The sequence below is a fragment of the Sphaerisporangium sp. B11E5 genome (assembly GCF_039871875.1).
Lineage (GTDB): Bacteria > Actinomycetota > Actinomycetes > Streptosporangiales > Streptosporangiaceae > Sphaerisporangium.
Genome location: NZ_JBDPMD010000049.1, coordinates 1 through 57671, shown reverse-complemented (window position 1 = coordinate 57671; position 57671 = coordinate 1). Strand labels below are relative to the sequence as shown.

Here is a 57671-nt window from a genome sequence, read left to right as displayed (position 1 = left end):
CAGCAGCCGGCTTGACCCGAGACCACCTGGGCCACTACACCGCCGCCTGGTACACCGCGGGCCTCCTCTGCGCCGCGGCCGCCTGGATGTCCCTCCGCCTCATCAGACCCCCCGCGAGCACTCCGGGCCCCACCGCCGGCGCTCACCACTCCGGTGCCGATGCGGCGGGACGCGGTGGCGAATCCGGCGCCGTCGTACGGCAGGAGACCTGACATCCTTGGGGGATGAGTCCGCACGATCAAAGGGTTCTCCCGCTAGTCGTCCGCATCGAGCGCGGGTCGCCTCCGCTGCGTACCGACGCGCTGGAAGCGGCCGCGTCGGCCGTGCTGCGGCTGCTGGACGACGAGAGGGCGACGGCGGGGGAGTGGGCCGAGGACGTCCGGGTCTGGGAGACGGTCGGCATACGCAAGGTCGTCCGGCGTGCCAGGGGAGCGGAGTGGCGGCGGGTGCTGGAGCTGCCGGGGATCACGGTGGAGCTGCGGTCGGCCGAGGTGCGGGTGCACCCCCCGGTACCGCTGGACGACTGGCCGAAGGAACTGTCCCGGCTCCAGGTCTCCGGCACCGACCTGACCGACGGCGACCACGACCCCGGGCCGCCCCGGGAAGACGGCGCGGTGCTCTGGACGAACCCGGGCCTCACCATGTCGGCGGGCAAGGCCATGGCCCAGGCGGGCCACGCCGCCCAGCTCGCCTGGTGGGGCACCGGCGAGGAGACCCGCCGCACCTGGCGGGACGCCGGCCTCACGGTGGCCGTACGCACCGCCGGCCCCGCCCGCTGGGCCGCGCTCGCGGGCAGCGGCCTCCCGGTGGTCCGTGACGCCGGTTTCACTGAAATAGAGCCCGGGTCCCGCACGGTGGTGGCGGACGCCCCGTGGTTGCGCGCAGGAGGTGCCCGCCCGTCCGCCTGGGGCCCGTTGCGTAACCCGGTGGGCTGAGCCCGGAGGCCCACGCCCATGACCGTCGGGGTGAAGCCCGAGGTCAACAGGGGTGTAAGGCCCGAAACCGAACGGCACTCGTTCCCGAAGTGTGATCGGGGGGCATGCCGAGCGCCAGAGATATGCCGTACGCTCCGAACGTGTCAAATGGGGTGGGTGGGAACTACGGCACCAAGGCCGTCCCAACGTACGTACTGGCAGAGGCGGAGACCGCGCCGCTGCCGAGGATCACGATCGAGGAGCCTCCACCGGCCCAGGCTCCGCCGGCAGAGCGAGGCTTCCGGCCGTCCAAGCTGGGCGACCTGCCGATGCGTGTCATCTACCGCAGCCTGGCAGGCGTCGCCGTCGCCGTGACCGCTGTGGTGATCTTCATGGTGGCCCGGCCGGACGAACCGGCCGCCACCGCCTCCGCCCCCACGAGCCCCCCGCTCACCCCGGACGCCGCGTTATCGACCCTCCCCGCCCCCTCCGGCTCGCCCTCAGCCACCGTGGAGGCGTCCACGGCCGCCTCACCCGAGGCGAACGCCCCTCTGCCGCCCGCGTCCCCCCTGGCCTCCGCGTCGCCGGCCCTGTCGCCGTCCGCCGTCCCCACGCCCGTGCCGGACGGCCTCTCCGCCCCGGTCGCGGTCACCGGCCAGTCCTCCCCTGCGGCGATCGTCCCGTCCCCCGTGGCGACCCCGGGACGCACCGCGCTGGAGCTGGCCGCGGCCGACGCCCGGGTGCCCGCCATGCCGGAGAACCGCAAGCTCGCCGACTTCCCCGGCAAGGGTGCCCCCACCAAGGGTCTCGTCAAGGACAAGAAGTCCGGCATCAGCTTCGCCCGGTTCACCAAGGAGTGGAAGCTCGTCACGTCCTCGCCGTTCGCCACCCGGCGCACCCTGCCCGCCGTCAAGGGCGCCGGGCACCGCGGGCTGCTCGCCACCTGCCCGGTGCCGATCCTGGTGCAGAAGAAGCTCAAGGAGACGGCGTACCTGGCCGCTCGCTGGACCCTCAACCACCACCCGGCCGGTTCCACGATCACCTGGACGGCGTCGCAGCCCTTCAAGGCGGGCAAGCGCGACGGGTGGCTGCTCGGCTACCGCGTCACGTACGAGGTGGACGGCGACCGGCGCCACTCCACCGCCGCGGTGGCCCTGGTGGACGTTCCCGAGGGCAAGCCCGCCCTGGTGTTCGTCACCATCCCCGAGGCGCAGAAGAAGCGGTACGCCGACATCAACACCCTGGTCTCCAGCATCCGCCCCCTCTGAGCCGGTGACGACGCACCGCCCCCGCTGCCCTAGGCTCGGATGACATGACCGAGATCGTTCTCGCCTCCGCCTCACCCGCCCGGCTCGCCCTGCTCCGGGGCGCCGGGCTGGACCCCAAGGTGATCGTCAGCGGCGTGGACGAGGAGGCCGTCACCGCCGCGTCCCCGTCCGAGCTGTGCCTCGCCCTGGCCCGCGCCAAGGCGTCGGTGGTGGCGGCCGGCCTGACCGGCGGGCTGGTCATCGGGTGCGACTCGATGCTGGAACTGGACGGCAGGGCGTACGGCAAGCCCGCCTCCGCCGAAGAGGCCACCGCCCGCTGGCGATCCATGCGCGGCCGCACGGGCAGGCTGCTCACCGGCCACTGCGTGATCGACACGGCCACCGGCACGGAGGCCGCCGAGGTGGCCGCGACGGTGGTGCACTTCGGCACCCCCGGCGACGACGAGATAGCCGCATACGTGGCAAGCGGCGAACCACTCCGCGTGGCCGGCGCCTTCACCCTGGACGGCCTCGGCGGCTGGTTCGTCACCGGTATCGAGGGCGACCACGGCAACGTCCTCGGCTTGTCGCTGCCGCTGCTGCGCGTCCTCTTCGCCCGCCTGGGCGTCCCGGTCACTTCTCTGTGGCGCTGAAGTTCGACGCGGGTGTGACGCCGGCTGGGACCCTCGCCCGCCGGCACTGTGGTCCCTCGCCGCTCGCCCTCCACGCCGAACCGTGAGCTTTCCTCTGATATCGCGCTGAGACAGATCTGAGGCGTTAGCCTGCCGGGCATGAGCACCATGGGGCAGGCCGCGGGCACCGGTGTCCGCGGCGTCGCGGACGGCGTCAAGTACTTCTTCCAAGGGGTCGGCTGGGTGTCCCGCCACCCCAGGCAGTGGCTGTTCGGCCTCATCCCCGCGCTGATCGCGTTCGCGCTGTACGTCGCCGCCCTCGCCGTGCTCGGCACGTACGCCGGCGACCTGGCCGCCTGGGCGACTCCGTTCGCCGACGGCTGGGCCGACGCGGCCCGCGACACCCTGCGCGTGCTGCTCGGTGTCGTCATCTTCGGCCTCGGCCTGGTGCTCGCCGTCGTGACCTTCACCGCCGCCACCCTGGCGATCGGCGACCCGTTCTACGAGAAACTCTCCGAACGCGTCGAGGACGACCTGGGCGGCGGTCCCAAGGCCCCCGACGTGCCCGCCTGGCGGTCGGTCCTCCGCTCCGTCCGCGACAGCCTGATCACCCTCGGATGGGTCCTGGCCTTCACCATCCCGCTCTTCGTCCTGGGGTTCGTCCCCGTCATCGGCCAGACCGTGGTCCCCGTGCTGGGCGCCGCCGTCTCCGGCTTCTTCCTGACCGTGGAACTCACCACTCTCCCCATGGAACGCCGCGCGATGGCCCGCCGCAGCCGCTACGCGGCCCTCCGCGCCAACAAGGCACCCGCCCTGGGCTTCGGCGTCCTGACCTTCCTCGTGTTCCTCGTCCCGTTCCTCGCCGTGCTGGCCATGCCCGCCGCCATCGCCGGCGCCACCTTTCTGGTCCGCAACCGCTACTCCCCGCTCCCCGGCGACCGGTAAGTCCCGGGCGCTGGCCGTGTTGTCGGCCCTCGTCCAGCGGCTCATGCACCCCTACGAGATCGCCGCGGCACCGCGGGGGTGGGGCAAGGACCAGGACCGAAGCCGCTTCACCTGCGGGTCGTCACATCGATTACCCCTGTCTGGGTGGCTTGCTGCCTCTGTAGAAATACTCCTGGAGTTCGTTCGGCGCGGCGCCGAAGTCGAGCCCGCGCGGATCGCCGAGGCGAAGTGATCGACGCGGACGACACGTGCGGCCGGCCGAGTCCTTCGGGTACGGCCAGCCAGGGCGTGCGGGCGATACCGGAGCCCACCACCCCGCCGGACATCTGGATGGCCGGCGTGCGAGCACCGGCAGCCCCGCGGTCCGCCGACGTGTGAACCGTCCCGGGCGGCCGGACCTCGACGCCCTACAGGACGGTTCAGGCTCGTGTGGCTCGAATCCGCGCCCTGTGGATATCCAGCCGGCGTCGGCTGCCTTCGGCGTCCGTTGTCCACAGGACTGGTCCCGGCAAGCTCCCCGGCCGGCGTCCCGGTGATCGCGCCGAGGAGCTGAGCGTGATCCGAATGGGCGGACTCGCCCGATGACGCCCGGGTCGGCCCGGCAGCCTGTCCACAGGGCCGTCACTCCCTGGGATCGCGCGGTCACGAAATGCTGAAGCATGAACGTCATGACGCCCTCTCCCATCCTCCTCACCTCTCCCGACGACATCCTCGGAGCCGTGCCCTACCTCCTGGGCTTCCACCCCGCCGACAGCCTCGTCGTCATCGCCTTCTCCGGCCGGGGCGCACGCGGCGAACTGCGGGTCACCACCCGCTGGGACCTGCCCCCCGAGCCCGGCGCCTTCGACCGCCTCGTGCCGTTCCTCCGCCGCGAGCGCGTCACCCACACGATCGTGGCCGGCTTCGGCCCCGGCCCCCTCGTCACCCCCGCCGTGGAGGAGGTGCTTCGCCTCCTGAGCGAAGCAGGCATCGACGTCATCGAGGCACTGCGCGCCGACGAGTCCCGCTACTGGTCCTACGTCTGCCCGAGAGCCGAGTGCTGCCCACCCGGCGGCACCCCCTACGACCCGGTAGCCGGCCCCGTGGCCGCCCGAGCCACCGTGAACGGACTGGTCGCCCTCCCCGGCCGCGAGCACCTGCGCCTTTCGGTGTCTCCCCTGGAAGGCCCGCCCCGAACGGCGATGCGCGATGCCACCGACCTCGCCATGACCGCCCTACGCACCCGATTGACCACCCTCGCGACGCCGAGCCCGGCCGGGACCGGCGGGGCCGGGATCGCCGGGGCCGGGATCGCCGGGGCCGGGATCGCCGGGGCCGGGATCGCCGGGGCCGGGATCGCCGGGGCCGGGATCGCCGGGGCCGGGACCACCGGGGCCGGGACCACCGGGGCCGGGATCGCCGGGCTGACGCGGGCCGAGGAGGGGGGCCTCGCGGAGTTCGCCGGAATGTTCGTCAGCGAAGGGCTGGCGAGGGTGCGAGCGGCCATCGAGACGTTTGCGGCCGGCGACCGGCTGAACGACCGGGAGGCGGCGACGCTGGGGCTGCATCTCTCGGTGATACGCGTACGGGACGAGGCATGGACGTTGATGAAGGACGAGACCGAGGACGCCCACATCGCCCTGTGGAGGGATCTCGCACGCAGGTTGGAGCCACCGTTCGTACCGCCTGCCGCGTCCCTGCTCGCGGTCGCGGCATGGCGCCGCGGGGACTGCGCCCTGGCGGCCATCGCCGTCGAGCGGGCCCTGGCCGAGGACCCCGCCTACTCGATGGCCGTCCTCGTGGCCCAGGGCCTCCACCGGCTCGTCAGCCCAGCGATCCTGCGCGACCGAATGCCCACCCCGCGAGAACTGGACGCGTCCATGGGCACGCCCCGAGTGGAGTGGCTCCACCCCCTGCTCGCTCTCCTCGAACCCCAGGCCCACCGTCCCCCATGAGCCCTCCTTCCAGGTGACGCCCACCGGTGCTCAGAGGGGACGACCGGTGTCGACGTCGGCAAGGACGCCATCGCCCACCGCCGCCTTTACAGGCCCCGGCTCGTGCGGCACGAGCCGGCGGGGTCCCGGCGATGCCGCGAGGCAGGTGCCTGGGGCGGTGACCCACCACGCCGCCCAGCCAGGGAGCAGAGGGTCACAGGACGACGGTCCGCTGGTTGTCGATCAAGTGCCTGACCATCGGTGATCTCCGGGAGGTGTCGTGTTGTTTCTCAGCAGGGTGGCCAGGATGCCGGCCGGCCGGATGCCAGTGTCGGCGTCGAAGCCCAGACGCATGATCTCGGTGGTGCCGAAGCGCAGACGCGTGATGTCGGTGGTGCCGAAGCGGAGGAAGGCGTCGGCGTTGCGGGCTGTACCGGATCCTCTCCGTCGGCGGCGGGCGGACGGCGCGAACGCTTGTCCATGACGTTTCGCCGGTGCGGACGCTTGTCCATGACGTTGCGCCGGTGTGAACGCTTGTCCGTGGTGTTGCGCCGGCGCGGTGCTCAGCCGCGGAGCAGTTCCGCGAGAGACGTGGGCGGGTGGCCGGTGAGGTCGTGTACCGCGGTGCTGACTCCTGCCAGCTCGCCCGCCGCGATCGCCGTGTACGTGGAGACCCACGCGTCGACCTGCCAACGTGGCGCGCCGTAGCCGGCCCGCGATTCGTACGCCTCCGCCACGGTCTCCGGGTGGTACCTGACGTGACGTCCGGTGACCTCGCCGAGGGTGTCCGCGATCTCCGTGAGCGTGAGCGAGCGCGGGCCGGTCAGATCGTAGGTCGCCCCCGCGTGCTCACCGGGCGACCGGAGCACGGCGGCGCAGACGTCGGCGATGTCGTCCAGCGCGACGACCGACACCGCCCCGTCACCCGCCGGCCCGCGCAGCACCCCGTCCTGCCCCACCATCGAGCTCAGGAAGTCCGCGTACAGGTTGTCCCGCAGGAACGTGTACCGCAGCCCGCTGGCCCGGATGTACTCCTCGGTGGCCCAGTGGTCCCGCGCCAAGGTGAAGGTCGCATCAGCCCCCGCTCCGTAGAAGGAGGTGTACACCACATGCCGCACCCCGGCCGCCGCCGCGGCGTCCACGAACGTCCGATGCCGCCCCACCCGATCCGGCGTCTCGGACGCCGACACCATGCACAACGTCTCCACCCCGGAAAGAGCCACCCGTGCCCTCTCCCCGTCGCCGTACTCGGCCTCCACGACTCCGGCCCCCACCACCCCCGCCACCCGCCCCGGATCGCGCACCACCAGCCTGAGCTCCACCCCCACCCCGGCGAGCCGCCGCGCCACCCGTCCCCCGAGCCGCCCCGTAACCCCTGTCACCGCGATCACGCCCCGCAATGTAGCAAGCCGTCCGCGAGCGCACCCACCGACCGGCCGGTGCGCCGGCGCCGGGTTCACCGCCGTGGGTCCCGGCAGCGGGCGCGGGTTGACGCGGCGTGCGGGGGCGGCGGATACGCTCGATGGGGTGTGGAGCGTGGAGTTGCGGGCGGCGGATCGGGTGTCCGCTCGGCTGGGCGGGCGGTTGTGTCTTGCCGTCGTCAACAGCGTGCTCTGGCGTCGCAGTACCGAGCCGCGGGACCTTCTGGGGGATTACTCCGGGCTCGTGGAGTACCTGCACGAGGTGGGCGGCCTGGGGGAGGGCTTGAGGGCCGAGCTGGTGGCCGGGGCGGAGGAGCGGCCGGAGGAGGCGTGGGAGGAGTTCGTCCGTGCGGTCGCGTTGCGGGAGCACCTGTTCGGGGTGATGTCCGTGGCCGGCCGGGGTGAGCGGGCCGACCTGGGTCTTCTGGACGATACGTTCCGTGACGGGATGAGCCGCCTGGCGCTCGGGCCGGACGGGAGGCCCGGCTGGACGGGCCTGCGGGTTCCGGCATGGGAGACCGCCGCGTCCGCGGTGACGCTGCTCACCGGGCCGGACCTCGCCCTGCTCAAGCAGTGCCCCGGTGAACGCTGCGGCTGGTTGTTCGTCGACCAGACCCGCAACAAGAGCCGCACCTGGTGCGACAGCCGCATGTGCGGCAACCGGGACCGCGTCCGCCGCCACTACCGCCGCACCCATTCCGCCTGAGCCACACCGGCACAGCGTTCCCTGGGCCGTGCCGGCGCACCGTTCCCTGGGCCACACCGGCACAGCGTTCCCTGGGTCGTGCCGGTACGCGTTTCTCCGCTTGCAGGCGGACGGGGCGGCTCTACCTGTGCGGGAGTAGGGCGTCGGTCGTCGGCTGGCTGCTAATGAGCTAAAGGGTCTCGTTAGGTGCTTTGGGCTAACAATCAAGGGTGCTCTTACTCATTAGGAGGATGTATGCGGTGGTTACGCGTGGTCATGGCGGTTGTGGTGGTGAGTGTGGTCGTCGGGGGTGGGACGGCGGTTGCGGGGAGGGAGGATCTGTTCTCGTATCGGCGGGGGGTGGTCGAGGGCAGGGAGCTCGGGGTGGAGTGGCGGGATGGGGTGGTCGTGCGGGACATCACGTATGCGGGGCGGGGTGGGGTGGCGGTGCGGGCTTATCTGGTGGAGCCGGAGGGGCGGGGGCGGTACGCGGGGGCGTTGTACCTGCACTGGTTCGAGCCGGGTGATCCCACGCAGAACCGGACCGAGTTCCTGGAGGAAGCGGTGGGGATGGCGCGGCGTGGCATGGTCGCGTTGTTGCCGGACCTGACCTTTCCCTGGCAGATCGATCCGGTGGGGGATCGAAACGATCGGGAGCGGGTCGTCGAGCAAGTGATCCAGTTACGGCGGGGCTGGGTCTGCTGAACGCGCGGCCAGGGGTCGATCGCCACAGGGTCGCTGTGGTCGGGCACGACTACGGCGGCATGTACGGGCTGTTGCTGGCGACCGTGGCGGACCCGGAGCGGGTGCACGCGGCCGTGGCCGTCAACGTGGACCCGACGTTCAGCAACTGGTTCGTCCACTCTTCCTCAGGCTCGGCGGGGAGGCGACCATCTGGTACGAGAAGCTCATGGAGCCGGTGGACCCCGTCCGGTACGTCGTGCGCGGCGTGGAGGGTGGCTTGCTGTACCAGTTCTCCGAGCCTGACTTCTTCGTCCCGGACTCCACCCGGCGCGCCCTGGTGTCGGTGACACCCGAGCCCAAGGACTACCGCCTGTACCCGGACGCTCCGCACGAACTGCCCGGCGAGCCGGCCCGTACCGACCGGGTCACCTGGCTCGCCGGCCGCCTCGGGCTCGCTTGACGGCAGGGTCAGGACTCGGGCCGGTTGCGGTTGCGCTCGTTGTAGGCCCGCATCCGGCCCGGGTAGCCGGTGAGCTGGACGTCGTACACCGGGAGGGCGAGGTTTCTGGCGACCTTGATGATCACAGCGGGGGAGCCCACGCGGCGGCGGGTCCACTCGCCGTCATGGGCGACGGCGACGGCCGTCGTGTCGGTGGCGAAGGTCTCCGGCTCGACGTAGAACTCGACACCTTGCCGCGACTTGGCGAAGGCGATGAGCGCCTCGATGTCGCTGTCATTGGCCTCCCGGTCGAATTTCGCGATCTTGGGGCCGCGCAGCCGACGAAGTCCGTAGCGATCTCGCCATCCCATACCCCTTGTATACCCGGAGGGGAAGGTGAATGGGTGGCTCGGGGACGCATCGGGGTTCTGTCGGGGATGTTCCGGATGGTCGATGAACGGCACCGCGCCGAACAATGAGGTGGACAGGATCTCGAACGGAAAGGCCGGCCGCCGATGGCAGGGGTAGTGCGACCAGCAATGCCGACCGAAGGCGCGTGGGGGCCCGGTCCCCATCCGCAGCTTCGGGTGTCCGACCAGGATCGCGACCAGGTGGTCGAGCACGTCACCACCGCGTACGCGGAGGGCCGGCTCGACAAGACGGAGTTCGACGAGCGGCTGCACCAGGTGATGACGGCGCGCACCCACGCCGACCTCGCCCCCGTCATGCGGGACCTGTACGGCGTGCGGGCCGCCGACCGGCCCATGCCGGTCCCGCCGCCCACGTACCGGCCCCGTGCCGGCGGCTTTCCGCGGTACGGCATGCCCGTGACCGGCGGGGAGAGGCTCGGCGCGGTGGCGGCCCACGTGCTGCCCGTTTTCGGCCTGTCCTTCGTCGGGCCGCTGATCATGTTGCTGACCGGCGGCAGGACGTCGCCGTTCATCCGGGCGCACGCTGTGGAGGCGCTGAACTTCCACCTGACGCTGGCGGGGGCCGTCCTGCTGCTGCCGTTCACCATCGTCGGCGCGCTGCTGATCCCGGTGCTGCTGATCGCGGCCGTGGTGCTCGGTGTCGTCGGGGCGGCGAGCGCGGGGGGCGACACGCCGTACCGGTACCCGTTCACCCTCCGCCTGGTGAAGTGACGGACGGCCTCAGCGGGCGAGCACCTGGTATCTCACCGTCATCGCGCCCGTGCTGAGGCTGCCGATGGCGTCGAAGGCGGCGCGGGACAGGTCCAGGCAGCGTCCGGCGATGAAGGGACCGCGGTCGTTGATGCGCACCTTCACCGACTTGCCGTTGCCGGGGTTGACGACCCGCACGATGCTCCCCATGGGGAGCGACTTGTGGGCGGCGGTCAGCGCGCCGGGGTTGAACGGCTCGCCGCTGGCCGTCATCTGCCCCTCGTCGTAGAAGGACGCGCCGCACGAGCCCGAGGCGAGGACCTTTTTCCTGGCCGGCGCCTTCTTCTTGGGGACGGGTGACCTCGTGGGGATGGGTTCCCGGACGGGTCCGGGACTGTCCGTCTCCTCGGCCTGCTCAGAGGTGACGTCGTGTTCGGGGGCGGCACCCGGCGGCGGGCTGGGGAGGGCCGTCGGCGGCGCCGCCCGGAGCGCGTCGAGTGCGGGTGTGCTCGTGGGACGGTTCGCGACGGTCGCGGTGGCGGTGAGTTCCGCGGGCGTCCCGCTGGTCAGGATCCATGCGCCGCCCGCCGCGCCGGTCGCCACGATGAGGGTGGCGGTGGTGACCAGCAGCCGGCGCCCGGTGCGGGGCCGCGCGGTGAAGGGGGAGTCGTGTGAGCCCAAGTAGAACCACGGTCCTCGATAGGGTGCAGAGCCGCGGAACGGGGCGCGGGGGCGCCGTGTCCGTTCCGTAATGTCCGGCACCGTATCGGACAAAGAGGACGTAAAACCATTAAAGCCGACATAAAGTGACTTAGCTCACAAAACGGTGATCGCGCAGGTCAGAGGCCCTGCGTCCCGCTCGACGCGCGGCCTACCACCCACGCCCGGTCAGTTCCAGGGTTGGGGGTGGAAGGTCAGAGGAGGAGAGAGCGGACCGTGTCGATGGTGTCGGCTTCTGTGGGGGGTTTGTCGGGGCGGTAGCGGAGGACTCGCGCGAAGCGGAGGGCCAGGCCGGCCGGGTATCTGGGGGAGTGCTGGACGCCGTCGAAGGCGATTTCCACCACCAGCTCGGGGCGGAGGGGGACTACCCAGTTGTCGGTGGGGCCTTCGGCGAGGGTGGGGAAGTGTTCGGTCTGCCAGGTCAGGAGGGCGTCGGTCAGGCCTTTGAAGGTCTTGCCCAGCATGACGAAGCCGCCGGTCTCGGGGTCCCGGGCGCCGAGGTGGAGGTTGGAGAGTTTGCCTTGGCGGCGGCCGTGGCCCCATTCGGCGGCCAGGACCACCAGGTCAAGGGTGTGGCGGGGTTTGACCTTGATCCAGCCGGCGCCTCGGCGGCCGGCGGCGTAGGGGGTGGCGGGGGATTTCACCACTACGCCCTCGTGGCCGCGGCGGAGGGCGTCGGCGTAGAAGGCGGTGGCCTCGTCGGGGGCGGTGGTGACGAGGCGGGGGATGAGGAGGTCGGGCGGGACGGCCTCTTCCAGGGCGGTGTGGCGTTCGCTGTCGGGCAGGTCGAGCATGTCCTTGCCGTGGACGCGCAGGGCGTCGAAGAAGAAGACCCGCAGGGGGGTGGTGTCCCGTAGGCGCTCCACGTCCAGTTTGCTGGCGACCCGGGCGGCGGTCACCTGGAACGGTTCGGGGCGGCCGTCGGGGCGTAGGGCGATCACTTCGCCGTCCAGCACGAGGTCGTCCGCGGGGAGGGTGAGGGCGGCGTCGACCAGTTCGGGGACCTGGGGGGTGATGTCCTCCAAGGTGCGGGTGAAGACCCTGACCTGGTCGCCGGAGCGGTGGGTCTGGACGCGGATGCCGTCGAGCTTCCACTCCAGGGCGGCCGGGCCGCCGATCTTCAGCAGGGCGGCGGGGAGGTTCGGGGCGCTTTGCGCGAGCATCGGCGCGACGGGGCGTCCGACCTCCAGGTGGAAGGAACGCAGCGCGTCCACGCCGCCGGTGAGGGCGGCGGCGCCGACGGCGGGGAGCCAGCCGCGCAGGGTCAGTGCGCGCCGGACCTCGGCGGACGGTACGCTCGCCGCCTTGGCCACCGCCTCGATCATGACGCCGTTCAGTGCTCCCTGGCGCAGTTCTCCACCGAGCAGGCGCAGCAGGAACGACTGCTCCTGCCGGGTGAGGGAGCGGAACAGTTCGGCGACCAGCGTCTTTCTGGCCGCCTGGGAGCCCGGCCCCGCCTGGCTCTTGATCCTGGTGAGCAGCTCGTCGACCTCGGTGAGGGTGGCACTGGCGATCTGCCGCGGGTCCGGCACCTCGCGCAGCGTGGCCCAGCCGACCCCGATCTGCCGCTGCGGCAGCTCACCGGAGAGGTAGGCGACCGCGATCTCGGCCTCGTGCGGCTCGACCCGGCTCAGCAGCTCGGCGAGATGACGGATCTTGGCGAGGCGTGCCGAGTCCGCCGCGACGGCCGCCGAGGTGCGCGCGAGGTCGATGAGCAACATATGTCTCATCGTGCCAGTTCAGTGACGGAAACGCGTCAACAGCCCGGACGGCGTGGCCCGATGCCGAGAATGAACACCCGATGACCAGCGGCGAGCCCGGGCCGACGGGAGCGATCCCGCCCCCCGGCCTCCACACCGCCGCCATGAATCAGCCTTGAACCAGCCGTGAAATCGACCACCGCCAGGTGGCCCCACCGGCGCCACGTGAACCCGGCGACACCGATGCCCTCGACGGCACCGGGTAGGCCCCCCACCGCCGCGCACCCGGCGGTGCCGGGTACGTCCCACGGCGCCGGGACCCGGTGGTGCCGGAGCAGGACAGGTGCCGGTGAGCCCAGCGGTGCCCCGGGTCCGGCGGTGTTGCGTGTCCGGCGGTGCCGGGTGCGTCCGACGGCGCCGGGGACCCGGTGGTGCCGGAGCCCGGCAGGTGCCGGTGGGTTCGAAGGTGCCGGATGGGTCCAGTGGTGCCGGGTACGTCCCATGGCGCCGGGGACCCGGTGGTGCCGGAGCCCGGCAGGTGCCGGTGGGTCCGAGGGTGCCGGATGGGTTCAGCGGTGCCGGGTACGTCCCATGGCGCCGGGGACCGGCGGTGCCCCGGGTCCGGCGGTACCGGTGAGGCCGGCAGGTGCCGGTGGACCCGGCGACGCCGGGCTCCGCCAGTGCCGGATCGGTTCCGTGGTGCCGGGGCCCGGTGGTGCCGGAGCCCCGCGGCACCGGTGGGGCGGCAAGTGCTGGTGAGCCCGGCGGTGGCCGATGAGCCCGGCGGTGCCGAGTGGTCCGGCGGTGCCGGGTACGTCCCATGGCGCCGGGGGGCCGCTGGTGCCGGTGGGCCGGCAAGTGCCGACGGTGAGCCCGGTGGTGCCGGATGGGTCGGTGGTGGCCGGTGAGGCCGGGTGGCCGGTGGGTCAGCTTACGCCGAGGAGGTCGACTACGAAGATCAGGGTTTCGCCGGGCTTGATGGCGTTGCCTGCGCCGCGGTTGCCGTAGCCGAGGTGCGGGGGGATGGTGAGGCGGCGGCGGCCGCCGACCTTCATGCCGGACACGCCCTGGTCCCAGCCGGCGATGACGCGGCCGGCGCCGAGGGGGAACTGGAAGCTGTCGCCGCGGTTCCAGGAGGCGTCGAACTCCTCGCCCGTGGAGAACGAGACGCCGACATAGTGGACGTTCACCATGTGACCCGGCTTGGCCTCCTCACCGTCCCCTACGGTGATGTCGACGATCTCGAGATCCTTCGGCGGCTCGCCTTCCGGGAAATCGATCTCGGGCTTCTCGAGTGCCACGTGTTGCTCCTTGGGTGGTGTGCGCACCCGGACGCGGACCTGAGCGGATCCTTGCCGACGGTGCTCCGGCCGCCTACCGGCCGACCGGACGACTCTACGGGGTCCGGCGGCCCGGCGGGCGGCGAGGGCACGTTCTGTGGACGATCACTCCGCCGGGGGACGGGAGGCGCCGGGCGCCGGAGGAGCGGTGGCCGCGGGGACGTCCGGGGAAGTGCCCTGCGGGGGGATCTGGGGAGCGGTGCCCTGAGCGGGAGCCTGCGGCATGTCGTGATCGCCGCTCCGAGCGGGGCTGTGCGGGCCGGTGCCCCGGGGCGGGACGTCGGCAGCGGTGCCCTGGGCGGGGACGTGCGGACCGGTGCCCTGGGGCGAGGCGTGGGGGCCGGTGCCCTGGGGCGAGGCGTGGGGGCCGGTGCCCTGGGACGACGTGTGCGGGCCGGTGCCCTGGGGTGAGGCGTCGGTAGTGGTGCCCTGCGTGGGGGCGTGGGGCTGGGGCGGGACGTGGGGGGCGGGGGTGTGGGCCGGGGTGGCGACGCCGGCGGAGGGGGGGCGCTGTACGGCCACGGTGTCGGCGGGGGTGACGCCGCCGTCCAGGATCGTGAGTGCCTGTTCCAGGGCGGCGGCGGGTACCAGGACGTCGTACCGGCCGGCGACGATGGCGCTGCGGGAGGTGAAGTCGCGGGTGCCGCCCTTGAACGCGTGGCTGGCGAAGCCGAAGGCCGCGCCCATCACGGCGCCCCACAGCACCGCCCACAGGACCAGCGCGATGAACGACGCGGTGGTCGAGGTGAACAGGCCGAGGAACAGGCCGACGACGAGCCCGAAGACGCCGCCGCCGATCGCGCCGGACAGCGCGGCACGCGGGTTGGTCAGCCGCCCGGTGACCAGCTCCTCCAGGCGCAGGTCGTTGCCCACGATGGCGACGTTCTGCACCGGGTAACCGGCGTCGGACAGCGTGTCCACGGTGCGCTGCGCGGCCGCGTAGTTGTCGTAGCTGACCAGTAACCGCCGATCCTCCGCGATGGGCGGGGTCAGCCCGGGTGACGAGGTGATCATGTTTTCCGCCTCCATGGCTGGGATTCGTGTGCGGCTCCGCACTACCCGGCCCGGCGGAGATATCACCGGTCACCCGGCCGCCCGCGTCACCAGCTCTGGTGCAGCGGCATCCCCTCGGAGTACCCCGAGGAGCTCTGCAGCCCGATCACGGCCCGCTCGTGGAACTCCTCCAGGGTGGTGGCGCCCGCGTACGTCATGGAGGACCGCAGCCCCGCCACGATGGCGTCCAGCTGGTCCTCGACGCTCGGCCGCTGCGGGTCGAGGTACATGCGGGAGGTCGAGATCCCCTCCTCGAAGACGGCTTTGCGCGCCCGGTCGAACGGCGTGTCGTCGGAGGTGCGCAGCCGCACCGCCCGCGCCGAGGCCATGCCGAAGTTCTCCTTGTACAGCCGCCCGTCGGCGTCGGCGCGGGTGTCGCCCGGCGACTCGTAGGTGCCCGCGAACCACGAGCCGATCATGACGTTGGCCGCGCCCGCCGCCAGCGCGAGCGCGACGTCCCGGGGGTGGCGCACCCCGCCGTCCGCCCACACGTGCCTGCCGAGCATCCGGGCCTGCGCGGCGCATTCCACCACGGCGGAGAACTGGGGCCGCCCGACGCCGGTCATCATGCGCGTGGTGCACATGGCGCCCGGCCCGACGCCGACCTTGACGATGTCGGCGCCCGCTTCGACGAGGTCGCGCACCCCGGCCGCGGTGACGACGTTGCCCGCGGCGATCGGCACGTCCGGCCGCAGGGCCCGCACGGCGGCGAGCGCGGTGAGCATCTTCTCCTGGTGGCCGTGCGCGGTGTCCACCACCAGGCAGTCCACCCCGGCGTCCAGTAGTTCCTTGGCCTTGGCCGCGACGTCGCCGTTGATGCCGACGGCGGCGGCGATCCTCAGCCGGCCGGCGGCGTCCACGGCGGGCCGGTACAGCGTGGCGCGCAGGGCGCCGGTGCGGGTGAGCACGCCCTGCAGGCGGCCCTCCCCGTCCACGACGGGCGCGAGGCGGTGCCGTCCCTCGTGCAGCACCTCGAACGCGGCCCGTGGGTCGGTGCCGGCCGGGATGGTCAGCGGGGAGCCGGACATCACCTGGGACAACTGGGTGAACATGTCGACGCCGTGGCAGTCGGCCTCGGTGACGACGCCGATGGGTTTGCCGTCCCAGTCGACGACGATGACCGCGCCGTGGGCCCGTTTGGGCAGCAGGTTGAGTGCCTCGCCGACCGTGGCGTGCGGGGTGAGCGTGATCGGTGTGTCGTGCACCAGGTCGCGCTTCTTGACCCACTCGATGACGTCGGCGACGACGTCGATGGGGATGTCCTGCGGGATGACCGCGACGCCGCCGCGCCGGGCGATCGTCTCGGCCATCCGGCGGCCCGCCACGGCGGTCATGTTGGCCACCACGACCGGGATGGTGGTGCCGGTGCCGTCGCTGGTGGACAGGTCCACGTCGAGCCGGGAGCCCACCGCCGACCGGACGGGGACCATGAACACGTCGCTGTAGGTCAGGTCGTGGGCAGGCGCCTGTTCGTTGAGGAATCGCACGTTGATCCAGCCTATGCGATGGGCGGTTGGTCCGGGGATGTCCCAGGTCAGAACGGTTGTGTAGGGATGGGGACACCTGTGCGTCCCCTATGCTGATTCCTCTCTGCGCGATGATCGGGACGGCGGTCGGCCGGGGCGGTTACATTTGGCCGCGCGATCGGGCTCCGCGGACGGGGAGGGCACTGAGGTTGGAGGCGCAATGATCATCGTGGACCGGCCGGAGACGCTCGTCATCGGCTACGCGGTACGCACGACCAACGCCGACGAGGCGGACCCGTCCCGGGCGCGGCTGCCCGGGTTGTGGGCACGCTCGGGGGTGCCGGGGGCCTTCGCCCACATCCCCGGGCGGGTGGACGAGAACCTGTACGCCGTCCTGTTCGACTACGACGGCTCCGACCAGCAGGGCGCCTACACGCAGGTGGTGGGGGCCGCCGTGCGCACCCTCGCGCGGCTGCCCGAGGGCATGGTGGCGGTGCGGGTGCCCGCGGTGCCGTCGCTGAAGGTCGAGGCGCACGGCCCGATGCCGCAGGCGCTGATCGAGGCGTGGCAGGAGGTCTGGCGCCACACCGAGGCGGGCAGCGTGCCGCCCCGCGCCTTCACCACCGACCTGGAGATCCACCACCCCGCCGGCGTGGACCTCTACCTGGCCGTCCTCAGCACCCCGGTCCCCGCGCACGAGCGCGCCCAGGCCTGAGAGCGGCTCAGGCCAGCACGCCGGTGTCGCGGAGGGCCTTGGCGCGGGACTCGTCAAGGCCCCAGGACGTCAGGTCGTGGAGGCGCGTGGCGGGGGTCAGGGGAGCCGGAGGGCTGCTCCGGAGCCGGGGGGCCGGGGTGGGCTGCACGACGCCGCCGACGTCGGTGAAGGACGCGCGGGCCTTGTTGTGGGGGTGGTGGGGGGCCTCGGCGATGGAGAGGACGGGGGAGACGCAGGCGTCGGAGCCGTCGAAGACCTCCTGCCATTCGTCGCGGGTGCGGGTGCGGAACACCTCGGCGAGGCGTGCCCTGATGGCGGGCCAGTTGGCCGGGTCGCCGCGGGACGGCAGGCCGGTGAGGCCGGTCCTCTCCAGCAGTTCCGCCCAGAACGGGCCTTCCAGCGCGCCGACCGCCACGTACTCGCCGTCGGCGGTCTCGTAGGTGTCGTACATGGGTGCCCCGGTGTCCAGCAGGTTGGTGCCGCGCGGCCCCCACAGGCCGGTGCGTGCGCTGTCGAAGAACATCGCGAACAGCGTGGTGGCGCCGTCCACCATGGCGGCGTCGATCACGGTGCCGCGTCCGGTGCGTTCCCGCTCGAACAGCGCCAGCAGCACGCCGTACGCCAGCATCAGCCCGCCCCCGGCGAAGTCCCCGAGGATGTTGATCGGCGGCGTGGGCGGCCCCCCGGCGCGGCCCAGCATGGACAGCACGCCCGCGACCGCGATGTAGTCGATGTCGTGCCCGGCGGTGCGGGCCAGCGGGCCGTCCTGCCCCCAGCCGGTCATCCTGCCGTACACGAGCCGGGGGTTCACGGCGTGCAGGTCCTCGGGGCCGATGCCGAGCCGCTCGGCCACGCCGGGCCGGAACACCTCGATGACGACGTCGGCCGCCGCCGCGAGGTCCTTGAACGCCGCCACGCCCTCGGGTGACTTCAGGTCGAGCCCGATGGTGCGTTTGCCGCGGTCCATCACGTCCGTCCGCGGTGTGTCCCCGGCGGCGGCCACCGCGGCCACCCGGTCCACGCGCAGCACCTCGGCGCCGTGGTCGGCGAGCATCATGCCCGCGAACGGCCCGGGAGCGAGCCCCGCCAGCTCCAGCACCCGGACCCCGGACAGCGGGCCGCGGGGCCGCTCCGGATCATCGTGGCCGACACCGGTCATCCGTACCTCCCTGCACTTAGCAAGCGCTAGGTTGAACAGCCCGCCACCGCGCGTCCGTCACCTGCGAACACGACGCTAACCCCTACCGGGCAGCGCTTCCCAGGGGGCCCCTGAGTTTGCGCGGGTTTAACGTGTCTACTCTGGTCGATGGTCATCTCAGGAGATAGCGTTCTTAGGACGATCTCCAACACTTAGCTCAGGGGTGGTGGCATGCCAGATCGCACGGTGAGTTCGACCGCCCAGATGGCAGCACACAAGCAGGCCGTCGAGCAGATCAAGGAGTCCTACACCGCCCTCCCGGACGGTAGCGCCCCCCGCCTCGCCAAGGCGACCACCAACCTGTTCCGTTTCCGCGAGGCCGGCCGCACCGCGCGGCTGTCCGCCCGCGACCTGGACAAGGTCATCTCGGTCGATCCGGAGTCGCGCACGGCCGAGGTGCAGGGCATGACGACCTACGAGCACCTCGTGGACGCCACGCTGCCGTCGGGGCTCATGCCGTACGTCGTGCCGCAGCTCAAGACCATCACGCTCGGCGGCGCGGTCACCGGGCTCGGCATCGAGTCCACCAGCTTCCAGCACGGTCTGCCGCACGAGTCGGTGGAGGAGCTGGAGATCCTCACCGGCGACGGCCGCGTGGTGGTCGCCCGCGCCGACAACGAGCACGCCGACCTGTTCCACGCCTTCCCCAACTCCTACGGCACCCTCGGCTACGCCCTGCGGCTGCGCATCAAGCTGCTCCCCGTGCGGCCGTACGTCCGGCTGACCCACATCCCCTTCACCGACGCCGGCAAGTGCATGCTGGCCATGCAGGAGATCTGCGACAGCGGCGAGTACGAGGGCGACCGCGTCGACTTCGTGGACGGCACGTTCTTCTCGCCCGAGGAGATGTACGTCACCGTCGGGCAGTTCGCCGACCGCGCGCCCTACGCCTCCGACTACACGGGCATGCGCATCTACTACCAGTCCATCCGCACCCGCACGCGCGACTGGCTGACCGTGCGCGACTACCTGTGGCGCTGGGACACCGACTGGTTCTGGTGCTCGCGCGCCTTCGGTGTGCAGCAGCCGCTCATCCGGTCGCTGGTGCCGCGCCGCTGGTTGCGCTCGGACGTGTACCGCAGGCTCGTCGGCATGGACCAGAAGTACGGCGTGACCGCGCGCGTCGATCGGTGGCGCGGCAACCCGGTGCACGAGTCGGTCATCCAGGACGTCGAGGTGCCGATCGAGAAGGGCGCCGACTTCCTGGAGTTCTTCGACGACAAGGTGGGCATGGCGCCGGTCTGGATGTGCCCGCTGCGGGCCACCCAGCAGTGGCCGATCTACCCGCTGGAGCCGGGGAAGCTGTACGTCAACTTCGGATTCTGGGGAATGGTGGCGCTGCCCCGCGGGCAGTTCGACGGCTACCACAACCGCCTCATCGAGAACTCGGTGCACGAGCTCGGCGGTCACAAGTCCCTGTATTCGACATCGTTCTACCCCCGTGATGAGTTCTGGCGGCTCTACAACGGCGACGCCTATTGGCCGGTCAAGCGGGCCTACGACCCCCAGGGGCGGTTGCTGGACCTCTACGAAAAGTGTGTACGGGGGCGTTGAGGAGGTTGGTTCGATGACACTCGCCCAGATCTTCGAGAAGATCGTCGGGCCGGAGGCGAATGTGTCGTTCTCCGCTTATGACGGCAGCAAGGCGGGGCGCTCGGACGCCACGGTGCATCTCGAGGTGAAGTCCCCCATCGCGATCGCGTACCTCGCGCAGGCCCCCGGCGAGATGGGCCTGGCCAGGGCGTACGTGGCGGGGCACATCGATGTGCACGGCGACATGTACACCCTGCTGTCGCAGATGGCGTCGGTCACGCTGAACGACATGCCGATGCGCGAGAAGATCGCCGTCGCCCGGTCGCTCGGCGTCAAACCCCTGCTGATGCGGGTGCCGCTGCCGCCGCAGGAGGTGCGGCGCAGCACCATGGCGAAACTCGGCAGCCGTCACGCCAAGCAGCGTGACGCCGAGGCGATCCACCATCACTACGACGTCTCCAACCGGTTCTACGAGTGGGTGCTCGGCCCGTCGATGGCCTACACCTGCGCGGTGTTCCCCGAGGAGACCTCCTCGCTGGAGGAGGCGCAGTTCGCCAAGTTCGACCTCGTCGCCAGGAAGCTCGACCTCAAGCCGGGCATGCGCCTGCTGGACGTCGGCTGCGGCTGGGGCGGCATGGTCATGCACGCGGCCAAGCACTACGGCGTGAAGGGTCTCGGCGTCACGCTGTCGCGCCAGCAGGCCGAGTGGGCGCAGAAGGCCATCGCCGAGGCCGGCCTGTCCGAGCTGGTCGAGGTGCGTTTCTCCGACTACCGCGACGTCACCGAGACCGGCTTCGACGCGGTCAGCTCCATCGGTCTCACCGAGCACATCGGCAAGGACCAGCTCCCCTCCTACTTCGGCTTCCTGTACGGCAAGCTCCAGCCCGGCGGCCGCCTGCTGAACCACTGCATCACCCGGCCCACCGGCAAGGAGCGCACGATCAACAAGGGCGGTTTCATCAACCGCTACGTCTTCCCCGACGGCGAGCTCGAGTCGATCGGCCACCTCGTGCGCGAGATGGAGGACACCGGCTTCGAGATCCGGCACGAGGAGAACCTCCGGGAGCACTACGCCAAGACCCTGGAGAAGTGGTGCGCCAACCTCGACGCCCACTGGGACGAGGCGGTGCAGGAGGTCGGCCAGGGCACCGCGCGGGTGTGGCGCCTGTACATGGCGGGCTGCGTCGTGGGCTTCGAGCGCAACAAGGTGCAGCTCCACCAGGTGCTCGGTGTGAAGCTCGGCGACAGGGGCGAGTCCGGCGTCTCCCTGCGCCCGGCGGTCGGCTGGCCCTGACCGGCCCCGGCCGCCCTCCGCCGGCCTGATCGTACGCGGCCGATCGGACGGCGGGCACCCCGCCCGCCGTCCGCTCCGGTCCCCCGCCCCAGGAGCGGGCGTGTCCCGAGGCGTCAGCGCAGCTCGCGCTTGAGGATCTTGCCGCTGGCCGTCATCGGGAACGACTCGCGGAACTCCACCAGCCGCGGGTACTTGTAGGACGCCATGTTCTCCTGGCACCACTTGACCAGTTCGTCCTCGCCGATCGACGCCCCCTGCCGCAGGATCACGTACGCCTTGACCTCCTCGCCGTGCGAGGGGTGCGGCACGCCGACGACGGCGGCGAGCGAGACCGCCTCGTGCGTCATCAGGACCTCCTCGATCTCGCGCGGGTACACGTTGAACCCACCGCGGATGATCATGTCCTTGGCGCGGTCGACGACGAAGTAGTAGCCGTCGGCGTCCCGGGTGGCGATGTCGCCGGTGCGGAACCACCCGCCGCGCATCGCCTCCGCGGTGGCGTCGGGGCGCCCGAGGTAGCCCTTCATGACGTTGTGGCCGCGGATGGCGATCTCGCCGGGCTGGTCGCCGTCGATGTCGTTCCAGTCCGGGTCGATGAGCTTCATCTCCACGCCCCAGATCGGCGTGCCGATGGAGCCCGCCTTGGCGGGCCGGCCCGGCTGGTTGAAGCTCGCCACCGGTGACGTCTCCGACAGGCCGTACCCTTCGAGCACCGGCACGCCGAACGTCGTGCCGAAGTCCTTCAGCACCTCCACCGGCAGCGACGCCCCGCCCGACACGGCGGTGTGCAGGCTCATCGGCACCTCGACCTCGCCGGTGTGGATGGCGGTGAGCATGGCCCAGTACATCGTGGGGACGCCCGCGAACATGGTGACGCCTTCGTCGCGCATCAGCCGGAGCGCCTCCCCGGGCTCGAACCGCGGCATCAGCACCAGGGTGGCGCGCCGCCGCAGCCCGATGTTCATCACCACGGTCTGCCCGAACGAGTGGAACAGCGGCAGCGTCGCGAGGAACACGTCGTGCGGGGTGCGCTCGAACATCTGGTCCGACACCAGGGCGTTCATCAGCATGTTCTGGTGGCTCAGCTCGGCGCCCTTGGGCTGCCCTGTGGTGCCGCTGGTGTAGAGGATGACCGCGGTGTCGTCCGGCGCGGTGGCCACGGTCTCGAACGTGCCGGGCAGCCCGTCCAGCGCCGTCCACAGCGTCTCCACGCCCTCGATGCCCGACTCGGTGGCGAACGGCGTGGCGGGCAGCGAGATGAAGTTGCCCGCGTCCGGGGAGCCGGCCCCGATCGCCTCGCGGAAGCCCGCGTGCCCGCGTTCGCCGAGCGGCAGCTCCGGCGTGCCCTCGAAGCAGAACAACGCGCGGGCGCCGCAGTCACGCAGGTGGTAGGCGATCTCCCGGGACTGCAGCAGCACGTTCAGCGGCACGACGGTGGCGCTGGCCTTGAGGATGCCGTAGTAGACGAACGGGAAGTACGGCAGGTTGGGGCACGCCAGCGCCACGGTGTCCCCCCGGCCGATCCCGCGGGAGGCCAGCAGCCCGGCCACCTGGTTGGCCAGCGTGTCGAGCACGGAGTACGGGATCCGCACGTCCCCGATCACGACCGCGGTGCGGTCCGGGCACTCACGAGCGCTGTCCTCCAAGATGACCGACAGGTTGAGCATTGCAGCGTTCCTCCACTTCTGGGCGTCACGGGGGGCCGTGGGACGCTTGCCCGCTTCAAGATTGGCGTCATCTTGGCAGTCGAGGGCTACTAATCGGTAACGGCCATGGCCGGCCGGTGGCGCGCGGGCGTAATTACGGTGAGGCAGGTGGTGACCTTTCCCCCGGAGGGCCGGAGATGGAATTCGACTACGTCATCGTGGGTGCGGGCTCGGCGGGCTGCGTTCTCGCGGCCCGGCTCTCGGAGGACCCCTCCGTGCGGGTCGGCCTGCTGGAAGCGGGCGGCCCGGACCGCAAGACGGAGATCCGCGTCCCCGTCGCGTTCTCCAAGCTGTTCAAGACCGAGTACGACTGGGACTTCACCACCGTCAAGCAGGCCGGGATGGACGATCGCGAGCTGTACTGGCCGCGCGGCCGCACACTCGGCGGCTCGTCCTCCATCAACGCGCAGATGTGGGTGCGCGGCCACCGCGACGACTACGACGGCTGGGGACTGCCCGGCTGGTCCTACGACGAGGTGCTGCCGTACTTCCAGCGGGCCGAGCGGCGCACCGGCTCCAACCACGGCGGCGTGTACGGCACGGACGGCCCTCTCCACATCAGCGAGCTGCGCAGCCCGAACGTCGCCACGGCGGCCTTCCTGCGGGCGTGCGAGGAGATCGGGCTGACCCGGCTCCCGGAGCTGAACGGCCCGTCCAACGAGGGGTTCGCGCCCACCCCCGTGACGCAGCGCCGCGGCCGCAGGTGGAGCTGCGCCGACGCCTACCTGCGCCCGGCGAGGCGCCGCCCCAACCTGACCGTGCTCACCGGCGCGCAGGCCCGCCGGGTGCTGTTCGACGCGGACGGCCGGGCCACCGGGGTCGAGTACGGCGACGGGCGCCGGGTCACCGCCACCCGCGAGGTCGTGCTCTCCGCCGGGACGGTCGGCTCGCCCCACCTGCTGCTGAGCTCGGGCATCGGTGACCCCGGCGACCTGCGCGCCGCGGGCGTCGAGCCGCGGCACGAGCTGCCGGGGGTGGGCCGCGGCCTCAGCGACCACCTGGCGTGCGGCATCGTGCTGAGCTGCCCGCAGCCGGTCACCCTCGCGGCGGCCGAGTCGCTCGGCAACCTCGCGCGTTTCCTGCTCGCCGGCCGCGGCATGCTCACCTCCAACGTCGGCGAGGCGGTGGCGTTCGTGCGCTCGGGACCGGCCGAACCCGCGCCGGACCTGGAGCTCGTGTTCGCCCCGGTCATCTTCGCCGACCACGGGCTGACCCCGCCGCCCGGTCACGGCCTCACCATCGGGGTGGTGCTGCTGCGGCCGGAGAGCCGTGGCCGGGTCACCCTGGCCGACGACGGCGGGGTGCGCATCGACCCCTGCTACCTGAGCGCCGAGAGCGACGTGCGGCGCCTGGTGGCCGGCCTGAAGACGGCCAAGGAGCTGTTCGCCACGCCGTCGCTGAAGCCGTACGCGGGGACGCCGGTGGCACCGTACGACGGCTCGGAGACCGACGAGGAGCTGGCCAGGCTGGTGCGGGTCAAGAGCGAGACGCTGTACCACCCGGTGGGCACCTGCGCGATGGGCCTCGGCCCGGACGCGGTCGTCGACCCGTCCCTGCGTGTCGTCGGCATGCCGGGCCTGCGTGTGGTGGACGCCTCGGTGATGCCGACGCTGAACCGCGGCCACACCCACGCCCCCACCGTCATGATCGCCGAGCGGGCGGCGGACCTCATCAAGGCGTCCTGAGACGGGCCGCGCGCGGGTCCGGGCCGTTTGACGTAAGTGTGCGCTTTCTCAATCATGGGACGATGACAGTGGGAACACCGCAGGAGCGCCGGCCGATCACCTCCTGCGACCAGATCGACCTGTCGGACTGGGACTTCTGGGCCCGTCCCATGGCCGAGAGGGAGCACGCCTTCGAGCTGCTGCGGGCGAGGGACACCCCCATGTTCTTCGCCGAGCCGGAGGTGACGTACGCGCCACCGGGCCGGGGCTACCACGCCGTCGTGCGCCACGCGGACGTCTTGGAGATCAGCCGCAATCCCGAGGTGTTCAGCTCGGGGTCGGGCGGCGCGACCAACATCCCCGACATGCCGCCGGAGTTCACCGAGTACTTCGGTTCGATGATCAATATGGACGACCCCCGGCACGCGCGCCTGCGCCGCATCGTGTCCCGCGCGTTCACCCCGAAGATGATCCAGAAGTTCGAGGAGGACGTGCAGATCGCCGCCTCGGTCGTGGTGGACGAACTGCTGGAGAAGGGCCCCGGCTGCGACTTCGTGACCGAGGTCGCGGCGCGCCTGCCGTTGAAGATCATCTGCGACATGATGGGCATCCCGGAGAAGGACTACCGGTTCGTCTACGACCGCTCCAACATCGTGCTCGGCGCCTCCGACCCCGAGTACGTCCCGCGGGCCGACATGGACAGTGTGGTGACCGCCCTGCTCACCGCCGGGTCGGAGCTGCAGCAGCTCGTTCAGGAGCTTGCCGCCGAGCGCGCGGAGAAACCCACGGGCGACCTCATCTCCGCGCTGGTGAACGCCAACATCGACGGCGAGCGGCTCACCCTGCAGGAGCTCGGGTCGTTCTTCATCCTGCTCGTGGTGGCCGGCAACGAGACCACCCGCAACGCCATCTCCCAGGGCCTGTTGCTGCTCACCCGCAACCCCGGCCAGAAGCGCTTGTGGCTGTCCGACATCGACAGGTACGCGCCGAAGGCCGTCGAGGAGATCGTGCGGCTCGCCTCCCCGGTCAACTACATGCGCCGCAAGGTCACCCGTGACGTCACCGTGAACGGCGTGGACTACCGCGAGGGCGACAAGACCGTCCTGTACTACTGGTCGGCCAACCGGGACGCCGCCGTCTTCGACGACCCCTATCGCTTCGACATCACCCGCGACCCCAACCCGCACGTCGGCTTCGGCGGGCCGGGACCGCACTTCTGCCTCGGCGCCCACCTGGCCCGTCGCGAGATCACCGTGATGTTCCGCGAGCTGCTCTCGCGGGTGCCGTCCATCGAGGCGGGCCACCCCGAGCTGCTGTTCTCCAGCTTCATCAACGGCGTCAAGCACCTGCCCTGCGACTTCCGGTGAACGAGGCCGCGCCCGCGGGCGCGGCCTCACCTCACGAGACGCCGGTGAAGGGGCGGATCGAGGAGAAGACGGTGTTGACGTCCGGCAGCAGCGCCTTCTTGGTCTCCGGCACCGTCATGTAGACGATCGACGGCACGTCGGCGCCGGTGCTCACCGCGGCGACCACCAGGGTGGTCTTCTGCTCGCCCGCGGTGACCTGGTACGCCACCAGCCGCGCGGGTTTGCCGCCCGCCGTCAGGCGCTGCTCGGCCGTCTTGACGACCTTGTTGCCCTCGGGGAAGAACTTGTTGCGCGCGGCGAACGCCACGGCGCTGATCACCGGGGTGAGGTTCTGCGGCTCGTCCGGCGAGTACTTCGACGCCAGCGAGGCGGCGAGCGGCCCGGTCATCAGCTGGGCGAACTGCGGGTTGCCCGCGGTGTCCTGGCCGGCGGGGACGTACTGGCGGGTCTCGAAGCCGTACGTCGAGCGGATGTGGTCGGCGCGGGTGTCGAGACGCCACTGGCCGCCGAGGCGCGGGATGTTCAGCCCGGCCGCGTCGTCGCTGACCGTGCCCGCCCGGGGCGAGGCCTCGCCGCGGTACTTGGGCAGCTTGCCCACCGTCTGCGGCTTGGTCCCCGTGGTGGGCTTGGCCGCGGGCGGGGACGCCGCGCCGCTCGCGCCGCCGCCACCGGGCCCGCCGCCGGCCTCGGGCGCGGAGCGCAGCGGGCCGGCGAGGAACGCCCACAGCAGCGCGGCGACCAGGGCCACCGCGACCGAGGCGACCAGGGCGAGCAGCCACACGCGCCTGCCGCCGGTGCCCTCGTCCTCCTGGCCCTCGCCGATGGCCTCGTAGTTGTCACCGAAGACGGTGTTCCACAACTGCTGCTGGCGCTCGGGCGGCGGGGTCTTCGGGCCGCTGATCTGCCCGGCGGTGACGAACGGCTTGTAGGGGTCCTCGGGGCCGCTGTCCGGGCGCCTCCTGCGGCCGGGGGCCGGGGCGGTGCGCTCGGGGGCGGCGGTCCCGGCGAGCCGCACCGTGGTCTCGGTGCCCGGCGGGGTGTACTGCCGCGCGCCCGGGCCGTCCGGCGGGACGGGCATCTGGCCGTTGGCGCCGTTCACCGGGCCCGGGGCGTGCCCGTTGGGGAGGGGCTGCTCGTCGGCGGGGACGGGCGGCGGGGTCCCGGGCGCGGTCATGGTGCCCGCGGCGGCGAACTGCTGGGTGCCGGTCTGCCCGGCGAACTGCTGGGGGCCGCTCGGCTGCGGCGTGTACTGCTGTGGTCCGGTCGGCTGGGAGCCGTAGCGCTGCGGGGGGCCGTACTGCTGGGGGCCCGAGGGCTGCGGGGTGTACTGCTGCGGTCCGGAGGGCTGCGGGGTGTACCCCTGCGGTCCGGTCGGCTGGGAGGTGTACCCCTGCGGCCCCGTCTGGGGCGGGTACTGCTGGGGGCCCGTGGGCTGGGGCGCGTACGACGGCGGTACGGGGGTGTCGTAGGGCTGCGGGCCGGTGGCGTGGGGGCCGTGCTCGGGACGGCCGGTGTGGTGCGAGGGGCCGGGCGGCGGGGCGACCGGGTCCTGGTACGACGGGGGCGCGGACGGCGGTGGCATCTCCGGCCACGGCGGGGGGCTTTCCGGCCATGCCGGGGCCCGCGTGGGCCGGCTGGACTGCTCAGGTGCCATCGCGGGCGAACCTCCCGAAATCATGCCCGGATTGGGGGTGCTCGGCATGATCTCATGTGGAGCGGGGGTGTCCGCAGGAGAATCGGAGAATGGTTCCCGCAGCCTCAGGCCGTTGGGGTCGGTCGGCGGATCCTGCATCGGCAGGTCGTCCCCCGGGAAATCCGGGCCGCGTCCTGGCCCATACGAGTTCACCACAGCGAAAAGCGTAAACTAAAGGTACATACGGGGCACAACGGATCTATCACCATCGGGTCGCTATGTGCCCCCATTTCGATCACCCGGCCACCCGGCAGCCCAAACGATATGAACGCGCTTTGCGGCCTGCGCTACCCTTGAGCTATGCGTGGCGGGACCCTGCTTCTTGGCCGGCCGCGTCGAGCGCGCTGAGACGCGGGTCGACGCGGCTGCCCCTCGTGGACACGGGGGGTTTATTTATTGGTCAAGATCGATCAAGCCATCCGCGCCCCAGATGAACCAAAGGACGAGACCGTGAGCGACGAGCAGTACGATCCGCAGACGCTGCAGCCCCAGTGGCAGCGCCGCTGGGAGGAACTGGACCCCTACCGGGCCGGCGGCGACGACGACGAGCGTCCCCGCAAGTACCTGCTCGACATGTTCCCCTACCCGTCCGGCGACCTGCACATGGGGCACGGCGAGGTCTTCGCCATCGCCGACGTCGTCGCGCGCTACTGGTTCCAGAAGGGGTACAACGTCCTGCACCCCATCGGGTGGGACTCCTTCGGCCTGCCCGCCGAGAACGCCGCGATCCGGCGCAACGCCCACCCCGCGGAGTGGACGTACGCCAACATCGAGACCCAGGCCACGTCCTTCAAGCGGTACGGCATCTCCTTCGACTGGTCGCGCCGCCTGCACACCAGCGACCCGGAGTACTACCGCTGGAACCAGTGGCTGTTCAACCGCTTCTTCGAGCGGGGCCTGGCCTACCGCAAGGGCGGCCTGGTCAACTGGTGCCCGCAGGACCAGACGGTGCTGGCCAACGAGCAGGTCGTGGCGGGCCACTGCGAGCGGTGCGGCGCCGAGGTGGTGCGCCGGGAGCTGACCCAGTGGTACTTCAAGATCACTGACTACGCCGACCGCCTGCTGGACGACATGGCGCAGCTGGAGGGCGGCTGGCCCGAGCGCGTGCTGACCATGCAGCGCAACTGGATCGGCCGCTCCGAGGGCGCCGACGTCGCCTTCCAGATCGAGGGCCGCGCCGAGCCGGTCACCGTCTACACCACCCGCCCGGACACGCTGTACGGCGCGACGTTCTTCGTCGTGGCCGCGGACGCCCCGCTGGCCGAGGAGATCGTCTCCCCCGAGCAGCGGCCCGCGCTGGAGGCGTACCGCACCGAGGTCGCCAAGCTGACCGACATCGAGCGGCTGGCCACCGACAAGGAGAAGACCGGCGTCTTCCTGGGGCGCCACGCGATCAACCCGGTGAACGGCGAGCGCATCCCCGTGTGGGCGGCCGACTACGTGCTGTCCGACTACGGCCACGGCGCGATCATGGCGGTGCCCGCGCACGACCAGCGCGACCTGGACTTCGCGCTGAAGTTCGGCCTGCCGGTGCGGGTCGTCGTGGACACCGGCCTGCCCGACCCGGCCGGGACCGGCACCGCGACCCCGGGCGAGGGCCGCCTGGTCAACTCCGGGCCGCTGGACGGGCTGACCAAGACCGAGGCCATCGCGCGCATCATCGAGATCCTGGGGGAGCGCGGCACCGGCGCCGCCGCCGTCAACTACCGCCTGCGCGACTGGCTGCTGTCCCGCCAGCGTTACTGGGGCACGCCGATCCCGATCATCCACTGCCCCGACTGCGGCGAGGTGCCCGTCCCCGACGACCAGTTGCCGGTCACGCTGCCCGACCTGCGCGGCGAGGCGCTGGCGCCGAAGGGCGTGTCGCCGCTGGCGAGCGCCACCGACTGGGTGAACGTCACCTGCCCCAAGTGCGACGGCCCCGCGCTGCGCGACACCGACACGATGGACACCTTCGTCGACTCCTCGTGGTACTTCCTGCGCTACTGCTCGCCCCAGTCGGAGGACGCGCCGTTCGACGTCGAGCAGGTGCGCCGCTGGGGGCCGATCGACCAGTACGTCGGCGGGGTGGAGCACGCGGTGCTGCACCTGCTGTACTCGCGGTTCTTCACCAAGGTGCTGCACGACATGGGCATGGTGGACTTCCCCGAGCCCTTCCTGCGCCTGCTGAACCAGGGGCAGGTCATCAACCAGGGCAAGGCGATGTCCAAGTCGCTGGGCAACGGCGTCGACCTGGGCGAGCAGATCGACAACTTCGGTGTGGACGCCGTGCGGCTGACCATGGTGTTCGCCGGCCCGCCCGAGGACGACATCGACTGGGCGGACGTCTCGGCCGCGGCGTCGCAGAAGTTCCTGAGCCGGGCGTTCCGCGTGATGGCCGAGGCCGGCGCCGCGTCCGCGCCCGGGGCCGACTTCTCGACGGGCGACGCCGAGCTGCGCAAGGTCACCCACCGCACCATCGACGAGGTGACCCGCCTGGTCGAGGCGCACAAGTTCAACGTGGCGGTCGCCCGCACCATGGAGCTGACCACCGCCGCGCGCCGCGCCATCGACACCGGCCCCGGTGCCGCCGACCCGGCGGTCCGCGAGGCCGCCGAGACCCTGGCGGTGCTGCTGTCCCTGGTCGCCCCGTACTGCGCCGAGGGGGGCTGGGAGCGCCTGGGCCACGGCCCGACCGTCGCGCACGCCGGCTGGCCGACGGCCGACCCTGCCCTGCTGGTGCAGGAGTCCGTCACCTGCGTCGTGCAGGTCGCCGGCAAGGTCCGCGACCGCCTGGAGGTCTCTCCGGACATCTCCGGCGCCGCGCTGGAGGAGCTGGCCCTGGCCTCGGAGAAGGTGCGGACGTACCTGGACGGCGCCCCCCGCAAGGTGATCGTGCGGGCGCCGAAGCTGGTGAACATCGTCCCCTGACGCGGTGCGAAGACACCCGAAGAGCCGGGTCAGCGATCGCTGACCCGGCACCTGGCGGCCGGACGGGACGGGGTCAGAGCTTGCGCAGGACGGCGGTGACCTTGCCGAGGATGGTGGCCTCGTCGCCGGGGATGGGGTCGTAGACGGGGTTCTGCGGCACCAGCCAGACGTGGCCGTCCTTGCGCTTGAAGGTCTTCACGGTGGCCTCGCCGTCGATCATGGCGGCGACGATGTCGCCGTTGTCGGCGACCGGCTGCTGGCGCACCACGACCCAGTCGCCGTCCGCGATGGCGGCCTCGATCATGGAGTCGCCGGCGACCTGGAGCAGGAACAGCGTGCCCTCGCCCACGAGCTGCTTGGGCAGCGCGAAGACGTCCTCGACGCGCTCCTCGGCCAGGATGGGGCCACCGGCGGCGATGCGGCCGACCAGCGGGACGAACGCCGCGGTGGGCCTGCTGACCAGCGACTCCTCCTCGCCGTCCACAGGGTCCACCCAGAGGGCGGGCTCACCGGGCAGGCGGACCTCCAGGGCACGCGGCCGGTGGGGGTCGCGGCGGAGGTATCCCTTGCGCTGGAGCGCGGTGAGCTGGTGGGACACGCTGGAGGTGCTGGTCAGCTGGACGGCCTCGCCGATCTCGCGCATGGACGGCGGATAGCCCCGCTGCTGCACCGAGTCGCGGATCACCTCAAGGATCTTGCGCTGCCTCGGGGTGAGCCCGAGCTCGTCACGCCTTCGCACCGCCAGATCACTGGCGACCGCGCCGGTCTCGCCCTGCTCGCTCATGAACTCCTCCTCACCGGGCGCCGGTGAGGCGCTCGGTCCGTGGCGCCCGCCCAGCCCGGCCGCCGGTGTGCCTGCCATGCCTGCATGCCGCCCACACGGCGACAATAGCTCCGTTCAAGATCGTCATCAAACACATGTTCGAGAATCATGCCCCTGAGCGGGCATTATCGTGTCCGCCATCGTACGGGAGTTCGATCGCTCTCGTGTTCGACTTCTGCGATCTTATGCCTGGCGGGTGTCGAAGTCGATCACACGCGGCGCCCCTCCGTAAGGTTCTGCACCGGTGCGGAGCGGCTTCCGGCGGCGTACGGGTGGTGCCTTGTGGGGCAAGGGGTGCCACTGGGGCACAGTGGTGCGACACGCCGCTCCTGATGCCGTTGTCGCTGATGGGCGGGGTGGTCCGGGCGTAGGGGTCGCTTCGACTTGCGTTCATGCTGCGGCACTCCTACGGTTGGACCACAACATCTAGTAGTTACACCGATGTGGTTCACCATAGGTTGTGTTTCCGTCGGCGCACCGGGTAGTCACCGGAATGTGCGCCGGCCTGTTCCGCGTGGGCGGGGGAGGTGGCACGTGCACTGTCCGTTCTGTCGTCATCCGGACACCCGGGTCATCGACAGCCGTTCCACCGAGGACGGCGCGGCGATCCGCCGCCGGCGCACCTGCCCCGAGTGCGGACGCCGGTTCACCACGCAGGAGACGGTGCTGCTGATGGTCAGCAAGCGCAGCGGGGTGACCGAGGCGTTCTCCCGGGACAAGGTGATCGCCGGAGTGCGGCGGGCCTGCCAGGGCAGGCCGGTCAGCGAGGACTCCCTGGCCCAGCTCGGCCAGCGGGTCGAGGAGAGCATCCGGGCCACCGGGACGGCCGAGATCCCGGCCCACCAGGTGGGCCTCGCCATCCTCGGGCCGCTGCGCGACCTGGACGAGGTGGCGTACCTGCGGTTCGCCTCGGTGTACCGCGGCTTCGAGACGCTCGCCGACTTCGAGGCGGAGATCGAGCAGCTTCGGGCCGCGCGGGACGCCAGGGCGGCCGGCCGGGCGGAACCGGCCTGACGGTGACCGGTCCCCTCGGGGATCGGAACGGTGTGACGACGTGTTTTCGTGAACGTGGGCCTGGGCCCCGGAAGGGGGAGATCATGACGGAGACGGTGAGTGGCTCAGTGGGACGCGGGGGCAAGCGCGCCCCCAAGGGCTTGAAGATCAGGCGTATCCACACCACCCCCGGTGTGCACCCGTACGACCAGGTGCGCTGGGAGCACCGTGACGTCGTCATGACCAACTGGCGGGACGGCTCGATCAACTTCGAGCAGCGCGGCGTGGAGTTCCCCGACTTCTGGTCGGTGAACGCCGCCAACATCGTCACCACCAAGTACTTCCGCGGCGCCGTCGGCACGCCGAAGCGCGAGCGCAGCCTGAAGGACCTGGTCGACCGGGTGGTGGGCGTCTACACCCGCACCGGGCGCGAGCACGGCTACTTCGCCACCGAGGAGGACGCCGAGATCTTCGACCACGAGCTGAAGCACGCGCTGATCCACCAGGTGTTCAGCTTCAACTCGCCGGTGTGGTTCAACGTGGGCACCGCCTCGCCGCAGCAGGTCAGCGCGTGCTTCATCCTGGCGGTCGACGACCAGATGGAGTCGATCCTGGAGTGGTACAAGGAAGAGGGTGTGATCTTCAAGGGAGGGTCGGGCTCCGGCGTCAACCTCTCCCGCATCCGCTCCAGCAAGGAACTGCTGTCCAGCGGCGGCACCGCCAGCGGCCCGGTGTCGTTCATGCGCGGCGCGGACGCCTCCGCGGGCACCATCAAGTCCGGCGGCGCCACCCGCCGGGCCGCCAAGATGGTCGTGCTCGACGTGGACCACCCCGACATCGAGGAGTTCATCGAGACCAAGGCCCGCGAGGAGGACAAGATCCGCGCGCTGCGCGACGCGGGCTTCGACATGGACCTCGGCGGCCGGGACATCGTCTCGGTGCAGTACCAGAACGCCAACAACTCCGTCCGCGTCTCGGACGAGTTCATGCGGGCCGTCGAGGCCGGCGGCGACTTCGGGCTGCGCGCCCGGCTGTCCGGCGAGGTGATCGAGCGGGTCGACGCCAAGGCGCTGTTCCGCAAGATGGCCACGGCCGCGTGGGAGTGCGCCGACCCCGGCGTGCAGTACGACGACACGATCAACGACTGGCACACCTGCCCGGAGACCGGCCGCATCACCGCGTCCAACCCGTGCTCGGAGTACGTCCACCTGGACAACTCCTCCTGCAACCTCGCCAGCATCAACCTGCTGAAGTTCCTGCGCGACGACGACAGCTTCGACGTCGACCGGTTCGTGAAGCTGACCGAGCTGATCATCACCGCGATGGACATCTCGATCACCTTCGCCGACTTCCCGACCAGCAAGATCGCCGAGACCACCCGGGCGTACCGCCAGCTCGGCATCGGGTACGCCAACCTCGGCGCGCTGCTCATGGCCACCGGCCACGCCTACGACTCCGACGGCGGCCGGTCCGTCGCCGCGGCCATCACCAGCCTGATGACCGGCGTCTCCTACCGCCGCAGCGCCGAGCTGGCCGCCATCGTCGGCCCCTACGACGGCTACAAGCGCAACGCCGCCGCCCACAAGCGGGTCATGCGCAAGCACGCCGCGGCCAACGACGACCTGCGTGCGGCCGACGACCTGGACCGCCCGATCCTCGCCGAGGCCACGGAGCAGTGGCAGGAGTGCCTGAAGCTCGGCGAGAAGAACGGCTACCGCAACGCGCAGGCGTCGCTGCTCGCGCCGACCGGCACCATCGGCCTGATGATGGACTGCGACACCACCGGCATCGAGCCCGACCTGGCGCTCGTGAAGTTCAAGAAGCTGGTCGGCGGCGGCTCCATGCAGATCGTCAACCAGACCATCCCGCGCGCGCTGCGCCGGCTCGGCTACCAGCCCGAGCAGGTCGAGGCGGTCGTCGAGTACATCGCCGAGCACGGCCACGTGATGGACGCCCCCGGCCTGCGCCACGAGCACTACGAGGTGTTCGACTGCGCCATGGGCGAGCGGGCCATCGCGCCCATGGGCCACGTCCGCATGATGGCGGCCACCCAGCCGTTCCTGTCCGGCGCCATCTCCAAGACGGTCAACCTGCCGGAGTCCGCCACCGTCGAGGACATCGAGCAGGTGTACCTGGAGGGCTGGAAGCTCGGCCTGAAGGCCCTCGCCGTCTACCGCGACAACTGCAAGGTCGGCCAGCCGCTGTCGGTCTCCAAGAAGGGCGGCGACAAGACCGCCGAACCGGTCGCGGCCCCCGAGCCGGTCGTGCAGGTCGTCGAGGTGGCCAGGCCCACCCGCCGCCGCCTGCCGAACCAGCGGCCGAGCAGCACCACCCGCTTCACCGTGGGCGGCGCCAAGGGCTACATGACCGCGTCGTCCTACCCCGACGACGGCCTCGGCGAGGTCTTCCTGAAGATGTCCAAGCAGGGCTCCACCCTGGCGGGCGTGATGGACGCCTTCTCGGTCGCCATCTCGGTGGGCCTGCAGTACGGCGTGCCGCTGGAGACCTACGTCAGCAAGTTCGTCAACATGCGGTTCGAGCCCGCAGGCATGACCGACGACCCCGACATCCGCATGGCCGCCTCGGTGGTGGACTACATCTTCCGCCGCCTCGCCCTGGACCACCTGCCCTACGAGGACCGCGCCGCCCTCGGCGTCTTCTCCGCCGCCGAACGCGCCGCCCAGCAGCGAGGCGAGGACCCGGCCACGGTCACCGAGGTCATCGACACCGCCGCCCTGGCCCAGTCGGCTCCCATCGAGGAGAAGCCCGCCGACCCCACCCCGCCCCCGGCCACGACCGGCCACCAGGCCGCGGACCACCAGGGCGGCACCGCCCCCGCCCTGGAGAGCCACCAGGGCCGCACCGCCGACGCCCCGCTGTGCCTCACCTGCGGCACCAAGATGCGCCCCGCCGGAAGCTGCTACGTCTGCGAGGGCTGCGGCAGCACCAGCGGCTGCAGCTGACCGGCCGCACCCGGGCGGCGGACCGCCGTGTCCGCCGCCCGGCGCGCGATTTCGGTTAGCATCGGCGCGTGAGCACAGAGCCGGTTGCGCCAGCAGCGGGGGAGTCCGGGGACCGGTCTCTGCTGGCATGGGACGGAGAGCCCGCGGCGAAGCTGAGTGAGGGGGACCTCGCTCAGGCGGTCGCGTTCCTGGAGAACCTTTCCGCCACCTCGCCCGGGTTCCTCGGGCGGTCGGCGGGGCCGGACGGTGACCCGGGGGTGGCCGAGGACGCGACGGTGACGCGGGACGTCACCGTCGCGATGCCTGAGGCGCTCGTCGCGGCCGTGCGGTCACGCGCGGGGGACGAGGGGTTCGGGCGGTACGTCGTGGCGGCGGTCACCCGGCAGGTCGAGCTGGAGCTGCGGGGGGAGCTGGCCGCGTTGATCGGGGCGGAGCACGGCGAGGACGTCTCCGCGGAGGTGTTCGCCCATCTCGACGCGGCGCCCCACACCGGGCCGCGGCAGTAGCGAGCCGCGGGCCATGGGGCGCTGGGCCGAGGTCGGCGACGGGGTGCTGGTGCGGCGGTACGACGAGCTGGACCTGTCCCTCGGGCTGGTCGTCGGGGAACGCGGATGCCTGGTGGTGGACACCGGGGGGGACGAGACGCAAGGCGCGGAGTTCGCGGCGGCCGTGCGGGAGGTCACCGCGCTGCCGTGGACGGTCGTCGTCACGCACGCGCACTTCGACCACGCCTTCGGCACGGCGGCGTTCGGGGAGTGCCCCGTGTGGGGGCATCCCGGGTGCGCCGAGGAGCTCGCGGGCGGCGGGGAGACGCAACGGGCCGCCATGGCGGAGTTCTACCGCGAGGGCGGGCGCGACGAGATCGCCCGGCGCGTCGAGACGGCCCGCATCGTGCCGCCCGGCCTGCTCGTCCCCGACGAGGCGGAGATCGACCTCGGCGGGCGGCAGGTGCGGCTGCTCCACCCCGGGCTCGCCCACACCGGGCACGACCTCGTGGTGCACGTGCCGGACGCCGGTGTCGTTTTCGCGGGCGATCTGGTGGAGCAGGGGGCCCCGCCGGCCTTCGAGGACTCGTTCCCGCTGGTCTGGCCGTCCGCGGTGCTGCGGCTGATGACGCTCGGGGCGTCCACCGTGGTGCCCGGCCACGGCGAGCCGGTGGACGTCGCCTTCGTGGCGGCGCAGCGGGCGGACCTGCTCGAGGTGGCGACGTTGTGCCGCGCGGTCGCGGCCGGGGAGATGACGGCCGCCGAGGCCAAGGCCCTCTCGCCCTATCCCGAGCACTTCACCGCCGCGGCGCTCGCCCGCGCGGCGGCGCCCGCCTGACGTCCGCTCGCGCCGGTCAGGCGGCGGGGGTCGGGTTGCCGGGGAAGCGCACGACGTTGCGGCCCGTGTAGGACTGGAGGTGCACGACCTTGGTGTCCTTGGGGCGGCGGCGAGGGTGGGCGGAACGGATGTCCCGCACCTTGGTGCGGGGTACGTAGGCGGGTACGGCGGTCAGCCTTCTCATGGATTCCCCCCGACGTGATGCGTTCGTTATAGAGATGTCTACAGATGTCGTCGTAAGACTATTGTAAAGATCTCTAGTACGGGAGGGGGCGCCCCGATGGAGAGCGCAGATCCAGGACGAACGCGTTCGTGGTGCGGCGGATCGCGCGGCGCTGGTTCACTCTGATTCGCCTCATCGCTCTCTCCCTCCGGACGCTTCACGCGGGGTGATGAGACGACTGTCGCCTGTCTCGCTTGCCTTTCCCTTGTTATCCGGTTGCACCCCCCGGACCGGATTCCTTCGTGGCCGTTTCGTGTCCGTCCCGTAAGACGCGCAGGACGGTGAAGCCGCGGGGCGGCAGGCTCACCGAGCCGCCGGTTTCCGCGCCGGTGACCGCGTCGGTGCCGCGGGCGGAGATCGTCCTGGGCTCGGGGGAGTGGTTGAGGGCGAACAGCCAGTCCCGGTCGTCCGCGCCGCGGCGCCGGATCAGCTCGACACCCGGGGGAGCGGGGGCGGGCGGCAGGCCGGCGGCGGTCAGGACGTGGCCGTACGCGGCGTCGTCCAGGCGGGTGGAGAGGTAGAACGCCCGGCCCGCGCCGCGGGTGTGCCGGGTGACGGCGGGCAGGCCGTCCAGGTCGCCGCCCGCGTAGGTGCCGATCACGGTGGCGCCACGGGGCTCGACGCGCTCGCTCCACATGGTCCCGGTGGCGTCCAGCGGCCCGGGCTCTGTCAGGCGGACCGGGACGGGCGCGTCGAGGGGGAGGAACTCCTCGGCCCGTGCGCCGAGCAGGTCCCGCAGGGCGCCGGGGTACCCGCCGAGGCGCACCCTGGCGTGCTCGTCGGCGACGCCGCTGAAGAACGACACGACCAGGGTGCCGCCGCCCTCGACGTAGGCGGTGAGGCGGGCCGCGGTGGCGTCGGAGACGAGGTAGAGGCACGGCACCAGCACCACGTCATAGGCCGATAAATCGTGATCCGGGTGGGCGAAGTCCACCGGCACGCCGCCCCGCCACACCACCCGGTGCGCCTGCCGTACCGCGTCCAGGTACCGCAGCTCCGCCGACGGGAACGCCGGGGCCTCCAGCGCCCACCACGACTGCGCGTCCCACAGGATCGCCGCCCGCGCCCCCACCGACACCGGGCCGGGTGCCCGCAGCCCCGCCAGGGACGGCAGCAGCCGGCCGAGGGCCTGGATCTCGCGGTGCACCCGGCTGTCGGGGCCCGCGTGCGGCACCATGCCGCCGTGCCACAGCTCCGCCCCGCCGCGGGAGGCGCGCCACTGGAAGAACATCGCCCCGGCCGACCCGCGCGCTATGTGCGACAGGCTGTGCAGCGCGATCTCCCCTGGCCGCTTGGCGAGCATGCGCGGCCCCGTGTACACCACCCCGGCGGCCTGCTCCATCAGCAGCCACGGCCGTCCCCCCGCCCACCCCCGGGCGAGGTCGGCGGCGAACGCGGTCTCCTCGGCGGCGGCGTCGCGGTCGCCGGGGTAGTGGTCGAGCGCCACGAGGTCCACCTCGCCCGCCCACCGCCACGGGTCCACCGGCACCCAGCTCCCGAACGCGAGGTTCGTGGTGACCGGCACGTGCGGGCTGAGCTCCCGCAGCACGTCCCGCTGGGCCCGGAAGTGCCCGAGCATCGCGTCGGACAGGAACCGGCGGAAGTCCAGCACCTGGGACGGGTTCGGCAGGTACTGCGTTGCCCGCGGCGGCCCGATCTCCTCCCAGGCCGAGTACCGCTGGCTCCAGAACGCGGTCGTCCAGGCGTCGTTCAGCGCCGCCAGGGTGCCGTGCCGGTCACGCAGCCAGGCGCGGAACTCCGCCGCGACATGGTCGCAGTGGCACCACGTGCCGTACTCGTTGTGCACGTGCCACAGCGTGAGCGCCGGGTGGCCCGCGTACCGCTCCGCGACCGCGCGGACGATCCGTCCTGACGCCTCCCGGTAGGCCGGGGCGCACACGCAGTAGGTGTCCCTGCTGCCGTGGGCCACCCGCGTGCCGTCGGCCCGCACCGGCAGCGCGTCCGGGTGGGCCCGGGCGAACCACGGCGGGGGAGCGGCGGTGGGGGTGGCGAGGCAGACCCCGACGCCGGCCTCGTGCAGCAGGGCGAGCACCCGGTCCAGCCACCCGAAGCTGAACCGCCCCGGCTCGGGCTCCAGCTCGGCCCACGAGAAGACGCCGACCGTGACGAGGGTGACGCCGGCCGCGCGCATCAGTTCCGCGTCCTCGGCCCAGACCTCCCTGGGCCACTGCTCGGGGTTGTGGTCGCCGCCGTACCAGAGCCGGGCGGTGTGCTCCGGTGTGTCCGTGGTCCCTCACTCCTGCCCCGGTTTTCGTGTGAGGACCAAACTAAAGATCGTGTGGCCGCGATGTCAACGACGCCTCGACCCGCCCGCTCTCCGTTGACGTTTGTTCGTATAGCCAGCAAACTAATTCGCGTCGCCCGCCGCCAACGAGGAGCGTGTCAATGCCCTACCGTCCGCCCCTGGTCGCGCACGAGTACTTCAGCGCGGATCCGCCGGAGCTCCCGGTGCGCGCCCACGGCGAGAGCGGCCTGTCCGCCGTCACCCGGGCCGAGCCGATGGCCGCCGACGCGCACGGCGTGACGCTGAAGGCGTCCACCTCGGCCGAGGAGGTGCTCGTCGTGCAGGTGAGCGCCGCGGGAGAGGGCGTGATCCGTGTCCGGCTGAGCCAGGACGTCGGGGCCCGCACCCGCAGCGCCCGCGCCCTGCAGATGGTCACCCCCGGGCAGTACGCGGCCACCCGCATCGACACCGGGGACGACCGCGTGGTCGTGGACGCCGGGTCCGTGCGGGCCGAGATCACCCTGGACCCCTGGCACCTGCGGTTCACCGACGCGACGGGCCGCGTGCTGACCGAGCAGGACCGCGGCCACGTGGACATCAGCGGCCGGCTGCGCACCCTGCCGTTCGGCCGCTCCCAGGCGGACGGCGCCACGGTGGCCTACCACGAGAGCTTCGCCGCGCGCCCCGACGAGCGTTTCGGCGGGTTCGGCGAGAAGTTCACCCCGCTGGACAAACGCGGCCAGCGCCCGCTGATGTGGAACTTCGACGCCTTCGGCGCCGAGTCCGACCGCTCCTACAAGAACGTCCCGCTGTTCGTGTCCAGCCGCGGCTACGGCCTGCTGGTGGACAGCGGCATGCCGGTGGAGTTCGACGTCTGCCGCGCCACCCACAGTTGCCTGGAGATCGTCGTCCCGGACGACCTGATCGACTACTACCTGATCGCCGGGCCGGCCGTGCCCGAGGTGCTGGCCCGGTACGACCGCCTGACCTGCGCCCCCGCGCTGCCCCCCAAGTGGGCCTTCGGGAGCTGGATCTCCTCGGGCTTCTACCGCGACTCCGCCGAGCGGGTGCTGGCCAGGGCCGCGAAGATCCGCGAGCGCGGCATCCCCTGCGACGTCCTCCACCTGGACTGTTACTGGCAGGCCGAGGACAACTGGTCCGACCTGCGCTGGGACCCGGTGAACTTCCCCGACCCCGAGGGCATGCTCGCCGCGCTCGCGGAGCAGGGCTTCAAGGTCTGCCTGTGGATGAACCCCTACGTCTCCCACCTCAGTCCCGTCTTCGCCGAGGGCGACGCCGCCGGGTACTTCCTGAGGAACCGGGACGGCGAGACGTACGTCGCCGACTCCTGGCACGGCTCCTACCCGGCCGGCGGCATCGTCGACTTCACCAACCCGGCCGCCGCCGCCTGGTTCCGTGAGGCGCTGCGCGGGCTGCTGCGCCAGGGCGTCGCGCTGTTCAAGACCGACTTCGCCGAGGGCGTCCCGGCCGACGCGGTGGCCTCCAACGGCATGACCGGCACCGAGCTGCACAACGTCTACACGCTGCTGTTCAACGACCTGGTCTCCGAGGTGACCCGCGAGGAGAACGGCCACGGCATGGTGTGGGCGCGCTCGTCGTTCCTCGGGGGGCAGCGGCACGCGGCGCAGTGGAGCGGGGACAGCTTCACCTCCTACTCCTCGATGGCGAGCACGCTGCGCGGCGGCCTGGCGCACGGCCTGTCCGGCGTGCCGTACTGGAGCCACGACGCGGGCGGCTTCACCGGCCGTCCCACCGACGACCTGTACGCGCGGTGGGCGCAGTTCGGCGCGTTGTCGCCGCTGGTCCGGTTCCACGGCACCACCAGCCGCGAGCCGTGGGAGTTCCCCGCGGTGGAGGAGCTGGCCGCCGAGGCGCTGCGGCTGCGGTACCGGCTGATGCCGTACATCTACTCGGCGGCCGTGGAGTCGGCCCGCACCGGCGCCCCCATGATGCGGGCGCTGTGCGTCGACTTCCCCGACGACCCGGTGGCCTGGCAGGCCGACCTGGAGTACCTCCTCGGGCCCGACCTGCTGGTCGCGCCGATGACCGACCCTGACGGCACCCGGCAGGTCTACCTGCCCGCCGGGCGCTGGGTCGATCACTGGACCCACGAGGTCCACGAGGGGGGCAGGTACCTCACGGTCACCACGCCGCTCGCGCAGATCCCGCTGTTCGTCCGGTACGGCGCGCTGATCCCGCTCACCGAGCTTCGCGACACGGTCGGCGACGCGCCGTTCGACGGCGTCACCGTGGCCAGCTACGGCGGCGCGGACGGCACCACGAGCCGTACCACCATCCACGACGTCGACGGAGACACCACCGTCACCGCCACCCGGGACGGCGATGTGCTGCGCGTCGCCGCGTCCGGCCCGGCGTCGATCACGCAGGTGCACATCGCCCCCGTCGCCGGCGCCCCCACGCGGGCCGTCGTCGGCTGACCGGCTGAGCAGAGCTGGGAGAACCACCATGTCCAACCTGGGACGTACCACGATATCGGCGGCGGTGGCGGGCGCGATGGCGCTCGTCCTGGCCGCGTGCGGCTCCGCGGAGCCCGGCGGGAGCGGCGGGGGCTCCGCCGGTCCGCGCACCCTGAAGCTGTGGCACTACGAGGGCGCCGACAGCGCCATGGGCGCCGCCTGGGCGGACGCCATCAAGAAGTTCGAGGCGAGCCACCCCGGCGTCACGGTGAAGTTCGAGGAGAAGGGCTTCGAGCAGATCCAGAAGACGGCCGGCATGGTGCTCGGCTCCGACCAGGCCCCCGACATCATGGAGTACAACAAGGGCAACGCCACGGCGGGCCTGCTGTCCAAGCAGGGCCTGCTCACCGACCTCAGCGCCGAGGCGGCCAAGCGCGGCTGGGACAAGCTGCTCAGCCCGAGCCTGCAGACCACCGCCAGGTACGACGACCGGGGCATCATGGGGTCCGGCAAGTGGTTCGGCGTGCCGAACTACGGCGAGTACGTCATGGTCTACTACAACAAGGACGCCTTCGCCGAGCAGGGCGTCGAGGTGCCCACCACGCTCGACGAGTTCACCGCGGCGATGGACAAGTTCGTCAAGGCTGGCGTCACCCCCCTCGCGATGGGCGGCGCGGAGTACCCCGCCCAGCAGGTCGTGTACCAGCTCGCGCTGAGCAAGGCGCAACGGCCGTGGGTGGACGCGTTCCAGCTCTACAAGGCGCCGGTGGACTTCCACGGGCCGGAGCTGACCTACGGCGCGACGACCTTCGCCGACTGGGTGAAGAAGGGGTACGTCTCCAAGGACTCGGCGGGCTTGAAGGCCGAGGACATGGGGGTCGGGTTCATCTCCGGCAAGTACCCGATCATGGTCTCCGGTAGCTGGTGGTACGGCCGGATGACCACGCAGGTCAAGGACTTCGAGTGGGGCACGTTCCTGTGGCCGGGCAACAAGATGAGCGCCGGGTCCAGCGGCAACCTGTGGGTGGTGCCGGAGCGGTCGGCCAACAAGGACCTCGCCTACGACTTCATCGACATCACCATGGGCAAGGACATCCAGAACAAGCTGGGCAACGCGGGCGGCATCCCGGTGGCGGCCGACCCGGCGGCGATCACCGATCCCAAGAACAAGGAGCTGATCGAGAACTTCAACAAGCTGTCCGCGCAGGACGGCCTGGCGTTCTACCCCGACTGGCCCGCCCCCGGGTACTACGACGTCATGGTGGCCGGGGTGCAGGAGCTGATCAACGGCACCAAGACACCGGACAAGGTCCTGGACGAGCTCGCCGGGCCGTACCAGGAGAACGCCGCCGACATCGGCAACTGACCTCATGAACCATTCCGCACGACGGGGCTACTGGCTCTACCTGATCCCCGGGGCGGTGCTACTCGTCGCGGTCGTCATCGTGCCGTTCCTGATGAACGTCGCGGCCAGCTTCACACGGTGGAGCGGGTTCGGCACGCCCCGGTGGATCGGCCTGGACAACTACGAACGGCTGCTGTCGGACGAGATCTTCTGGGCGTCGTTCCAGCACAACGTCGCGTTGATCGTCGCCATGGCGATCGTGCCGACCGCCATCGGGCTCGTGCTCGCCGCCGCGCTGTTCGACTACATCGGCAAACGGTTCGGCACCCGCACCGTGAGCGCTCTGCGCGCCGCGTACTACCTGCCGCAGGTGCTGCCGGTGGCGGTGGCGGGCGTGGTGTGGGGCTGGATGCTGCACCCGGAGTACGGCGCGCTGAACGAGATCCTCCAGGCGGTGGGGCTCGGCTCGCTGACGGAGAACTGGCTGGGCGACCCCGACCTCGCCCTGGCCACCGTGATGGCGATCATGGTGTGGTTCCAGCTCGGCTACCCGGTCGTCATCTTCATGGCCGGCCTGCAACGGGCCGATCCCGCGCTGTACGAGGCGGCCGAGATCGACGGGGCGTCCTGGTGGCGCCGGTTCTGGCACATCACGGTGCCGCAGATCAGGCCGGAGATATTCGTCGTGCTCCTCACCTGCACCATCGCCGCGCTCAAGGTCTTCGGTCCCATCTTCGTGCTCACCCGGGGCGGGCCCGGGCGGGCCACGATCGTGCCGTCGTACTTCAGCTACCTGAACTTCTTCGAGAAGGCCAACGTCGGCTACGGCGCGGCCATCGCGACCGTGCTCGCGCTCGTCATCGTCGTCGTCACGTTCCTGTTCCTGCGGGTCCAGGAGCGTGAGTCATGACGCGCGGCCCCGGCCGGTGGGCGGTCCTGTTCGCGCTGGCCGTGCTCGCGGTGGTGATGCTGCTGCCGTTCGCGATCGTCGCGCTGAACGCCGTCAAGAGCCCGGCGGACTACTCCTCCGGCGGGCCGCTGAGCCTGCCGCACGGCCTCTACCTCGATGGGATCGTCCAGTTCTGGGAGCGGGTCGGCTTCGGCCAGAAGCTGCTCAACAGCCTGGTGATCAGCGCGTCGGTGGCCGTGCTCGCCGTCCTGCTGTCGGTGCTGAACGCCTACGCGCTCGGCATCGGCCGGGTGCGCGGCAGGCTGTGGATCCTCGTGCTGTTCCTGCTCGCCAACACGCTGCCGCAGGAGGCGCTGGTCTACCCGCTGTACTACCTGGCCAAGCAGGTGGGCCTGTACGACAGCCGGCTCGCCGTGATCATCATCTTCACGGTGATCCAGGGGGCGTTCGGCACGTACCTGCTGTCCGCCGTGCTCGGGGACTTCCCCCGGGCGATCATGGAGGCGGCGGCCATCGACGGTGCGTCCCGGTGGCGCATCCTGTGGCGCATCGTGGTGCCGATCAGCAGTCCCACGCTGACCGTGCTGCTGATCTTCTTCTTCATCTGGACCTGGAACGAGTTCTTCCTGCCCCTGGTGTTCCTGATCTCCAACGACACCCAGACCGTGCCGGTCGCCCTCGGCGTGCTGCAGGGCGACAAGATGATGGACGCCACCATGTCCAGCGCGTCGGCGCTGCTCGGCATCGTGCCCGCGGTGGCGTTCTTCCTGATCTTCCAGCGCACGCTGACCCGCGGCGTCACCGTCGGGGCCGTCAAATGACCTTTCACCCGCGTCGAACCACCTGACCTGGAGGCGCCCTATGTCCCCCCGTCGCACTTTGGGCCTTGCCGCCGCGCTCGGCCTGGTCGTCACCCTGCTGGCCGCCCCGGCCCGCGCCGCCGAGGACCCGCCGTTCCGAGATCCGTCGCTACCGCTCGCCCAGCGCGTGGACGACCTGCTCGGGCGGCTCACTCAGGCCGAGAAGATCTCCCTGCTGCACCAGTTCCAGCCCGCCATCCCGCGCCTCGGCATAGGCCTGTTCAAGACCGGCACCGAGGCGCTGCACGGCGTCGCGTGGTCCACCGACGTCGACAACGGCGGCGCCGTGGTCACCGCGGACGGCACCGTGTTCCCGCAGGCGGTCGGGCTGGCCAGCACCTGGGACCCGGCGCTGATCAAGCAGGTCGGCACCGCCGTCGGCACCGAGGCCCGCGGCTTCAACGCGCGCAACCCCCGGGTGTGGGGACTCAACCTGTGGGCGCCGGTCGTCAACCTGCTGCGCGACCCCCGGTGGGGCCGCAACGAGGAGGGCTACTCCGAGGACCCGACCCTCACCGGCGCGATGTCCGTGGCGTACGGCTCCGGCATCCAGGGCGACGACCCCGACCACCTGCGGGCCGCACCCACGCTCAAGCACTACCTCGCCAACAACAACGAGGTGCGGCGCGACACCTCCAACTCCAGCCTGCGGCCCCGGGTGGAGCAGGAGTACGACCAGGCGGCCTTCAAGCCCGCCATCGCCGCCGACGCCGCGACCGGCGTCATGGCGTCGTACAACCTGGTCAACGGCCGCCCCGCCACCGTGAACCCCGACATGAACGACGTGGTGCGCTCGTGGACCCGCCGTGACCTGATGAACGTCACCGACGCGCACGCCCCGAACAACCTCGTCAACTCCCAGGCGTACTACCCGAGCCTCGCCGAGGGCGACGCCGCCGCGCTGAAGGCCGGCATCGACAGCTACACCACCGACGACACCAACTCCGCTCCCACCGTCAACGCGATCACCACCGCGCTGTCCCAGGGCCTCGTCACCGCGGCCGACATCGACCGCGCCGTCCGCCACCTGCTGTCCATCCGCTTCCGCCTCGGCGAGTTCGACCCGGGCGGCGGCCCGTACGGCGGCATCACCCCCGACGTGATCAACAGCCCCGCCCACCGCGCCCTGAACCGCCGCACCGCCGCCGCGGCCACCGTGCTGCTGAAGAACTCCGGCCGCACGCTGCCGCTCAGCCCGTCCACCCGCAAGGTCGCCGTCATCGGCCCGCTGTCCGACACCCTGTACACCGACTGGTACTCCGGCAGCCTTCCCTACAAGGTCACCCCGCTGGCCGGCATCCGCGAGCGCCTCGGCGCCGGCGCCACCGTCACCGGCACCGAGGGCGCCGACCGCATCGCCCTGAAGAACGTCGCCACCGGCAAGTACGTCACCGCCGGCACGGGCACGTCCGGCGCCGTCCTCACCGAGAGCGCCACCACCACCGGTCCCACCACCCAGTTCGACGCGTTCGACTGGGGCGACGGCGTGCTGACCCTGCGCAGCGCCGCCAACGGCAGGTACGTCGGCTACAACTGGTCGAACTTCGTGAACGACCAGACCCAGCCCAACGGCTGGTTCGTCCAGCAGCAGTTCAAGCTGGAACCCCAGTCCGACGGCACCTACCTGTTCCGCTACGCCGGCTACGAGACCGCCTACGACTGGTTCGGCCCCAACAAGTACCTGGCCCCGAACGCCGACGGCACCCTCGCCCTCACCACCGCAGACAAGGCCGCGAAGTTCACCAAGGAACTCGTCACCGACGGCACCGCCACCGCCGTCGCCGCCGCCAAGGCCGCCGACGCCGCCGTCCTCGTGGTCGGCAGCATGCCCTTCATCAACGGCCGCGAGGACCACGACCGCACCGACATGAACCTCGCCGCCGCCCAGGAGGCCCTGGTCAAGGCCGTGACGAAGGCCAACCCCAACACCGTCGTCATCCTGGAGAACAGCTACCCGACGACCATCAACTGGCTCCAGGCCAACGTCCCCGCCATCCTGTGGACCACCCACGCCGGCGCGGAGACCGGCAACGCCCTGGCCGACATCCTCTTCGGCGACGTCAGCCCCGCCGGCCGCCTCACCCAGACCTGGCCCCGCGCGGCGAGCGACCTCCCCGACATCCTCAACTACGACATCATCAAGGCGAACGCGACCTACCTGTACTCCAAGGCCAAGCCGTTGTACCCCTTCGGCCACGGCCTCAGCTACACCACGTTCGCCTACTCCGGCCTCAAGCTGAACGCCGCCTCGGCCCGCCCCGACGGCACCGTCACCGCCTCCCTGAAGGTGCAGAACACCGGCCGCGTGGCCGGCGACGAGGTCGTCCAGCTCTACACCCACCAGCACACCAGCCGCACCAAGCAACCCGTCAAGCAACTGCGCGCCTTCCAGCGGGTCCACCTGGCCCCCGGCCAGACCAAGACCGTGACCCTCACCTTCAAGGCCTCCGACCTCGCCCTCTGGGACGTCACCCGCGACCGCTGGTCCGTGGAGAAGTCCACCCACGACATCCTGGTCGGCTCCTCCTCCACCGCCATCCACCTCCGCACCACCCTCCAGGTGGCCGGCGAGACCATCCCCCCGAGAAACCTCACCGGCCCCACCCAGGCCACCACCTTCGACGACCACTCCGCCGCCGAACTGGTGGACCACACCAAGACCACCGGCGACGCCGTAGCCGCCCAAGCAGGCACCTGGCTCTCCTTCGAGGACGCCGCCCTGAACACCCCCACCACCTTCACCGCCACGACCTCCACCCAGACCCCCGTCCACGTGGAACTCCGCCAGGGCTCCCCCACCGGCCGCCTCCTGGCCACCCTCCAGCCCGCCACGACCGCCGACAAGTACACCTACACGACCACCTCGGCCCCCATGCCAAGGCTGAGCGGCACCCACGACCTCTACCTGGTCTTCACCGGCCCGGCAAGGATCAAGGACTTCTCCCTGACCAGATGACCGCCCGCACATGACACGACCGGCACCGCGTCCCTCAGGGCGCGGTGCCGGTCATGTACGAAGGATCATGTCAACGTGTCGTACCGTGACCATAGTGGGGTCGGCTCGCCTGTCGGGTGGCGAAACGTTGGAGGGCGTCGAGGACGTGGGAGCGGAGGGTGGCGCTGCCGGTGTGGCCGGCGTCGTCGATCACGTGCAGGGTGGCGTCGGGCCAGGTGCGGGTGAGGTGCCAGGGGGTGTCGAGGGGGCTGCCGAGATCGAGGCGGCCGTGGAGGAGGACGGCGGGGATGCCTTTCAGGCGGTTCGCTTCCTTGAGGATGGCGTCTTCTTCCAGCCAGGCGTTGTTGGAGAAGTAGTGGGCGCAGATGCGGACGAAGGCCAGGAGTGACCTGTCGGGGCGGTTGCTGTAGGCGTTCTTGACGCCGTTGGGTTCCTGGGAGATCACGGTGTCCTCCCAGGTGCACCAGGCCAGGGCGGCGGCGGCGCGGACGCCGGGGTCCGGGGAGTCCATCAGTCGGGCGTAGGCGGTGAGCAAGCCGGGGCTGGTGGAGTGACCGCCTCCTGCTGCCTGGAAGCGGTGCCATTCTTCGGGGAAGAAGCGGCCTACTCCCTTGTAGAGCCAGTCGATCTCGGCGGGGCGGGTGGTGGTGACACCGGTGAGGAGGATCTCCGTCACGCGCTCGGGGTGGGCCTCGGCGTAGGCGAGGATCAGGGTGGAGCCCCAGGAGCCGCCGAAGAGTTGCCAGCGGTCGATGTTCAGGTGGTCTCGCAGGCGTTCCATGTCGGCGATCAGGTGGTGGGTGGTGTTGACGGTCATGTCGGTCGCGGGGTCGCTCGCGTGGGGGGTGCTCCTGCCGCAGCCGCGTTGGTCGAACTGGATGATGTTGTACAGGTCGGGGTCGTAGAAACGGCGGGTGCCGGGGGAACTGCCGGAGCCGGGGCCGCCGTGGACGACCAGGCTCGGTTTGCCGGCGGGGTTGCCGCTGGTCTCCCAGTGGATGTGGTTGCCGTCGCCTACGTCGAGCATGCCGGTGGCGTACGGCTCGATGGGCGGATGGCGGTCGGCCATGGTCCCGGGATCCCTTCGTGAGCGGAAACACCCGAAGACTTTAGAGAAGGGTCCGGGGGTGGCGCCGCCGGGTTTTCCGGGGTGGTGGGGAGGGTGCACCAGGCGGTCTTGCCGTGGGGGGTGGTGTGGTGGCCCCAGGCGGCGGCGAGGGTCTCCACGAGGAACAGGCTCCGGCCGCCCTCGTCCAGAGGAGACGGGGTTCTCGGACTCGGCGGGGTGGGGTCGGGGTCCCAGACCTCGATCAGGAGGTGGGGCGGGGACGGGTCCAGGGTCAGGCGGACGGGGCAGGTCGTGGTGGCTTTGACGGCGTTGGTGATGAGTTCGGAGACGATCAGTTGTGCGGTGTCGATCAGGTGGGGGAGCCGCCAGATCGTGAGGGTGGCGCGGACGTGGTGGCGGGCCTCGGAGGCTGACGCCGGGTGAGGCGGGAAGTCCGCGTAGTGTCGGCTCGGACGGCCGGTCATGGTTTCCTCGCGGGTCGGGTTTCTCGGGGCTGTGGCCCTGATGGGTGGTGCGTTCTCGCCCTCAGATTGGCGCTGGTCGATTACCGTTGGTTGTCGATTGACTACTGAATGACTTCAGAGTTGTTCTGAGGTCGGTGAGTCGGTTCTGCTCAGGCGCGAGGGGACCTCATGACCAGGATGATCGACATCGACCCGGAGGAGTCGCCGCGTGCACGGTTCGCGTACGAGGTACGGCGGCAGCGGCTCGCGGCCGGGCTGACGCAGAAGCAACTGGCGCGGCGACTGGGGTTCTCCACCAGTTCGGTGGCGATGGTGGAGACGTCGAAGCTCCGCCCGTCGGGGCGTTTCGCCGAGCTGTGCGACGAGGTGTTCGGCCTGGACGGCGTCATCGCCCGACTGCACGCGGAGGTCTGGCCGCCACCCCCGCCGGTCCCCGCCCACTTCCGCGACTGGGCGGTGGAGGAGCAGCGGGCGACGGCACTGCGGTTCTGGGCACCTTTGCTGGTGCCGGGGTTGATGCAGACGGAGGGCTATGCGCGGAGAGTCATCTCCTGTGCGCCCGACATCACGGCCGACGAGGTGGAGCGGCGGGTGGCCGGGCGAATGCAGCGCGGGACTCTGTTCTCGCGAGCCGACCCGCCGGCGGTCATGTGTTTGGTGGACGAAGGTGTTCTTCACCGCTCTGTGGGTGGTGCGTCGGTGATGCGTGAACAACTCGTGTATCTGTTAGAGCTGGCTCAGCGGCCCAACATCACTATTCAGGTGGTTCCGTATAGCGCTGAGGTGCTCTCCGGGCTTTTGGGGGCGTATGCCATTGCGGAGATGCGTGGCAATGCGTATACGGTGCGAGTGGAATGTCAGCCCCGTGGTCGGACGATCACCGACAGGAGCATGATCACGGACATCGTCCGCCGTTACGACATTCTGCGCGCGGACGCTTACTCACAACGTCAGTCCTGGCAGGCCATCGAGGAAGTGGTGAGTCGGAAGTGGACCTGAGCGAAGCGGTGTGGCGGAAATCGGCACGGTCAGGCGATGACGGGGGAGAGTGTGTCGAAGTGGCGGTGAATCTTCCGGATGTGACGGCCGTCCGCGACTCCAAGAATCCCGATGGTCCGGTGCTTCGATGTGGGCATGGTGAATGGGGTGTGTTCGTGAGCGCGGTCAAGGACGGAGATTTCCGCTACTGAGGGGACGTCGTAGTCCTGGGCCGGTTCGACCGCCGTATGACAGCGCCGGATTCGCCGTACCACGTCCCGCCGCGTCGGGCGCGTGTCAACCCGGCGGGTGGACAAGCTGGTGGAGCAGCTGGGCATCACCGGGTTGACACCATCGGCACGCGGCGCGTCTCACGTTGGAACAGCTCGCCGAAAGCTTCGGAGGTGAGTGCCCGAAGCCTGTCCAACATGGAGCGGGGACGCAGCAGAGGACCTCAGCACCGGACCGTCACCGCCCTCGCGGACGCACTCGCTCTCGATGAGAGCGCCCGCAAGCAGCTCATCGAACTGGCGCGGGACGGCCGCCTGCGGAATCACTGGACCCGCCCGACCGGTCTGTGCGCGCTCCCCCGATCCGTCGGCGACTTCACCGGCCGGGCCGCCGAGCCGACCTGGACGAACGATCTGGTGCACGCCGGCTCCTCGCCGGGGGCGGCCGGCGTCGGGCTGATCACCGGCCCTGCCGGTCTGGGGAAGACGACGTTCGCCGTTCGGACCACCCATGCCCTGCGGACCGATTTCCGGGACGGAAGTTCTTTCTCGATCTGTTCGGCATGTCCCCGCACCCCGTCGCTGCCAGGGAGGCTTTGGGGCTGCTGCTTCGTGCGCTCGGCGTCGCGGATCACGCAATACCCCATGGCGTTCCCTATCGCGCCTCCTTGTACCGATCGCTGCTTGCGGGGAAACACGTTCTGGCCGTGCTCGACAACGCCGCCTCCGCGGAGCAGATCCGGCCATTGCTGCCGAGCGGCAGCCACGGCCGGGTCCTGATCACCAGCCGCCGGCTGTTGGCCGGCCTGGAGGGGGTGCGCCGGCTCAGCCTGGGACCCCTGCCCCTGGCGGAGGCCACCGAACTGCTGACCGGGATTCTGGGCGACCGCTCCGCATCGGACGGCGAGCGGGCGCTGACGCAGCTCGCGCAGCTGTGCGGCGGCTTGCCTCTCGCGTTGCGGATCATAGGGAACCGGCTGGTCAGCCGTCCCGCCTGGAGCGCTGCCGAGCTCGTCGCCCGGCCGGCGAACGAGGAACGCCGGCTTGAGCAGCTCAGTGCCGGTGACCTCAAGATCGCCAATGCGTTCGGGATATCGTAAGGCGTGGCAATCCCGACCGTGGCTCACGAGCACGCGCTCCGAATCGAGGTCCTCGGTCCGTTGCGGGTCTGGCGGGACGGCGTCGAGCTGGATACCGGCCCGCGGCAACAGGTCCTCCTGTTCGCGCTGCTGCTGGCCCACGCCGGCCAGCCCGTCAGCACGAACCAGTTGATCGACCTCATCTGGGAAGACGACGTGCCGGCCAGCGCGCTCAACATCGTCCAGAAATACGTGGGTGCGCTCCGCCGGCTCCTCGAACCGTCGCTGCCGGCGCGGGAGAGCGGGTCCTATCTGCAGCGTCGGGGGAACAGCTACCTGTTCGTGGCCGAGTCCGAGACCCTCGATCTCGTCCTGTTCCGCCGCCGGGTGAGGGCGGCCGGGGCCGCCGTGGCCGAGCGGCGGCAGACGGCTGCGCTCGCATGCTACGTCGACGCCCTCGGGCTGTGGCGCGGGTCCACGGCCGAGGGTTGGAATCACGGGGCTGCCGCCATGTCGACGTTCGTCGCGCTCGACCACGAGTTCTTCGACGCCTGCACCGCGGCGGCCGAGCTCGCGGTCTCGCTGGGCCAGCCGGAGCGCATACTCCAGCCCCTGCGCCTCGCCGCGTCGTTGGCCCCCCTGCACGAGCCGGTCCAGGCCGCCCTCGTCTCGGTCCTGGCGGCTGCCGGACACCAAGCCGAGGCGTTGTCCGCCTACCTGCGGGTCCGCGCGCGGCTGGTTGAGGAACTCGGCATCGACCCCGGTGAGGCGCTACGGGCCGCCCACCAGCGGGTGCTGGGTTCCAGCGTCCCGCCGCCGCAGGCCGCCGCCGACCCGATTGACGCCGGGCAGCCACCGCTGGCGGCCGCCGGGCTTGTCGGCCGGGTCGAGGAGCTCGCTGTGGTGTGGCAGGCCGTGGAGTCCGCTCTGGCCGGCCGCACCGGGCTCGTCCTGGTGGAGGGCGAGCCGGGAGTCGGCAAGACGCGGCTGGTCGAAGAAGTGACCGATGCGGCCCACGGGCGAGGCGCACATGTCGTGTGGGGCAACTGCCTGGAGGACGCCGGCGCACCGTCGATGTGGCCGTGGGTGCGGGCCATCGGCACGGTCCTGGACGCCCTGGCGCCGACGTCGCGCGAGAAGTGGCTGACCAGCGAGCTCAGCTACCTCGTCGAGTCGGACGACCGGGCACCGGCCGAGCCGGAGCAAGCCGACGCCGGAGGCCAATTCCGCCTGTTCGAACTTGTCGTCGCGCTGCTCCGCGAAGTCTCCGCCGCGCGGCCGGTCGTGCTTGTTATCGACGATCTCCAGTGGGCCGACGTCGCTTCCCTGCAGCTGTTCGGTCACTTGGCCGTCCGGCTGCCGAGCGGCGTCGCGATCATCGGCACGCTCCGCGACCGCGCCCCCACGCTGGGAACGGAGTTGTCCCGGCTGCTCGCGGTGACCAGCCGGGTGTCCGGTCATCGCCGCATACGCCTCGGCCCGCTGGGACCGGCCGGGGTCGCCGAACTCGTCCGCCGCGAGGCAGGCCGCGACGTCGGGGACGGCGTCGTGCGCAGCATCCATGCGCGCACGGCCGGCAACCCGTTCTTCGTCCGAGAGCTGTCCCGGCTGCTCGCAGCGGGGAACGACATCAGCGGGGACGCGGCCGTGCCGTCGACCGTGCGGGACGTCGTGCGCGACCGCGTCTCGCACCTCGATGACGAGGCGTACGACCTGCTCCAAGCCGCGGCCCTCATCGGCCGCGACGTCGACCTCGGCCTGCTCGCCCGCGTTGCCGGGCTCGACACCCAGACCTGTCTCGACCGGCTGGAGCCTGTCGACCACCTCGGCCTGCTCGGGCCGACTCCCGGGAACCCGTTCTCGCTGCGTTTCGCACACGACCTGGTCCGCGAGTCGGTCGCTACGACCACGTCACCGCACCGGATGATCCGGCTGCATCTCCGCGTGGCGGACGCGCTGGAAGCCACCGAAAGCAGCGTCGAGTCCGTCGCCGAGCGCGTCGCCCACCATCTCTGGGCCGCCGGCCCCCTCGCGGACCCGTCCCGCACCGCGAGCGCGCTCATCGGTGCCGGCCGCCGGGCAGTCGCCAAATCCGCTCTCGAAGCGGCCGAGCAGCACCTCCGGTCGGCGACGCAGGTAGCCCGCTCGGCGGGTCTCGCCGAGCTCGAACTGTCCGCTCTGTCACAGCTCACCGCTGTCATCGGCATGGGGTCCGGATACGTCGGCTCTGCGACCGACCTCCTCGAACGCGCCGAGCACCTGGCCCGCGAACTCGGCCGCGAGGAGGAGGCCGTCAACTTCCTGCTGTCCCGCCAGGCGGCCTACTGCCAGGGAATGCAGCTCGACCGCGCCAAACGGTTGGCGCGGCAGTTCCTCGAACAGACCGAGGCGTCGGCCGATCCCGTCCTACGCGCCTACGGCCTGCACGCGTGGGCCATCTACCAGTGGGCCATCGGCGAGATCGGCAGCGCGTTCGAATACCAGAGGCGGTCGGACCGCACGCTGCTCGAAGACATCGCCGGCTACAGCGAATTTCCGCTGCGGCGCGATCTCCACCTCATCGCGGCCGGGATGCACGCGGAGACCTCGACGCGGCCAGGCCGGTGCTCGACACGTTGGAGGCCGCCGGTTCCGACCCGTACGCGATCACAGTGTGGGCGACGTTCGCCTCGGTGATCGCGGCGCTCGCCGACGACCCCGCCTGGGCACTGCGCACCACCGAACGAGGCATCGCCGAGGACCCCGGATTCTCCTTCGCCTTCTTCGGCGCGCACCTCCGCATCATTCGATGCTGGGCGCGCGCCGTGACGGGTCTCGACCCGGCCGGAGCCGCGGCCGAGGCTGAAACGCTGCTGACGGAGATGCTGCTCGGCCCGCCGCTCACCGGCCGCGCCACCTGGTACGGCCTTATCGGCGAGATGTGGCTCGCCGCCGGTAGGCCGGACGCCGCCGCCGTTGCCCTCGACCACGCCGACCGGGTCGTCGAAACCTACGGCGAGCGCTACGCCGAGGGGTTGCTGTTCCTGCTGCGGGCCCGGTTGCTGATGGCCGGAGGCACCCGCGTCGAGGTGGCCCGGGCAGCCGCCGAGCGGGCACGTGCGCTGTCCGCCGAGCGGGGAGCTCACCTCTTCACCCGCCGGGCTGAGCAGCTGGTGCGAGAGCTTGGCGGACCTGTTCCGTGACCTGACGCCGTGCGTCACGCATCGAGATCGGCGCAGGCCGCGTACGGGCGGCGGCAGTAGTAGACGACGTCGGGTGGGACGTATGAATGCGTCCGGCGCAAGCTGACGACGATGAGGTATCCCCTCGCGAAGGCGCTTCAGTGCATTGATCCGACAACCTTCGGCCGTTCGTGTGGAAGAAGACCGAGCCCACCTGGGACGTGCCGAGGACGGTCGGGAAGATCGCGCAGCCCGGCCGCTCCAGCTCCGCCCACTGGTTGCCCTCGCCGACCGGCGCGTCTGTGCGTCGGTCTCGTTCCGCCCCGCCGGCCAGGGCGACCACCGCGGCCGGCACGGTCATGCGTGCTCCCTTCAGACGGATGGTTCCGGCATCGTCCGGCGATCGACAAGGTTGGAGCCATGTCTCCGGTCAGAGACGGCGTTGGTGGAGACCGATAGAGGTGTCAATCGTCGTTGAGCGCCACGTGGACAAAGGAGATTGCGCTCGCGCCGTCACCGACGGCCGTGGCGACGCGTTTCGTCGAGCCCGAACGGACGTCGCCGACCGCGAACACCCGGGGTGCGCTCGTCTGGAACGGCAGGGGCGGGCCGGACGACCCGGCGGGCAGCCGGACATCGGTGAGGACGAAGCCGTCGTCGGCCTTGGCCACGCCGGTGAGCCAGCCCGACACCGGGTCGGCGCCGACGAAGCAGAACAGCCCATGGCTGGCCAGCCGTTCCGGCCGCGCGCCCGGCCGCTCGATCACGATCGACGTGAGGACGTCGTCGCCGACCAGTTCGCGGACCATGCTGCCGGTGTGGACCCGGATCTGGGAATGGGCACGGATCCGGTCGGTCAGGTAGGACGACATGCGGGCTCCGAGGTCGTGGCCGCGGATGACCAGATTCACGGTCGCTCCCCGGGCGGCGAGGGACAGGGCTGCCTGCCCGGCCGAGTTGGCGCCCCCGACCACAGTCACCGGCTAATGGGAGCTATCGGGTCGGCTGTTCGGGCAGACTCGGTGCCTGTAGCCGCTGGTGAGTGAGCACTCTCGTCGGCTGGACCTTGGAGTCCTGGCGTCAGATCGTGCCCTCACTGGTGGTCAGGGGTCTTGATCGCTGATGGGATGTCGTGCCTCCCGAGGGTTTGTTGGGGTGAGCACTGGTCCATTAGTTCGCGGGCCGGCTCCTGCAGGCTGCTGACCGCTGTTGTCGATCGTGGTGGAGGTCGGTTTGCTGTTCGTCGGTGATGACTGGGCTGAAGACCATCACGATGTCGAGGTCCAAGACGAGGACGGCAAGGTGGTGAAGCGGGTCCGGCTGCCCGAGGGGATGGCCGGGATCACCCGGTTCCACGACCTGGTCGGCAGGTTCGTGGCCGAGGACGCCGACCCGTCTGAGGTGCTGGTCTGCATCGAGGTCGATCGGGGTCCGTGGGTGCGGGCGCTGGTGGCCGCGGGATATCGGGTGTTCGGGGTGGATCCCAAGCAGGCCGCCCGGCACCGGGAGATCCTCGGCAGTTCAGGAGCCAAGAGCGACAAGGGCGACGCCCATGCGCTGGCCGACATGATCCGCACTCGTCGCCACCAGCTGCGCCAGGTCGCCGGGGACTCGGAGATCGCCGAGGCGGTCAAGGTCGTCACCCGGGCGCATCAGACGTTGCTGTGGGAACGCACCCGGCACATGCTGCGCCTTCGGGTGGCGTTGCGGGACTACTTCCCCGCCGCTCTTGCCGCCTGCAAACCCCTCGGCCTTACCTCGGATGCGGTGCTGAGGCTGCTGGCCAAGGCCCCCACCCCCGAGACGGCGGCCAAGCTGACGACGGGCCAGATCAGCGTCGCGCTCAAGGGCCGCCGCGACGTCTCCGCCAAAGCCGCCGCGATCCAGGACGTGCTGCAAGGCGAGCACCTGGGCCAGGCCCCGCTGGTCACAGGCGCCTACGCCTCCACCGTGAAGGCCCTGGCGGCCGTCATCACCGTCTTGAACAGCGAGATCAAGACGCTGGAGGGCGAGGTCGAGGCCCATTTTGGCCGGCACCCGGACGCTGAGGTCATCCTCAGTCAGCCTGGCATCGGCGTCGTCCTCGGCGCCCGGGTGCTCGCCGAGTTCGGAGACGCCGAAGGCCGCTACGCCAGTGCCAAAGCCCGCAAGAACTACGCCGGAACCTCGCCGATCACCCGGCAATCCGGCAAGACCAAGATCGTCCAGGTCCGGTTCGTCCACAACGACCGGCTCCTTGACGCTCTTCACCTCCAAGCCTCCTGCGCCCTGCTGCACGATCCCGACGTCCGCACCTACTACGACCAGCTCAAAGCCCGCGACATCAGCCACAACGCGGCTCTTCGCCAAGTCGGCAACCGTCTGGTGGGCATCCTCCACGGCTGCCTCAAAACCCACACCGCCTACGACCGAGCAACCGCATGGTCACACCGCAACCACAACCTCGCCGCTTGACATCCAACGTCCAGGGATGTCTGACGCTCGTAGCCTCTGACGTCCGACTCGGTGGCCGCGTACCGGATGCAGCCGGACTTCTCAAACGTCGCCCATTGAGGGATGTCGAGGCGCCGGTATCGGGCCCCGGTGGCGGCGATCACCGCGCGACATCGAATGCGTACCCCGTCCTCCAGCACCACGGTCGGCCGCCGATCGTCGGAGAGGTCGAGGCCCGCCACTGCGTACGGCGAGTGGATCCGTACACCGAACTTGAGCGCCTGGACCATGGCCAGGCGGGTCAGGTCCACGCCGCTGACCCCGTCGGGGAAGCCCAGGTAGTTCTCGATGCGGGCGCTCTTGGCGGCCTGGCCACCGAGCCCGCTTCGGTCCAGCAGGACGGTGGCGAGACCCTCGGACGCCCCGGACACGGCAGCGGCCCAGGCCCGCCGGACCGGCACCGACGACGACGAGGTCGACCGGACGTCCGTCGGCCCGGTAGGCGAGGCCGAGCGCCTGCGCGACCGTTCCGGGCGTCGCCCGCCGCACCACCGAGCCGTGGCTCACCGCGGCCGGAAGGTCGTCCGCCGACAGCCCAGCCGATGTCATCAGCGCGCTCCCGGTGGGCGTGGTGGCGCTGCGCCAGGTGTGGGGAAGGAGCATCTGCTCCACGTAGGTACGCAGTTCCAGCGTCTCCGCGGTGTCGGGCTGACCGACGATCTCCAGGGTGCCGCCGGCGGCCGAGCGGATAACATCGCGCCGTTCACGGAACGCCGCGAGCAGCACCTCGGCTATGTCGTCCTGCTCGGCGAGGGCCT

The 57671-nt window shown here is 71.1% G+C and carries 47 protein-coding genes and 1 pseudogene (1 of these 48 running past the window's edge); 31 read left to right on the top strand and 17 right to left on the bottom strand.

Annotated elements, in window-relative coordinates:
• The 6 genes from ABGB17_RS31745 to ABGB17_RS31720 form a co-directional block, all read left to right on the top strand.
• Positions 1 to 212 carry the end of an MFS transporter gene (locus ABGB17_RS31745; RefSeq protein ID WP_347636660.1) on the top strand. It extends 1174 nt beyond the left edge of the window, so the window shows 212 of its 1386 coding nt (coding positions 1175-1386); its start codon lies off the left edge, out of view; the stop codon is at positions 210 to 212.
• A gap of 12 nt (positions 213 to 224) precedes the next feature.
• The gene (locus tag ABGB17_RS31740; protein WP_347636628.1) at positions 225 to 935 is read left to right on the top strand and encodes a peptidyl-tRNA hydrolase; all 711 of its coding nucleotides are present in this window, start codon (positions 225 to 227) and stop codon (positions 933 to 935) included.
• Between the two features lie 140 nt (positions 936 to 1075).
• Positions 1076 to 2182 carry a hypothetical protein gene (locus ABGB17_RS31735; protein ID WP_347636624.1) on the top strand — a complete coding sequence of 369 codons (1107 nt, stop codon included), beginning with the start codon at positions 1076 to 1078 and terminating at the stop codon, positions 2180 to 2182.
• Positions 2183 to 2226: 44 nt separating this feature from the next.
• Positions 2227 to 2814 (top strand): nucleoside triphosphate pyrophosphatase, encoded by a 588-nt coding sequence (locus ABGB17_RS31730; protein WP_347636620.1) that lies wholly within the window; start codon positions 2227 to 2229, stop codon positions 2812 to 2814.
• A 138-nt stretch (positions 2815 to 2952) separates the two neighbouring features.
• Positions 2953 to 3738 carry an EI24 domain-containing protein gene (locus ABGB17_RS31725; protein WP_347636617.1) on the top strand — a complete coding sequence of 262 codons (786 nt, stop codon included), beginning with the start codon at positions 2953 to 2955 and terminating at the stop codon, positions 3736 to 3738.
• A 668-nt stretch (positions 3739 to 4406) separates the two neighbouring features.
• Positions 4407 to 5672 carry a DUF4192 domain-containing protein gene (locus tag ABGB17_RS31720; protein WP_347636613.1) on the top strand — a complete coding sequence of 422 codons (1266 nt, stop codon included), beginning with the start codon at positions 4407 to 4409 and terminating at the stop codon, positions 5670 to 5672.
• A gap of 542 nt (positions 5673 to 6214) precedes the next feature.
• Here ABGB17_RS31720 and ABGB17_RS31715 read toward each other — a convergent pair.
• On the bottom strand, positions 6215 to 7033 hold the full coding sequence (locus ABGB17_RS31715) for an SDR family oxidoreductase (protein WP_347636656.1): 819 nt from the start codon (positions 7031 to 7033) through the stop codon (positions 6215 to 6217).
• 154 nt (positions 7034 to 7187) lie between these two features.
• Between ABGB17_RS31715 and ABGB17_RS31710 the strand changes: the two genes are divergently transcribed.
• The 3 genes from ABGB17_RS31710 (at position 7188) to ABGB17_RS31700 (ending at position 8901) form a co-directional block, all read left to right on the top strand.
• Positions 7188 to 7778 carry a CGNR zinc finger domain-containing protein gene (locus ABGB17_RS31710; RefSeq protein ID WP_347636610.1) on the top strand — a complete coding sequence of 197 codons (591 nt, stop codon included), beginning with the start codon at positions 7188 to 7190 and terminating at the stop codon, positions 7776 to 7778.
• Positions 7779 to 8012: 234 nt separating this feature from the next.
• The gene (locus ABGB17_RS31705) at positions 8013 to 8462 is read left to right on the top strand and encodes a hypothetical protein (RefSeq protein WP_347636606.1); all 450 of its coding nucleotides are present in this window, start codon (positions 8013 to 8015) and stop codon (positions 8460 to 8462) included.
• Between the two features lie 205 nt (positions 8463 to 8667).
• Entirely contained in the window at positions 8668 to 8901 is a 234-nt protein-coding gene (locus ABGB17_RS31700) for a hypothetical protein (RefSeq protein WP_347636602.1), read from the top strand.
• 8 nt (positions 8902 to 8909) lie between these two features.
• On the opposite strand, the gene ABGB17_RS31695 is transcribed toward ABGB17_RS31700, so the two are convergent.
• Positions 8910 to 9251 (bottom strand): hypothetical protein, encoded by a 342-nt coding sequence (locus tag ABGB17_RS31695; protein WP_347636598.1) that lies wholly within the window; start codon positions 9249 to 9251, stop codon positions 8910 to 8912.
• Between the two features lie 216 nt (positions 9252 to 9467).
• On the opposite strand from ABGB17_RS31695, the gene ABGB17_RS31690 reads away from it, so the two are divergent.
• Complete coding sequence (locus ABGB17_RS31690) at positions 9468 to 10022, top strand: DUF1707 and DUF4870 domain-containing protein (protein ID WP_347636594.1); 555 nt, start codon at positions 9468 to 9470, stop codon at positions 10020 to 10022.
• Between the two features lie 9 nt (positions 10023 to 10031).
• On the opposite strand, the gene ABGB17_RS31685 is transcribed toward ABGB17_RS31690, so the two are convergent.
• From ABGB17_RS31685 to ABGB17_RS31665, 5 genes are all read right to left on the bottom strand, one after another.
• The gene (locus tag ABGB17_RS31685) at positions 10032 to 10682 is read right to left on the bottom strand and encodes a septal ring lytic transglycosylase RlpA family protein (protein WP_347636590.1); all 651 of its coding nucleotides are present in this window, start codon (positions 10680 to 10682) and stop codon (positions 10032 to 10034) included.
• Positions 10683 to 10915: 233 nt separating this feature from the next.
• Positions 10916 to 12442 (bottom strand): ATP-dependent DNA ligase, encoded by a 1527-nt coding sequence (locus tag ABGB17_RS31680; RefSeq protein WP_347636586.1) that lies wholly within the window; start codon positions 12440 to 12442, stop codon positions 10916 to 10918.
• 905 nt (positions 12443 to 13347) lie between these two features.
• Positions 13348 to 13722 (bottom strand): FKBP-type peptidyl-prolyl cis-trans isomerase, encoded by a 375-nt coding sequence (locus ABGB17_RS31675; RefSeq protein WP_347636583.1) that lies wholly within the window; start codon positions 13720 to 13722, stop codon positions 13348 to 13350.
• A 144-nt stretch (positions 13723 to 13866) separates the two neighbouring features.
• Positions 13867 to 14775 carry a general stress protein gene (locus tag ABGB17_RS31670; protein ID WP_347636579.1) on the bottom strand — a complete coding sequence of 303 codons (909 nt, stop codon included), beginning with the start codon at positions 14773 to 14775 and terminating at the stop codon, positions 13867 to 13869.
• Between the two features lie 86 nt (positions 14776 to 14861).
• Positions 14862 to 16301 (bottom strand): GuaB1 family IMP dehydrogenase-related protein, encoded by a 1440-nt coding sequence (locus tag ABGB17_RS31665; RefSeq protein WP_347636576.1) that lies wholly within the window; start codon positions 16299 to 16301, stop codon positions 14862 to 14864.
• 199 nt (positions 16302 to 16500) lie between these two features.
• On the opposite strand from ABGB17_RS31665, the gene ABGB17_RS31660 reads away from it, so the two are divergent.
• Positions 16501 to 16995, top strand: a complete 495-nt coding sequence (locus ABGB17_RS31660; RefSeq protein ID WP_347636572.1) for an effector binding domain-containing protein — start codon at positions 16501 to 16503, stop codon at positions 16993 to 16995.
• 7 nt (positions 16996 to 17002) lie between these two features.
• Here the strand turns inward: ABGB17_RS31660 and ABGB17_RS31655 are convergent, their stop codons facing one another.
• Positions 17003 to 18154: a CaiB/BaiF CoA-transferase family protein gene (locus ABGB17_RS31655; RefSeq protein ID WP_347636568.1), complete on the bottom strand. Its 1152-nt coding sequence runs from the start codon at positions 18152 to 18154 to the stop codon at positions 17003 to 17005.
• A gap of 210 nt (positions 18155 to 18364) precedes the next feature.
• Here ABGB17_RS31655 and ABGB17_RS31650 point away from each other — a divergent pair, with 210 nt between their 5' ends.
• Positions 18365 to 19747 carry an FAD-binding oxidoreductase gene (locus tag ABGB17_RS31650; protein WP_347636565.1) on the top strand — a complete coding sequence of 461 codons (1383 nt, stop codon included), beginning with the start codon at positions 18365 to 18367 and terminating at the stop codon, positions 19745 to 19747.
• 13 nt (positions 19748 to 19760) lie between these two features.
• Positions 19761 to 21020 carry a cyclopropane-fatty-acyl-phospholipid synthase family protein gene (locus ABGB17_RS31645; RefSeq protein WP_347636561.1) on the top strand — a complete coding sequence of 420 codons (1260 nt, stop codon included), beginning with the start codon at positions 19761 to 19763 and terminating at the stop codon, positions 21018 to 21020.
• A 113-nt stretch (positions 21021 to 21133) separates the two neighbouring features.
• Here ABGB17_RS31645 and ABGB17_RS31640 read toward each other — a convergent pair whose 3' ends face one another.
• Positions 21134 to 22687: a long-chain fatty acid--CoA ligase gene (locus ABGB17_RS31640; RefSeq protein WP_347636558.1), complete on the bottom strand. Its 1554-nt coding sequence runs from the start codon at positions 22685 to 22687 to the stop codon at positions 21134 to 21136.
• Between the two features lie 176 nt (positions 22688 to 22863).
• Here ABGB17_RS31640 and ABGB17_RS31635 point away from each other — a divergent pair, with 176 nt between their 5' ends.
• Together ABGB17_RS31635 and ABGB17_RS31630 are read left to right on the top strand one after the other, a co-directional pair.
• Positions 22864 to 24411, top strand: a complete 1548-nt coding sequence (locus tag ABGB17_RS31635; RefSeq protein ID WP_347636555.1) for a GMC family oxidoreductase N-terminal domain-containing protein — start codon at positions 22864 to 22866, stop codon at positions 24409 to 24411.
• A 62-nt stretch (positions 24412 to 24473) separates the two neighbouring features.
• The gene (locus ABGB17_RS31630; RefSeq protein WP_347636551.1) at positions 24474 to 25757 is read left to right on the top strand and encodes a cytochrome P450; all 1284 of its coding nucleotides are present in this window, start codon (positions 24474 to 24476) and stop codon (positions 25755 to 25757) included.
• 31 nt (positions 25758 to 25788) lie between these two features.
• Here ABGB17_RS31630 and ABGB17_RS31625 read toward each other — a convergent pair whose 3' ends face one another.
• Positions 25789 to 27411, bottom strand: a complete 1623-nt coding sequence (locus tag ABGB17_RS31625) for a hypothetical protein (RefSeq protein ID WP_347636540.1) — start codon at positions 27409 to 27411, stop codon at positions 25789 to 25791.
• A gap of 456 nt (positions 27412 to 27867) precedes the next feature.
• Here ABGB17_RS31625 and leuS point away from each other — a divergent pair, with 456 nt between their 5' ends.
• On the top strand, positions 27868 to 30360 hold the full coding sequence (leuS, locus tag ABGB17_RS31620; RefSeq protein WP_347636654.1) for a leucine--tRNA ligase: 2493 nt from the start codon (positions 27868 to 27870) through the stop codon (positions 30358 to 30360).
• 73 nt (positions 30361 to 30433) lie between these two features.
• Here leuS and lexA read toward each other — a convergent pair whose 3' ends face one another.
• Positions 30434 to 31144, bottom strand: coding sequence for a transcriptional repressor LexA (gene lexA / locus ABGB17_RS31615; RefSeq protein ID WP_347636537.1), 711 nt, complete (start codon positions 31142 to 31144; stop codon positions 30434 to 30436).
• A gap of 573 nt (positions 31145 to 31717) precedes the next feature.
• Here lexA and nrdR point away from each other — a divergent pair.
• From nrdR to ABGB17_RS31595, 4 genes are all read left to right on the top strand, one after another.
• Positions 31718 to 32197, top strand: a complete 480-nt coding sequence (gene nrdR, locus ABGB17_RS31610; protein WP_347636533.1) for a transcriptional regulator NrdR — start codon at positions 31718 to 31720, stop codon at positions 32195 to 32197.
• Between the two features lie 83 nt (positions 32198 to 32280).
• Positions 32281 to 35139: a vitamin B12-dependent ribonucleotide reductase gene (locus ABGB17_RS31605; RefSeq protein ID WP_347636529.1), complete on the top strand. Its 2859-nt coding sequence runs from the start codon at positions 32281 to 32283 to the stop codon at positions 35137 to 35139.
• Positions 35140 to 35207: 68 nt separating this feature from the next.
• Positions 35208 to 35645, top strand: a complete 438-nt coding sequence (locus ABGB17_RS31600; protein WP_347636526.1) for a hypothetical protein — start codon at positions 35208 to 35210, stop codon at positions 35643 to 35645.
• Between the two features lie 13 nt (positions 35646 to 35658).
• Positions 35659 to 36462, top strand: coding sequence for an MBL fold metallo-hydrolase (locus ABGB17_RS31595; RefSeq protein ID WP_347636522.1), 804 nt, complete (start codon positions 35659 to 35661; stop codon positions 36460 to 36462).
• A 16-nt stretch (positions 36463 to 36478) separates the two neighbouring features.
• Here the strand turns inward: ABGB17_RS31595 and ABGB17_RS31590 are convergent, their stop codons facing one another.
• Together ABGB17_RS31590 and ABGB17_RS31585 are read right to left on the bottom strand one after the other, a co-directional pair.
• A complete protein-coding gene (locus ABGB17_RS31590) occupies positions 36479 to 36646 on the bottom strand; it encodes a hypothetical protein (protein WP_347636518.1) in 168 nt (55 codons plus the stop codon).
• 247 nt (positions 36647 to 36893) lie between these two features.
• A pseudogene (locus ABGB17_RS31585) lies at positions 36894 to 38912 on the bottom strand (beta-galactosidase); the annotation flags it as partial.
• Between the two features lie 179 nt (positions 38913 to 39091).
• Between ABGB17_RS31585 and ABGB17_RS31580 the strand changes: the two are divergent.
• Genes ABGB17_RS31580 through ABGB17_RS31560 form a run of 5 tightly spaced genes read left to right on the top strand, consistent with a single transcriptional unit; the run spans position 39092 to position 47439 of the window.
• Positions 39092 to 41389 carry a TIM-barrel domain-containing protein gene (locus ABGB17_RS31580; protein WP_347636513.1) on the top strand — a complete coding sequence of 766 codons (2298 nt, stop codon included), beginning with the start codon at positions 39092 to 39094 and terminating at the stop codon, positions 41387 to 41389.
• 28 nt (positions 41390 to 41417) lie between these two features.
• Positions 41418 to 42734: an extracellular solute-binding protein gene (locus tag ABGB17_RS31575; RefSeq protein ID WP_347636509.1), complete on the top strand. Its 1317-nt coding sequence runs from the start codon at positions 41418 to 41420 to the stop codon at positions 42732 to 42734.
• A gap of 4 nt (positions 42735 to 42738) precedes the next feature.
• Entirely contained in the window at positions 42739 to 43623 is an 885-nt protein-coding gene (locus ABGB17_RS31570; protein ID WP_347636506.1) for a sugar ABC transporter permease, read from the top strand.
• A complete protein-coding gene (locus ABGB17_RS31565; protein ID WP_347636502.1) occupies positions 43620 to 44444 on the top strand; it encodes a carbohydrate ABC transporter permease in 825 nt (274 codons plus the stop codon). Before ABGB17_RS31570 ends, ABGB17_RS31565 begins: the two co-directional genes overlap by 4 nt.
• Positions 44445 to 44484: 40 nt before the next feature.
• On the top strand, positions 44485 to 47439 hold the full coding sequence (locus tag ABGB17_RS31560) for a glycoside hydrolase family 3 C-terminal domain-containing protein (RefSeq protein ID WP_347636498.1): 2955 nt from the start codon (positions 44485 to 44487) through the stop codon (positions 47437 to 47439).
• A 70-nt stretch (positions 47440 to 47509) separates the two neighbouring features.
• Here the strand turns inward: ABGB17_RS31560 and pip are convergent, their stop codons facing one another.
• Both pip and ABGB17_RS31550 read right to left on the bottom strand, forming a co-directional pair.
• Positions 47510 to 48508: a prolyl aminopeptidase gene (gene pip / locus ABGB17_RS31555; protein WP_347636494.1), complete on the bottom strand. Its 999-nt coding sequence runs from the start codon at positions 48506 to 48508 to the stop codon at positions 47510 to 47512.
• Positions 48454 to 48972 (bottom strand): ATP-binding protein, encoded by a 519-nt coding sequence (locus tag ABGB17_RS31550; protein ID WP_347636491.1) that lies wholly within the window; start codon positions 48970 to 48972, stop codon positions 48454 to 48456. Before ABGB17_RS31550 ends, pip begins: the two co-directional genes overlap by 55 nt.
• 177 nt (positions 48973 to 49149) lie before the next feature.
• On the opposite strand from ABGB17_RS31550, the gene ABGB17_RS31545 reads away from it, so the two are divergent.
• From ABGB17_RS31545 to ABGB17_RS31525, 5 genes are all read left to right on the top strand, one after another.
• A complete protein-coding gene (locus tag ABGB17_RS31545) occupies positions 49150 to 49971 on the top strand; it encodes a helix-turn-helix transcriptional regulator (RefSeq protein ID WP_347636487.1) in 822 nt (273 codons plus the stop codon).
• Positions 49962 to 50162, top strand: coding sequence for a DUF397 domain-containing protein (locus tag ABGB17_RS31540; protein ID WP_347636483.1), 201 nt, complete (start codon positions 49962 to 49964; stop codon positions 50160 to 50162). The genes ABGB17_RS31545 and ABGB17_RS31540 overlap by 10 nt, the downstream gene beginning before the upstream one ends.
• 614 nt (positions 50163 to 50776) lie before the next feature.
• Positions 50777 to 51280 (top strand): hypothetical protein, encoded by a 504-nt coding sequence (locus ABGB17_RS31535; protein ID WP_347636479.1) that lies wholly within the window; start codon positions 50777 to 50779, stop codon positions 51278 to 51280.
• A 3-nt stretch (positions 51281 to 51283) separates the two neighbouring features.
• Positions 51284 to 53935, top strand: a complete 2652-nt coding sequence (locus ABGB17_RS31530; protein WP_347636476.1) for an AAA family ATPase — start codon at positions 51284 to 51286, stop codon at positions 53933 to 53935.
• Positions 53863 to 54441: a hypothetical protein gene (locus ABGB17_RS31525; RefSeq protein ID WP_347636472.1), complete on the top strand. Its 579-nt coding sequence runs from the start codon at positions 53863 to 53865 to the stop codon at positions 54439 to 54441. Before ABGB17_RS31530 ends, ABGB17_RS31525 begins: the two co-directional genes overlap by 73 nt.
• Positions 54442 to 54884: 443 nt before the next feature.
• Here ABGB17_RS31525 and ABGB17_RS31520 read toward each other — a convergent pair whose 3' ends face one another.
• On the bottom strand, positions 54885 to 55400 hold the full coding sequence (locus tag ABGB17_RS31520; RefSeq protein WP_347636468.1) for an NAD(P)/FAD-dependent oxidoreductase: 516 nt from the start codon (positions 55398 to 55400) through the stop codon (positions 54885 to 54887).
• Between the two features lie 253 nt (positions 55401 to 55653).
• Here ABGB17_RS31520 and ABGB17_RS31515 point away from each other — a divergent pair, with 253 nt between their 5' ends.
• Complete coding sequence (locus ABGB17_RS31515; RefSeq protein ID WP_347636464.1) at positions 55654 to 56874, top strand: IS110 family transposase; 1221 nt, start codon at positions 55654 to 55656, stop codon at positions 56872 to 56874.
• Here ABGB17_RS31515 and ABGB17_RS31510 read toward each other — a convergent pair.
• Positions 56823 to 57314 carry a hypothetical protein gene (locus tag ABGB17_RS31510; RefSeq protein ID WP_347636463.1) on the bottom strand — a complete coding sequence of 164 codons (492 nt, stop codon included), beginning with the start codon at positions 57312 to 57314 and terminating at the stop codon, positions 56823 to 56825. The two genes, ABGB17_RS31515 and ABGB17_RS31510, sit on opposite strands and share 52 nt — an antisense overlap.
• Positions 57315 to 57671 lie beyond the last annotated feature (357 nt).

Bases quoted from the DNA above. Each gene is read 5' to 3' on its own strand.
- ABGB17_RS31695 (WP_347636598.1), bottom strand. From the start codon at position 9,251: ATGGGATGGCGAGATCGCTACGGACTTCGTCGGCTGCGCGGCCCCAAG.
- ABGB17_RS31575 (WP_347636509.1), top strand. From the start codon at position 41,418: ATGTCCAACCTGGGACGTACCACGATATCGGCGGCGGTGGCGGGCGCG.
- ABGB17_RS31650 (WP_347636565.1), top strand. From the start codon at position 18,365: ATGCCAGATCGCACGGTGAGTTCGACCGCCCAGATGGCAGCACACAAG.
- ABGB17_RS31590 (WP_347636518.1), bottom strand. From the start codon at position 36,646: ATGAGAAGGCTGACCGCCGTACCCGCCTACGTACCCCGCACCAAGGTG.
- ABGB17_RS31630 (WP_347636551.1), top strand. From the start codon at position 24,474: ATGACAGTGGGAACACCGCAGGAGCGCCGGCCGATCACCTCCTGCGAC.
- ABGB17_RS31625 (WP_347636540.1), bottom strand. From the start codon at position 27,411: ATGGCACCTGAGCAGTCCAGCCGGCCCACGCGGGCCCCGGCATGGCCG.
- ABGB17_RS31680 (WP_347636586.1), bottom strand. From the start codon at position 12,442: ATGTTGCTCATCGACCTCGCGCGCACCTCGGCGGCCGTCGCGGCGGAC.
- ABGB17_RS31550 (WP_347636491.1), bottom strand. From the start codon at position 48,972: ATGACCGGCCGTCCGAGCCGACACTACGCGGACTTCCCGCCTCACCCG.
- ABGB17_RS31730 (WP_347636620.1), top strand. From the start codon at position 2,227: ATGACCGAGATCGTTCTCGCCTCCGCCTCACCCGCCCGGCTCGCCCTG.
- ABGB17_RS31740 (WP_347636628.1), top strand. From the start codon at position 225: ATGAGTCCGCACGATCAAAGGGTTCTCCCGCTAGTCGTCCGCATCGAG.
- ABGB17_RS31635 (WP_347636555.1), top strand. From the start codon at position 22,864: ATGGAATTCGACTACGTCATCGTGGGTGCGGGCTCGGCGGGCTGCGTT.
- ABGB17_RS31560 (WP_347636498.1), top strand. From the start codon at position 44,485: ATGTCCCCCCGTCGCACTTTGGGCCTTGCCGCCGCGCTCGGCCTGGTC.
- ABGB17_RS31655 (WP_347636568.1), bottom strand. From the start codon at position 18,154: ATGACCGGTGTCGGCCACGATGATCCGGAGCGGCCCCGCGGCCCGCTG.
- ABGB17_RS31720 (WP_347636613.1), top strand. From the start codon at position 4,407: ATGACGCCCTCTCCCATCCTCCTCACCTCTCCCGACGACATCCTCGGA.
- pip (WP_347636494.1), bottom strand. From the start codon at position 48,508: ATGGCCGACCGCCATCCGCCCATCGAGCCGTACGCCACCGGCATGCTC.
- ABGB17_RS31595 (WP_347636522.1), top strand. From the start codon at position 35,659: ATGGGGCGCTGGGCCGAGGTCGGCGACGGGGTGCTGGTGCGGCGGTAC.
- ABGB17_RS31705 (WP_347636606.1), top strand. From the start codon at position 8,013: ATGCGGTGGTTACGCGTGGTCATGGCGGTTGTGGTGGTGAGTGTGGTC.
- ABGB17_RS31670 (WP_347636579.1), bottom strand. From the start codon at position 14,775: ATGATCACCTCGTCACCCGGGCTGACCCCGCCCATCGCGGAGGATCGG.
- ABGB17_RS31570 (WP_347636506.1), top strand. From the start codon at position 42,739: ATGAACCATTCCGCACGACGGGGCTACTGGCTCTACCTGATCCCCGGG.
- ABGB17_RS31725 (WP_347636617.1), top strand. From the start codon at position 2,953: ATGAGCACCATGGGGCAGGCCGCGGGCACCGGTGTCCGCGGCGTCGCG.
- lexA (WP_347636537.1), bottom strand. From the start codon at position 31,144: ATGAGCGAGCAGGGCGAGACCGGCGCGGTCGCCAGTGATCTGGCGGTG.
- ABGB17_RS31580 (WP_347636513.1), top strand. From the start codon at position 39,092: ATGCCCTACCGTCCGCCCCTGGTCGCGCACGAGTACTTCAGCGCGGAT.
- ABGB17_RS31645 (WP_347636561.1), top strand. From the start codon at position 19,761: ATGACACTCGCCCAGATCTTCGAGAAGATCGTCGGGCCGGAGGCGAAT.
- ABGB17_RS31545 (WP_347636487.1), top strand. From the start codon at position 49,150: ATGATCGACATCGACCCGGAGGAGTCGCCGCGTGCACGGTTCGCGTAC.
- ABGB17_RS31605 (WP_347636529.1), top strand. From the start codon at position 32,281: ATGACGGAGACGGTGAGTGGCTCAGTGGGACGCGGGGGCAAGCGCGCC.
- ABGB17_RS31640 (WP_347636558.1), bottom strand. From the start codon at position 22,687: ATGCTCAACCTGTCGGTCATCTTGGAGGACAGCGCTCGTGAGTGCCCG.
- ABGB17_RS31660 (WP_347636572.1), top strand. From the start codon at position 16,501: ATGATCATCGTGGACCGGCCGGAGACGCTCGTCATCGGCTACGCGGTA.
- ABGB17_RS31565 (WP_347636502.1), top strand. From the start codon at position 43,620: ATGACGCGCGGCCCCGGCCGGTGGGCGGTCCTGTTCGCGCTGGCCGTG.
- ABGB17_RS31700 (WP_347636602.1), top strand. From the start codon at position 8,668: ATGGAGCCGGTGGACCCCGTCCGGTACGTCGTGCGCGGCGTGGAGGGT.